Origin of the sequence: Streptomyces odontomachicola, from assembly GCF_039605595.1 — a bacterium.
GTDB lineage: Bacteria > Actinomycetota > Actinomycetes > Streptomycetales > Streptomycetaceae > Streptomyces.
In genome coordinates, this window is the sequence record NZ_JBCFOK010000012.1 from 169,544 (window position 1) to 227,214 (window position 57,671).

The window sequence follows — 57,671 nt, forward strand, 5'->3', positions numbered from 1 at the left end:
GGAGGGATTCCTCGCCGGCGGCGACATGTTCTTCCTGGAGGTCTGCTCCGGAGCCAGGGCCCTCGACCCGGAGACCCGCAGGGAACGGTTCGGCCACCTCCCCGTGCCTCCCGTCGACGATCCGCTGCGGGTGCGGGACCTGCTCCACGAGTTCGCCACCCGCAGCCGGATGCGGAGCATCGGCGTCAGCGGGAAGAACGGTCCCGCCGCGCAGGGCCGTGACATACAGGCCACCGCCGGGGGAGAGATACGCGAGGTGGTCGCGGCCCGTCCCGACCCGGCCCCGGCGGAGCTGGAGAGGCTGTCGGAACGGGCCGGAGCGCCCGTCGGCCCGGACCAGGAGCGGGCGCTGCGCCACGTCTTCGGTGAGGAGGTCGCCGACAGCGCCGGGTACGACGGACTGCTGGCCGGAATCGGCGCGCTGGAGAGGATGCGGGCCAACGATCCCGTGCTGCGGGAGTTCCCCTTCCGGATGGAGCTGTGGGACCGGTACGCACGCTGGTTCGCCGGCCCGGGCAGGACCGGTGACGCGTGGGGCAGGCCCGACCAGGACGCCTACCGTGCGGCCCTCGCCCACGCGCTGAGACGGCACACCGAGAACAGCGGGGCCGTGCTCCGCCCATGGGTGGCGGGGGACGACCTGAGCGCCGCGCTCGACCGGCTCGCGCGGGGCGGCGACGCCCTCGCCCGGTGGGTCCTTGACCTCTCCTCGCTGAGCCGTCCGCTGATGCCGCTCGAACGGGCCCGTGCGCTGTGGAGCCTGGTCGGCGCCGAGGGCGTCGTCCGCGCCGTCCCCGAGGCCGAACGGGAGACGACGGCACGCTGGCTGCTGCACACCTGGCAGCCGGGGGAAGCGCACGACAACCTGGTGGAACTGGCGGTGTCGGCGATCGTCCGCCGCCGGGGCACCAGCCTTCCTGAGCTCGCCGCCTTCAACCTGGAATACCGCGGCGCCCACCGGCAGACCTGGGGACGGCCCGACCGCGACGGCGCTCCCGTCCCGGCCGGATACAACCTGGGCAGGACCCGCACACCGGGCGGCCTCGACCTGCTCCACGAACTGCGCGTCTCCTACGGCACCGACGGCAGGGAGATCCTGACGCCGGGCATCGCGCCGTGGGCCGGGACGGACGAGCACGGTGCCGCCTCCACGCGGTGGAGGTCGTTCCTCGTCCTGCGTACCGAGCGGTCGGCCGACGGCACGCAGATCGCGTACCTGCCCGACGGCCCGCACCTGGTGACCGACGACGAGGTGTTCCATCTGGCGGCCGGCTCGCCGGACGAGGACGCGATGGCCCCCTCCGACGGTCCTGCGGTCTTCCTGGGGCCGAGGGGCGACGTGGCCCAGAGGTACGCGGACCACACGGGCCGGAGCGTCTGGTACTACACCGGTGACACCGAGCTCGTCCCGTACGGGAACGAGCCCGACTCCCCATGGGTCATCAAGCTGTTCCCCGACCCCGTCACAGGGGCGCCAGGCGAGTGGAAGAAGGCCACCTGGCGGCGGCCCGGCTCCCTCTCCCGCGAACTGCTCCCCCCGACCGGGCACCCGCCCGGGGACAGCCGGCAGGGGCCTGACCGCAAGCGCAAGAGGGGCAGCCCCGGCGCTTCCGGTTCCGGCAGCCGTCGGCATGCCGGGGGGCCGCGCGGCGGGGAGCGTCGCGGCGGCGGATGGTACGGCCGTGCGCGGGGCCTGGCCCCGCCCCTGCCGGCGCCCACGGTCTCCGCCGCCCAGCCGGTGTTCTCCACCGCGCAGGCGGAGTTCGCCACCGCGTGGCCGGTGGCCCCGGACGAGCAGGCGCCCGCCCCCGCGTCCTCCGTGGCCCGGCCCGAGCCCGCCGGCGGGACACCGGCCGCCTCGCCGTACGCGGGGCTGTACGGGTCTGCCTACCCCGAGACCGCACGGCGGTACGAGAGCGCCGTGCGGACCGTGCTGCTCGGCAGGCGAACCGCGGCCGCCACCGCGAAGGACCTGGTGGGGAAGGTCCGCAGGCATCTCGCCTGGTACCACGGCGGGGACGACGCGGCCCGGCTCTTCCTCACGGACGGCAGGAGGGCCGGCCTCGACCGGCTGCTCGGCGACGAGAAGAGCGCGGAAGCGCTCGTGGACTGGTTCGTGCGGGCGATGGGCTTCGCCGACGACCCGGAACCGTTCACCCTGAGCCGCCTGTGGCAGGACCAGCCGAAGCTCAACAGGCTGAGGATCCCCACGGGGACGCCGCGGCGCCGCGCGTACAGCGCGGCGGAGCGGGCGGAACTGACCGCGCGCGGACTGCGGATCAGCGAGGGCCCGGCCGTGGAGGCGGCCAGGCACTTCCGCGTCGCGCGGGCCCTCGGGATGTCCGGGGCCGAACTCATGCTGCTGCGGGAGCTGCTGGTGGCGCACAGCCTGGCGGGCCCCGGCGACGCGGGGACGCGGGGCGCGGCGGCTGACGGTCCCGTGCGGAGCGGCCCCACGGCCTGGGAGGTCGCGGTGGCGGCCCAGGAGGCCGGGGTGCGCGACGAGGCGGACCCCGACCTGTCCGCGGTCGACGGCGCCCGCTTCTACGCCTGGCTCGACGCCGTCGCGAACCCGCGCAGGAACACGAAGCCCCTGCCCGAGCTCGCGCTGCCGCACAGGTCGAGGTACGCCGGCGCCTACGACGGGAAGGTGATGCCGCACGCGACGCTGCGGGAGGTCACCGCCCTGTTCCGCGGGGGCTCCTCGCCCGGCCTCTGGCTGAGGGCCGGGGAGGCGCGCCGCGACGCCTACCGCCACTGGCTGCGGCACGGCGTCCCGACGATGCTGGGCCGCAACCTCGAGGACAGCCACGTACAGGCGCTGTACCTGCTGGACACGGACGCCCCGCTGCTGCACCCGTGGCTGGTCTCCCACGACGGCCCGCCGCCGCCCGAGGTGCTGGACGAGATCGCGCACGCGGTGTGGCGGACGTTCCACACCGGCCGGACCCTTCCGCGGCTCCTCGGCTCGGACGACGCCTTCCGGACGCCGGCCGGGGGCGGGGCCGCACCCGGCGAACTGCCGGCACGCGTGGCGGAGCTGTACTCCGACCCCGCGTGGCGCGCGCGCCTGCGACCGCACGCGGCGATGGCCCAGGAGGCCCTGCGCAGGCTGCCCCTGCTCCCGAAGGGGGAGCCCGTCTACCAGACGCTGCTGCTGAAGGAGGTTCCGGCGAAGGGCGAGCGGCTGACGCTGCCGCCGTCCCAGAGGGGCACGGTCTCCCGCGACGTCGCGGCGCGCGAGGCGGCGGCGCTCGCGGGTCCCGCGGCCGGGAAGGGCCTCAGGGCGGTCTCGGTGCGGGTGGTGAACCCCACCGGAAAGGAGACCGCGCTCTTCGCCGAGCACCCCGAGCCGGGGACGGTGCTGAACGGCCGGGCGACCGTGGTGGAGGTGGCCGACGACCCCGTCGCCGTCACGGACGCCTCCCGCGGCGTGACGTACTGGTCGGCCGCCGGCAAGGAGCTTCCGAGGCCGCTGCCGGAAAAGGTGTGGGAGCGCGACGTCATCACCCGCACGGTCACCGACGCGCAGGGCCGGATCACCGGGGCCGTCGGCTTCGACGCGCACGAGTGGTACGCGTACTTCCACCAGAACGAGTGGAAGACGCCGTCGCAGACGCACAGCCTCATGCTGAGCTCCCTCCAGGGCTGGAACGTGCCGATCGGCATCGCCGGCCACACCTGGGCCGGCAGGCCGTCGCGGAGCTGGGGCACCCACGGCTTCGGACCGGTCTGGGAGGTGACGGGCGTGGACGGCACCTACGTGTCGGACACCCCGCAGACGGGCCTGCTCCTCGACCGGCTGCTGGAGAGCTGGGGCGCGGACGAGCAGGTGGAGATCGTGGCGGACTCCTGCCACACCGCCTACGACGGCGACGGCCCGCCCCACTCCTCGGGCGTCGGTCGCCTCGCCGACTCCACGGGGCGCGTCGTGCACGGTCCCACGGTCGAGTCGGTCGCCGCCTTCATGAAGGGCCTTCGGCGGGAACCGGACGGGCCGGCCGCGCGGTGGGTGCGCATGGCGCCGCGCGGTGCGCAGGAGGTGGCGCGGCAGGCGCGCGCCGGGCGGCGGGCGGCGGCCGCGCGCACGCTGCTGCCGAAGAGCCTGTACGGGGACGGCTGGCCCGCCGTCGCCGGGGCGTTCGAAGGCGCGCTGGCCGGAGTGCTGGAACGTGACTCCGAGGTCCTGAAGGAGGCGAAGCACGCCCTCGGGGCCGTGTGGGCCGCCAGGTCGTCCGAGCCGGGGCTGAGCGAGGCGGTCGCGCGGGAGCTGTCGCTGCCGACGTCGTGGTACTCCCTGAACGTGCGGGTGGGCAGGGAGGTGCGGCGCCTGGCCGACCCCGCGTCCCCGGCCGGCCTGCGCCAGGTGATGGACCTGTACGCACTGATCGCCTCCTACTCCGACTCCGCACCCGCCAGGCCGTCGTCGGCGCAGGGCGAGGCGGAGACCGCCGGCAGGCTGCGGGACGAGCACGGGATCCCGATGGTCACGGGCGGCCGTTCACCGGCGACCCGGCTCCTGGGGACGTACCGGGACCTGGTGAGCGGGAAGGACGGACGCGTATGGCGCTTCCGCGAGGCGCTGGTGGCGTGGCTGGTGCCGCAGGGCCGGAACTCGCTGTACGAGGTCCTGCGCGCGACCTCGACCGGGGCGGGCCCCTGGCGCGGCGAGCGCGACACACGCGAGCTGGGCGGATACCACGGCGGCGGTGCCGAGCTGTACCGGGCCGCGCTGGAGCTGTTCGCCCCGCGGGAGCGGACCGGGGACCCGGAGCTGCTGGCCGGGCTCCGTCCGCCGCACGAGGTCGCGTACGAGCGGGCGGCCACCGAGTCCGAGCGCGGCCTGCCGGAGTTCGGCGGGCTGAGCCTGGCGCACCGGATCGCGCTGCGGCGGCTGGACGCGGCGGGCGGTCCTGAGCTCCTGGGGCCGCTGGACCTGGCGTTGGCGGCCGAGGCCGTCCAGGAATCGGCGGCCCACCGGACGCGGCGGCCGACGGTCTGGATGACCGGACGGCTCGGCACGGCGGACTGGCGGCGGACGGGCGCCGTACTGGTGCCGCCGTTCCAGCCGGCTGACACCCTGCGCGAGTCGGCGGACGCCACGCTGCACAGCGCCCCCGACCTGCCGCAGGACGGCTCCGTGCGGGTGCTGGACGAGATCGAGGAGACGTCGGCCGGGCCCGTGCCCGGGGACCGGGTGCGGTACGCCGAGTGGACCGAACTGCGGGTGGTCTCCGCCCGCTGGGTCGAGCCCCGGGAAGGCTCGCAGCAGCACCCGTACGTGCACAGGGTGCTGCGCGAGAGCGATCCGTATCTGCCGCCGGAGGAGGGCGGCACGACGCCGGACCAGGGGTCTGACCAGGGCCCGGACCAGGACCACGGTGGTGACGCCTCGTCGGCGGGCGGCGTGACGGACACCGGCGCCGACGCGGACAGCGTGGCCGGTACGGACGCCGTCGCCGAGCCGGACACGGCCGCGGCCGAGGACACGGCCGCCGCTCCGGAAGCGGCCGCCGAGCCGGACACGGATGCGGCCGAGGACACGGCCGCCGCTCCGGAAGCGGTCGCCGAGCCGGACACGGCCGCCGTTTCGGGAACAGCCGCCGGAGCAGCGGAGACCGTCGCCGTCCTGGAGGAGGCGCAGGAGGCGGAGGAGGCGCGGGCGGAGCCGGAGCGCGAGCCTGCGCCCCGGCCCGAGCGGGCGGACCTCCCCGCCTGGGAGGCCGGCGACCCGGACGCGCCGCAGTTCGCCGCCCTCTTCCGGAGCCCGGACTACCGGGCGTACAGCGCCCGGTACGAGGCGGCGGTCACCGACGTGCTGGCCGGGTCGGCGGTGGGCGCCGCGCGGCAGGCGGTGCGTACGGCCGCCGCCGTGGCGGACGGTTCCCCGGACGGCCCGCTGGACGGCTCCCTGGACGGCGTGCTCGGCCTGCCGGACGACGATCCGGAGACCCTGGACGCGCTCATGCGGGCCTACACCCGGCTGGTCGGCCGCGACGTCCTGCCGGAGGAGCTGCGCGGCGCGGTGGACGTGCCGACGCGGGAGTTCGTGCGGAGCCTGCCGCGGGACCGGCGCGACGGGTACGCGCAGCCCCTGGACTCGCGGGGCTTCCGGCAGGTCGGAGGCGTCGGCGGTCCGGCGCTGGGCCTGCTGACGGCGTACCGCGAGAGGGGCGCGTCGGACGAGGAGCTGGCCGGTCTGCGCGCGGCGGCCGCCGTGTGGCTGACACGGGTGCACGCCCAGTCGCCCGCCGAGGTGCTGCGCGATTCCCACCGGCTCGGCCTCGGCAGCGAGGAGGAGCGCGCCGCTCTGTCGCAGGACGCCCCCCGGTTCCACATGTGGCTCGACGGCCGGATCGCCCCGCTGCGCGGGACCGGGACGCTGGACGCGGACACGGAGGCATGGCTGACGCCTCCGCACCAGCGCTTGTACGACGCGTGGTTCGCCGGCCGCTACACGCCGTTCGACTCCTCGCCGGAGATGCGGTCGGTGCTCGCTGCCAGGGAGTGGGTGCTGGCGGCCCTGCGGGGGCAGCCGCAGCTCCCGCCGCAACCGCAGGTCCAGGAGCGGGTCGACTACTTCCTGGAGTGGCTGGAGACCTACCGGGCGGCGGGCTCGGAGGCGCTGCGCCGGATGAGCCCGGCACATCTGAAGGCGCTGTTCCTCTACACCGGGGACGACTACAAGGTCTTCAAGTGGTGGCTGGACGGCGGCCGGTCCGATGCCGGGGTGCTGCGGTCCCACGTGCTGTCGACGGCACGCGAGGCGGCCGAGGCGGGCGGCTCCGCCCCGCCGGTCCCGGTCTTCCTCGACGGGATACCCGACTTCCGGGTCCTGGTCGACGACCTCGTACGGGAGGGGCGTCCTGACGGGGCGCGCGAGCGTGCGCAGGCCGACCGGGTCGTGCGGCGGCTCCAGGCGGATCTGCCCCCGCACGTCGGCATGCTGAGGGAGGCGTGGGAGCTCCTTCCGCCGGCCGACGGCACCGTGTTCCGCGGCGACCGCGCGGTGCCGGGCAGGCTGGAGGCGCCCGCAGGTCACGGCCGGGACGGCACCGGTGCGGCCACCGCGTCCGCCAACTTCTCCTCCAGGACGCTCTCCTGGGACGAGGCGTTCACCTTCACCGTCAGGCGGGACCCGCTGGAGGGCAGGTTCCGTGAGCACATCAGGTACGTGCGCAGCGCCGCGCGGGAGGTCACGCCGTTCTCCAGGTTCCCGGCCGAGGAGGTGGTCCAGCTTCCCGGGATGGTCGCCGAGCCGGTCAGCAGCACGGTGCGCGCCTTCGTCACCAGCGGCCGCGGAACGATCGGATACCGGGAGACCGTGGCGCTGGAGAGGCCGGAGCGGGACGCCGCCGCGTCCTTCGGCGACGCCGGCTCCGCGTCGTACCCGGCGGACTCCGTCGGCGACTTCCCCGTCGGCGGCTTCCCTGTCGGGGAGGCGGCCGGCGGGCTCCCCGACGGCGAGCGGGAGCCGGCCGTGGCGGCCGCCCCCGTGCCGCCGGTCTCGGACGGCTGGGCCGTCCCGGCGGGCCTGACCGTCAAGCGGGTGTTCGCGGACGGCCGCCTGCTGGGCCTGGCCTCGTTCCCCGAGGGGGAGTGGGCCCGCTTCGCGTCGGTGTTCCCGCAGCTCGCGGGGCAGCACCACTACTACGCGTGGACCAGGGCCGGCGACCGTGCGTCCGCGACGCGGCACAGGCTCCCGGGCACCGGGCACGCCTTCTGGGCCTCGCACGGCGGCAGGGGAGGCTACCGGCTGGCGCTCGAAGGCGGTGGTACGTACGAGGACGACGGCCGGGTGGTCGACCTGCTCTTCCTCAAGGCGCTCAGGGAACTGCCGCCCGAGCAGCGGCCGAACACGATCACGGCGCTGCCCTGCGGTCCCGGCGCGGACGAGGAGGGGCTGACGCTGCTCCGCGTCCGTACGGGGCACATCAGCGGCGCGGCGCGGCGCCCCATCCTCGCGCCGTCGGGCTCCTCCGGCCTCGCCCCGAACACGAAGCCGCACATACCGGTATCCGAACTCAGCCTGCTGGAAGGGGAGAAGGGCGAGGCCACGCACTTCTACGAGCACGACGCCGGCACGTTCCGCCGGGTGCCGCACCGCAAGGGCGCCGCGGCCCTGCGCGCCGCCCACCCGGACTACCCGGACCGCGCGTACGTGCTGGGCGCGGGCGGCACGGGCGGGACGGGCGCCTCCTCCCCGCACGCGTCGCATCCGAGGGCGCGCGGCGGCTCCTCGGCCGTCCGGCGCCGGTGGGCGGCCGACGCGGAGCAGCGGGACATCCCGGGTGTCGGCGGCGGTGTGACCGGCACGGCGTACCTCCCCCGGAACACGAGCGCCCGGGGCACGCGGACCGGCCTCGGACACGAGACGCCGGAAACCGGTCCGCGCACCGCCCCGCTGGCCTGGAAGGCATCCCACGAGCTCGACATGGTGACCGACGAGCAGGGCGGGGCCACGCAGTGACTCCGCTTCGACCGCGGCTTCGACCGCGCGACGGACCGGCGCCGGGACGCCCCGGCTGCGGGTCCTCAAGACCGGGCGCATGCCCAACTGGCCTGGGCCGTACGGGTTTTGGCGCGCGTCAGGGTGCCACAGCCGCACGGTCCTCCGTACCCCCGAAGCCCTTCGCACATGGAACAGAGGAAAGCGCAGTGACCGAGACGACACAGACCGCTGACTCCCCCGGGCGGACAGCGGTGCTTCCCGAGGACGCCGAGGAGACGGCGGGCGCCACCGACGCCATGCCGCCGGTGCCGGACGAGATCCGCGAGGCGGGACGGCTCGCCCCCGACCACTGGCTGGGCATGGTCGACCCCACCTGGCAGGGCGAGGGCAGGCCGCCCGCGTGGGCGCTGGTCGGCCAGTGGCGCTCCAGCCCCGAGGGCGAGATCGTCGAGTGGCAGGACAACGAGGAGTACCGGCCCTCGCCGCGGGCCCTGGGCTGGCCGGAGCCGCTGGACGAGGTGGACGCCGCCGTGCAGCTCGCCGCGACGGGCTACGGCCCCGGCGAGGACGTGACCGGCGCCCTCGCGGCGACGGAGGAGGTCGCGGTGTTCGTCACGCCGGACGGCTCCCCGCTGGCCGCCACGGCACCGGACGAGGAGACCCCCGTCGTGCCGGTCTTCACGTCACCGGCCTATCTGCACACCTCGGGCCGTCTCGCCTTCGCCCTGCACCCCGTGCGCGCGCTCCTGGAGCGGCTCCCCGAGGGGCACCTGATCTATCTCAACCCTTCGGCGCCGGTGAGCATGACGGTGGACACGGACGAGCTGCGCGCACTCCTCGGCGCACGCGAGACGCCGGCGGACGGCGCGGAGGAGGACGGTTCCGGCACCGCCCCCGTCACCGTGGGCAACGGCATCCCGGTCATGGGCGCGGCGGGAGGGGCGAAGGCGGAGAAGCCCGCGCAGTCCGCCCCTTCGGCGGAGACAACGGGGACGGCACGGCCGGCGGAGTCGGACGAAGCGAAGGAGGGCGAGCAGGGGGCCGACGGTGAAACCGCCGGTCCCCGCGACGGCACCGGCTCCGGGTACGGCACCGCCGCGGGCTGAACAGGGCGGTCGCCCACGGCCAGGACGCCGGGGACGTGACGCCGGGCGCGGACGGCCGCACCCGGGAGGGCGCCGCCGGCGGTTTCCCCGGTGTGCCACCGCTGTGCACCGCCCCGCACGCCGTCCTCCTAGGCTGGTGACCACGGACACGCGCGTTCGGACCACGAACGACACGTACGAAGCCGGTACTTGGCGGTCTCCGCCGGCCGGCGGAGGCGGCGCCCCGTCGCCGCGTACACCCGGGACGGCCCCGTTCCGTACGGGCGTCACCGCGCCCCGGCCCCCGGAGGCGGACCCCGCCGGCCGGCCGCACACATCCACCACAGCGCGAACAGTGAAGAGAGCGACATGTCAACTCCCCCGGAGCGGAACGGCCCCGAGCAGGGGCCCGAGGGCCGCACCCCCGACCAGGACCCCACCCCTGAGTCGGCCGAGAACCGGAACGAGGACGGCACGGAGGAGCTGCCCCCCGCCGTCGTGTACCCGGGAGACCCCGGATTCCCGCCGCCGCCCGAGAGCATCGTCGAGGCGGCGAAGGTCGCGCCCGACCACTGGCTCGGCGTCGTCGACCAGAACTGGCAGGGCGAGGAGGGCGAGGAGCCGCCGTCCTGGGCCACGCTGGGCCGCTGGCGCACCGACGGGAACGGCGAGATCGTCGAGTGGGAGCGGAACGACGAGTACCGTCCGTCGCCCGAGCGGATGGGCTGGCCCGAGCCGGTCGGCCCGGCCGACAGGGCGGTGCAGCTCGCCGCGACCGGTTACGGACCCGAGGGCGAGGTCGCCCGCTCCCTCGCGGACGCCGAGATCGCCGTGTGCGTCGACGACGAGGGCAACCCCTCGGTGACCGAGACCCCCGAGGGCGTCCCGGCCGTCGCGGTGTTCTCCGCGGCACCCGGCATGGACATGGACGAGCTGCCCCCGCACCGGATGATGCCGATGCCGGCCCTGGTGGAGCGGCTGCGGGGGCAGGAGCAGGTGCTGTTCCTCAGCTCCTCGGCGCCGGTGGCGCTGCTCATCGACAAGGACGAGCTGCGCCCCGCCCCGGACGACGCCGCCCCGGACGACGCCGGAGCGGGCGAGGAGGCGCGCGGCGACGAGGTGCGCGGCGACGAGGACGAGCCGCGCACCGGGCGGGACTGACGCGCCGCCCGTGACGGGACGTGAACTGAACAGTCTTCTGGGGCGTCTGAGTTCGGGGCAGGGTCCGTGCGTACCGGTGTCCGCCGACGCCGGAGCGCTGATCGTGACTGACCGGAGATCTCGACGGGTTGGGAAGAGCAGTGAGTGAGTCACCGAACGAGGACGCCAAGCGGCGGGAGCGGGCGCGTCGGGTCGATGCGCTGACCGACGCCTCCCGGCAGCCGGGCGAGGGCCCGCGCCTTGGTACGCGAATAGCCGGGGCCGTGGCGGTGGTGGCGCTCGCCGCCGGTGCCACGCTGGGGATCGGCGCGTGGAACTCGTACCAGACGGAGCACAAGAAGGAGGCCGCGGAGAAGGCGTCCAAGGAGCGCGAACAGGCCGCCGCTGCACGGCGGATGAAGGAGTCGCCCTCGCCCAGCACCTCCGACGGGAAGCAGCGGAAGTCCACACAGGAGCCGACCTCCCGCCCGGCCGACGAGGTCGAGAAGCCGAGGAAGACGGTCAAGAAGCCCGAGCCGGACGTCAGGCTGAACGAGAAGACGAAGAAGGGCGGGGCCGGCTACTCCCGCATCGTGCTCGCCAACAAGGCCAGCAACATGTGCGCCGACCTGCCGGGCTTCGATGGGCACCCGGAGGGCGGCCCGATCGGCCAGAACCCCTGCAACGCCAGCGACCAGGACAACCAGCTCTGGAACGTCACCGTCTCGCACGCGGGGGCGGGCGCCGAGGGCGGCGACCTGGTGATGATGGCCAATCAGAAGGACAACCTCTGCTTCGACCTGCCCGACAAGGGCGGCAAGCCGGAGGGCACCGGTGTCCTCGAGTCCCCGTGCGACAACGGGATGGAAGACAACCAGCAGTGGCGGATCGAGAATCTGCCCGACGGCAGCAAGAAGATCCACAACTTCGCCAGCAACGGCAAGTGCCTCACGGTCGACGGCGACTCCAAGGGGCCGGGTGCCTCCTTGACCATCGGCTCGTGCGAGGCGCCCTCGGCGGACTGGTACCTGCGGCAGTGACACCGAGCGGGGGCCGCGGACCGTACGGCTGACCGCTGCGGCCCGCGGCCCCCGCGTCGTGGTCGGAACGAACGAAGGCCCCGACCTGTTCGGTCGGGGCCTTCGGCCTGCGGAGGATACGAGATTCGAACTCGTGAGGGGTTGCCCCCAACTCGCTTTCCAAGCGAGCGCCCTAGGCCGCTAGGCGAATCCTCCGAGAAGAACACTACAAGACGTTGAGGGGTGCTCGCGAACTCGCTTCCCGGGGTCGGATCCGGGCTGGGTTCGAGTTCGATCCGCACTCCTGTCATCGGGTACTGTGTGGGCCAGCCCCTCACGTGGCGCTATCTCTCTGAACTCCCCCAGGGCCGGAAGGCAGCAAGGGTAGGAGGGCTCTGGCGGGTGCGTGAGGGGCGCTTGCGTTTCATGGCGCGGTGCCCGTGGGTCCACCGGGGCCGCGGGTGCGGGAGCAGCGCTCCGTTGCGACTGTGACGTATGCCTCGTACGAGAAGGCGGGGACCGGGGTACGCGGCCTGACGTGGGGCGCGAATCGGTGTGAGCGAAACCACTTGTCGGTGGTCCCTTATATCGTCGGGGTTGTGTCGTCCCTCGCCCTGTACCGCCGCTATCGCCCCGAGACCTTCGCCGAGGTCATCGGGCAAGAGCACGTAACCGACCCGCTGCAGCAAGCGCTGCGCAACAACCGCGTCAACCACGCCTATCTCTTCAGCGGGCCGCGCGGCTGCGGCAAGACGACGAGCGCGCGCATCCTCGCCCGCTGTCTCAACTGCGAACAGGGGCCCACGCCGTCGCCGTGCGGCGAATGCCGCTCGTGTCTCGACCTCGCGCGCAACGGCCCCGGTTCGATCGACGTGATCGAGATCGACGCCGCCTCGCACGGCGGCGTGGACGACGCGCGCGAGCTGCGCGAGAAGGCGTTCTTCGGCCCCGCCTCCAGCCGGTACAAGATCTATATCGTCGACGAGGCCCACATGGTCACCTCGGCGGGCTTCAACGCCCTGCTGAAGGTGGTCGAAGAGCCGCCGGAGCACCTCAAGTTCATCTTCGCGACGACGGAGCCCGAGAAGGTCATCGGGACGATCCGTTCGCGGACCCACCACTATCCTTTCCGCCTCGTCCCGCCGGGCACGCTGCGCGACCACCTCGCCGATGTGTGTGAGCGCGAGTCGATTCCGGTCGACGACAAGGTGCTGCCGCTCGCCGTGCGCGCGGGAGCCGGTTCCGTACGCGACTCGATGTCCGTCATGGACCAGCTCCTGGCCGGCGCGGGCGACGAGGGTGTGACGTACGCCATGGCTACCGCGCTGCTGGGGTACACCGACAGCGCGCTGCTGGACGACGTGGTCGACGCGTTCGCGGCCGGCGACGGCGCGCGGGCCTTCGAGGTCGTGGACCGGGTGATCGAGGGCGGCCACGACCCGCGCCGCTTCGTCGCCGACCTGCTGGAGCGGCTGCGGGATCTGGTGATCCTCGCGGCGGTTCCCGAGGCGACCGAGAAGGGGCTCATCGACGCACCCGGCGACATCGTGGAGCGGATGCGCGCGCAGGCCGAGGTCTTCGGGCCCGCCGAGCTGAGCCGCGCCGCCGACCTGGTCAACACGGGTCTGACCGAGATGCGCGGCGCCACCTCGCCCCGCCTCCAGCTCGAATTGATCTGCGCGCGCGTGCTGTTGCCCGCCACGTACGGGGACGAGCGCTCCGTGCAGGCGCGGCTCGACCGCCTGGAGCGGGGGGCCGCGCTGGGCGCGATCGGCGGGGGCGCTGTCGGTGGTGCGGCGCCGCAGGCTCCGGCCCCGCAGACGCCCGTACCGCAGGCTCAGGCACCGGCTCCGGCGCCGGCCCCGCAGGCTCCCGCGCCTCCGCAGCAGGGCAACGCGCCTGCGCCGCCCGCGACTTCGGAGCCCGCGCCCGCCGCGGAGAGCGGCCAGCCCGCGGCGCCGGCTCCGGCTGCCGAGGGGCGGCGGCCGGGCGCCTGGCCTGGGAGTACGTCCGGGGGTACGCAGTCCGGCTCGGGCTCGGGTGGCGGTGCGCAGTCGGCGTCCCCGGCGCAGGCCGGTGGGCGCAAGCCGGGGGCGTGGCCCTCGGCGGGTGCGTCGTCCGGCTCCGCGCCCGGTGCCCCGTCCGGGGCGTCCGGTGCGGGGGAGGGCGCGGGTGCCCCGGCGCCCGAGCCGCCGCAGGCCGAGCAGCCGGCACCCGCACCTGCGGCCCCCGCGCCCGCCGCCGGTGGGCAGGACCCCTCGCAGGGCGCTGCCCAGGTCCGGCAGATGTGGCCGCAGATCCTGGACGCGGTGAAGAACCGCCGCCGCTTCACCTGGATCCTCCTCAGCCAGAACGCCTCGGTCGTCGGCTTCGACGGCACCACGCTCCAGCTCGGGTTCTCCAACCCGGGCGCCCGCGACAGCTTCGGCAACAGCGGGAGTGACGAGGTGCTGCGCCAGGCGCTCAGCGACGCGCTGGGCGTCCAGTGGAAGGTCGAGGCGATCGTCGATCCCTCGGGCGGTTCGGCGCCGGGCGCCGGGGGCGCGGCGGGCAGCGGCGGCGGGGGTTCGCCGCGTCCGCCCCAGCAGCCAGCGCCGGGGCCTCCGCAGGCGCCGGCCCCGGCTCCCGCGCCCTCGCCCCAGCCCGCGGCGCCGAGCCCCGCGCCCCCGCAGGGCGGCGCTCCGCAGCGGGGGAACGGCGGGCAGGGCGCGCCGCCCCCGCCGCCCGCCGACGACTACGAGCCCCCGACCGAGCCGCCGCCCGACCCGTACGCGGGCGTGGAGGACATGCCGGCAGCCGACGACCCGGACCTCGACGAGTCCGCCCTCTCCGGCCACGACCTGCTCGTACGGGAGTTGGGGGCGACGGTCATAGAGGAAATCCAGCACGACTAGCGCCCGGGGTGGTCCCGGGCGCAGAGCGGACCGGCGTCTGCGCGGTCCGCGCTCGTGACCGCCGGGGGCTGCCTCTGTGGTCGCCTCCCGCTGCGGCGGGATTCGGGTGGGTGGGCCGGTCCGCCTTCGGTCGCTGGGGCGAGGGCTGGGAAGCGTTCCTCGCTGGGGGTGTCGAGCACGTAGGCTCGGGCCACGCGCATGCGTACGCGTACGCGTCGCAGTTCAGAATCAGCAGACGTCGTCGAAGAGCCAGGAGCCCAGACGTGATTCCCGGTGGTGGCCAGCCCGACATGCAGCAGCTGCTGCAGCAGGCTCAGAAGATGCAGCAGGACCTCGCCACGGCACAGCAGGACCTCGCCGAGACGCCCGTCGAGGGCTCGGCGGGCGGCGGCCTGGTGAAGGCGACCGTGACCGGGGCCGGTGAGCTCCAGGGCCTGGTCATCGACCCGAAGGCGGTGGCCGTGGACGCGGCGTCCGGCAGTTCGCCGGAGGAGACCGCGGAGACCCTCTCCGACCTGGTGCTCGCCGCCGTACGCGATGCGAACGCCGCAGCCCAGCAGCTCCAGCAGGAGAAGCTGGGCCCGCTCGCCGAGGGCCTCGGCGGCGGTGGCGGCATGCCGGGCCTCCCCTTCTGAGACCCGGCTCCCGGGGCCGGCCTCGGGAGCCGTCTCCCGGGACCGGCCCCCGAGGCCCGGCCGTGAGCGGCTCGGCCGTGAGCGGTCCGGCGCCCCGCCGCGCGGCCCCTCGCGCGGCGGCGCAGGGAAGCTGGTGACGGGGCCGCGGGGCAACTACCGTTCGTAGAGCAGGCCCAGAGAGAGCCGAGAGAGAGCCGAGAGGCCGAGAGAAAGAGGCGGGCGCACCCGTGTACGAAGGCGTGGTTCAGGAACTGATCGACGAGCTGGGCAGACTGCCCGGCGTCGGTCCCAAGAGCGCGCAGCGGATCGCCTTCCACGTACTGCAGGCCGAGCCCGCCGACGTACGGCGCCTCGCGCACGCGCTCACGGAGGTCAAGGAGAAGGTCAGGTTCTGCGGCGTCTGCGGCAACGTGGCGCAGGAGGAGCAGTGCCGGGTCTGCCTCGACCCGCGCCGTGACGGCTCGGTGATCTGCGTCGTGGAGGAGCCCAAGGACGTCGTGGCCATCGAGCGCACCCGCGAGTTCCGCGGGAAGTACCACGTGCTGGGCGGCGCGATCAGCCCGATCGAGGGCGTCGGCCCCGACGACCTGCGGATAAGGGAGCTGATGGCCCGGCTCGCCGACGGCACCGTCACGGAGCTGATCCTCGCCACCGACCCGAATCTGGAGGGCGAAGCCACGGCCACGTACCTGGCGCGCATGGTCTCCGCCATGGGCCTCAAGGTGACGCGGCTGGCCAGCGGTCTTCCCGTGGGGGGAGACCTGGAGTACGCGGACGAGGTCACGCTGGGGCGTGCCTTCGAGGGGAGAAGGTTGCTCGATGTCTGACGCCACGCTGAACGCCATCACGGACGACCCCGACGACTTCGCGGTGCAGATCGCCGACCAGATCGAGAGCTTCCTGGTCTCGGTCGCCGAGGTCGCCAAGGGCGACGATCCGGACAGCGCGGTCCCGTATCTGCTGCTCGAGGTCTCCCAACTGATGCTGGCAGGCGGCCGGCTGGGCGCGCACGAGGACATCGTTCCCGACGAGCGGTACGAGCCGGACATCGGCCCCGAGGCGGACGTCGACGAGCTGCGCGAGCGGCTGGCGAGCCTGCTGGAGCCGGTCGACGTCTACTCCGAGCTCTTCGACCCGTACGTCACCCGGAACGGCCCCGTGGCCTGCCGCATCTCCGACGACATCACGGACGCGGTCACCGACCTTCGGCACGGTATGGCGCACTACCGCGCGGGGCGGGTCAGCGAGGCCCTGTGGTGGTGGCAGTTCTCCTACCTCTCCAACTGGGGCCCGACCGCCTCCGCCGCGCTGCGCGCGCTCCAGTCGCTGGTCGCGCACGTGCGGCTCGACACCCCGATCGACGAGCTGAACGGCCTGGACACCGACAGCGGCGCCGACGACGAGGGCGAGCTGGAGGCGGAGGCCGGCGCGGTGATGGCGGCGGAGATCGGCGTACCGCTGGGGATGAAGTCCGAGCAGTCGTAAGTCCCGGCGGTCTCAGGGGAGTTGGGGGTCGGCCCGTACGGGGTCCCGGTGCCGGCGCCTCCGGGCCGGGGTACTCAGGGGCGGTCCCGTACGGGTACTCATGTGCGGGCCGCGGCGGCCCGCCACCCTTCCCCCATGGCAACCGAATCCTCCACCGCATCCGTGCAGCGGCCGACCACCACGGCCTTCTTCGTGCAGTCCGCGATCGCCTTCGGACTGTCCCTCGGCGCGCTGCTCTTCGGCATCGTGAAGCTGCCCGTCGGGCCCTGGGAGCGCGGATTCCTGGCGCTGGGGCTGGTGTTCGTCGTCTCCTCCGCGTTCACGCTGGCCAAGTGCGTGCGTGACCGGCAGGAGGCGGAGGAGGTCACCAGCAAGGTCGACAGGGCACGCCTCGACAAGCTCCTCACCGAGGTCGACCCCTTCAAGACTCCGCAGCCCTGAGGCGCGCCGGTCCGGGCACGGTTAGGCTCCCGCGGACACACTGACGAACTCGGGGGAATCCGCGGGATGTTCCTGTTCACCGCCGTGCTGTGCGCGGCCGTCGCTCTCTTCTTCGTGGTGCTTGCGTGCCGTGACCAGCGGGAACTCTGGTGGCGGGTGGCCGCGCGGCGGTATCGGAATCCTGAGGCGGTCGAGCCCTCGGACGGGGCGCTCGCCGGGCAGCGGGTGAGCTTTCTCGTTCTCGCCGCCCTCTTCGGCTTCGGCGCCTTCCAACTGTGGGGCTCGGCCGACGAATTCGGGCTGAGCGACGGCGAGGTGCAGTCGATCGCGCGGGACGCGGCGCGGGAGCTGAGCCCCGATCCGCTGGACGGCGCCGAGAAGAAGATCCCCGACCAGGTCTCGGACGACGGTTTCGAGGAGTACGTGGCCGGGGCGGTCCGCAGCGCGGCGCGCGAGAGCGGCAACCGCGGCGATGTGAACGTCACCGCCTCCTCCTCCAACCCCGAGAAGGACCCCTACGGGTCCGAGAAGGAGAAGAAGGGCGAGAAGTCCGTCCTCCACTACGCCGTCTCCGGCGCGGGCCACTCCGCCTGCATCACCCTGACCACGGTGAACGCGGGCGAGTACGGAGCCACGGCCCCCGTACCGGGAGACGACGCCCCCTCGGACGCGGGCCCGACGACGTACGAGTACAAGCTCTCGGCACGGGCGTCGAAGGGGCAGTGTGAGGCGGCGTGAGACGTTCGCCCACTTCCGCACCGGGCAACTCGCCTTATGGCGTGCGGCGTTGACGTTTTGTGGTCGGGTGTACACACGGGGTCGCCCTCGCTAGCGTGAGCGCAGTTCGCCTGCGGAGCGGGCGGGAGGCAAGGGAGGAGCCGACGCCGTGACCTCCAGTACCGCTGGTCGCCCCCAGATGCTCATCGAGGATTTCGAGGAGCTCGCCCGTGCGGCGCCCGAAACCGTGTCGCTCGAGTTCACCAAAGGAAAGCTGGAGGTCAAGCCGGGGCGCGACGGGAGTCACGTGACCATCGTGATGTGGCTCCTGGAGCTGTGCCTGCGTCACCGGGCGGATCTTCGCCTGTACCCGGGGCAGGGCCTCAAGACCGAGCGCTGCCGGAACGGCCGTGCCCGGCCCGACGGCGCCCTCGCGCCGAAGGATCACTTCGTCGGCCAGGGTGCATGGGCGGACCCCGAAGGTGTGCTGATGACCTTCGAGGTCACCTCGCGTGATCCGGACACGGACCGTCGCGACCGCCGTGAGAAGCGGGACGGCTACGCGGCGGCCGGGATCCCGGTGTACCTCCTCGTCGACCGGGATGCCTGCACCTTGATCGTGTACAGCGACCCGGAGGGCGGCACGTACAGGAGCCGTGTGGTGCGCGGGTACGGCGAGACCGTCGAGTTGCCCGAGCCCGTCGGCGTCACGCTGGCGACCGAGAAGCTCAAGGACTACACGCACTGACCCGCCCCGCGGCGAATTGCGCGCTCCGCACCCACCCCCTCACTCCCCGTCGTGTGAGCTGTCTTACGATCCGGGACCCTCCCCGTGTCACCCGGTGCACAGCGGGCATGTGGCCCGCTGGGCGAGAGGGCAGGGGCTGCCTTCCGTTCACACGGCGAGAGGGCATCGACGGCCTCTCGTTACACTGAGCCGACCGCAGGATCCCGGCCAAAGGGTCCAGGAAAGACTGATTCGAGGAGCGAGCACACGTGGGCCTTGTCGTGCAGAAGTACGGCGGCTCCTCCGTTGCCGATGCCGAGGGCATCAAGCGCGTTGCCAAGCGGATCGTAGAGGCGAAGAAGAACGGCAACCAGGTTGTCGTGGTCGTCTCCGCGATGGGTGACACGACGGACGAGCTGATCGATCTCGCTGGAGAGGTGTCCCCGGTCGCGTCCGGGCGCGAGTTCGACATGCTGCTGACCGCCGGAGAGCGAATCTCCATGGCCCTGCTGGCGATGGCGATCAAATCCCTCGGACACGAGGCGCAGTCGTTCACCGGCAGCCAGGCCGGTCTGATCACGGACTCCGCGCACAACAAGGCGCGGATCATCGATGTCACGCCGGGCCGCCTCCAGACCTCGCTGGACGAGGGCAATGTGGCGATCGTCGCGGGCTTCCAGGGCGTGTCCCAGGACAGCAAGGACATCACCACGCTGGGCCGCGGCGGCAGTGACACCACCGCCGTCGCGCTGGCCGCGGCGCTGGACGCCGACGTCTGCGAGATCTACACCGACGTCGACGGCGTGTTCACCGCCGACCCGCGGGTGGTGAAGAAGGCCCGGAAGATCGACAAGATCTCGTTCGAGGACATGCTGGAGCTGGCCAGCTCCGGGTCCAAGGTGCTCCTGCACCGCTGTGTCGAGTACGCGCGCCGCTACAACATCCCGATCCACGTACGCTCGTCCTTCTCCGGGCTGAACGGCACCTGGGTCAGCAGCGCGGCGCACCAGAGCGAAGACGGGCAAGGGGAAGAGTCGATGGAGCAGGCGATCATCTCGGGCGTCGCGCACGACACGTCCGAGGCCAAGGTCACGGTCGTCGGCGTGCCGGACAAGCCGGGCGAGGCCGCCAAGATCTTCCGCACGATCGCGGACGCCGAGGTCAACATCGACATGGTGGTGCAGAACGTCTCCGCCGCGTCGACCGGCCTCACCGACATCTCCTTCACCCTGCCGAAGTCCGAGGGCCGCAAGGCCGCCAAGGCGCTGGAGAAGATCCAGCCGCAGGTCGGCTTCGACTCGCTGCGCTACGACGACCAGATCGCGAAGATCTCGCTGGTCGGCGCCGGGATGAAGACCAACCCGGGCGTCACCGCGACCTTCTTCGAGGCGCTGTCCAACGCGGGCGTGAACATCGAGCTGATCTCCACCTCGGAGATCCGCATCTCGGTCGTGACCCGCGAGGACGACGTGAACCCGGCGGTGCGCGCCGTGCACACCGCCTTCGGCCTGGACAGCGACAGCGACGAGGCCGTCGTCTACGGAGGCACCGGGCGCTGACCCGGGGACATCTGTGACCGAGCGGCGGAGCGGCCCCACCCTCGCGGTCGTCGGTGCGACCGGCGCCGTGGGGGAGGTGCTGCTCGGCCTGCTCAGCGAGCGCGCCGACGTCTGGGGCGAGATCCGCCTGATCGCCTCGCCCCGCTCGGCCGGCGGCCTGCTCTCCGTACGGGGTACGCAGACCGAGCTGCTGGCGCTGAGCGAGGACGTCTTCGACGGCGTCGACGTGGCGCTGTTCAACGTTCCCGACGAGGTCGCGGCGCAGTGGGTGCCGGTCGCGGTGTCCAAGGGCGCGGCGGCGGTGGACAGTTCGACGGTCTTCCGCGGCGAGCCCGATGTGCCGCTGGTGGTTCCCGAGGTCAACGCGCATGCCGCGCGGGTGCGCCCGCGCGGCATCGTCGCGAGCCCGCACAGCACGACCCTGGCGATGATCGTCGCCGTTGCCGCGCTGCACTCCGAGTGGGCCCTCGAGGAGCTGCTCCTCTCCTCGTACCAGGCGGTTTCCGGCTCGGGCCGGGCCGGTGTGGCCACGCTGCGCGGACAGCTCTCCGCCGTGTCCGGCATGGAACTGGGGCAGAAGCCGGGCGATCTGCGGCGCGCGGTGGGGGACGCGACCGGTCCCTATCCGGCGCCGATCGCGCTCAACGTCGTCCCGTTCGTGGGGGAGTTGGCCGCGGCGGGCGTCGGCGATGCCGGGGGTGGGACCGACGGCGCGGAAGGGCCCGATGGGGCCGACGGGGCGTACGGGGATGACGGGGCCGGTGCCGGGGCTGCCGGTTCCGGCACCGGTGACGGTGAGGATGACGCCGAGGCCGTCGAGGGCTGGACCACCGAGGAGCTGAGGCTGCGCGGCGAGACCCGCAAGATCCTCGGGCTGCCGCGGCTGGCGGTCGGCGCGACCTGCGTACGGGTACCGGTGATCACCGGGCACTCGGTCTCGGTACACGCCCGCTTCGAGCGCGAGGTGTCGGTCGCGGGGGCGCACGAGATCCTCGCCAACGCCCCTGGCGTGGTGCTGTGCGACGACCCGGAGCAGGGGGAGTTCCCGACGCCGGCCGATGTGGCGGGTACGGATCCCACCTGGGTGGGCCGGGTGCGCAGGGCGCTGGACGATCCGCGGGCGCTCGACCTGTTCGTCTGCGGCGACAATCTGCGCAAGGGCGCGGCGCTGAACTCCGTTCAGATCGCCGAACTGATCGCCGCAGAGCTCCGGTTGTGAAGAATTCGTAACCCCCGGGGCGTGGCTGGCCGCTGGCCAGTGAAGTGCCTTCTGGCCCACAATTTGGGGATGTGGCGCGCTGCAACCGGCCATCGCGCACGAGACGTCTCCCTCCCCATTCCGGGAAAGCGGAGACGCTGTGAAGGCCGCTCGCGGCGGGGCCGCCGGGGAAAAATGGGGCATTGGGAAGAGTTGGTACGCATGATGGCATTCACCGCATGGGGCAGCGCTGTGCCTTCCGCGTACAACCCTGACGGGGGGACGCGTGTCCAACAGGCGTGGCAGATGCACTCGGAGTCGGAATCGCAACGGCACCAGGGCGCACCGGCGTACGGGCGGTGCACCTGGGTGCCGGCGGTATGGACACCGGCGGCATACCTGTGATCGCGCCCTGGCCCGCGGCGCACCCCGCAGCGAGACCTCCGGCGGCCCAATGCGGGGATTCTGACGACGCGATGACAGCGGGCACCACAGTCGATCAGCTCACCGAGACGTACCGCGCCCACTACAAGTCGCTGCTCGGGCTCGCGGCGCTGCTCCTGGACGACCCCGCATCCTGCGAGGACGTCGTGCAGGAGGCGTTCATCCGCGTGCACTCGGCGCGCAAGCGCGTGCGGGATCCGGAGAAGACCCTCGCGTATCTGCGGCAGACGGTCGTCAACCTCTCCCGTTCCGCGCTGCGCCGCCGCATCCTCGGCCTGAAGCTGCTCTCCAAGCCGATGCCGGACATGGCGAGCGCCGAGGAGGGCGCGTACGCGCAGCTCGAGCGGGATGAACTCATCCAGGCCATGCGCGGCCTCCAGCGGCGCCAGCGCGAGGTGCTGGTGCTGCGCTATTTCGCGGACATGACCGAGGCGCAGGTCGCCGAGGTGCTGGGGCTCTCGCTCGGCTCGGTGAAGGCGTACGGGTCGCGGGGCATCGCCGCGCTGCGGGTCGCGATGGAGTCGGCGACATGACGGGGCGTCAGCCACCGAACGGCCGGCCACCGCACGGGCCAGGCTCCGGCTTCGGCCCCGGCTCCGGTCCCGAGGAACCCGAGCACGGCTACGGCTCCGGGAACGGCCACGCCCCGGACTCCGGGAACGGCCACCCCTCGGGCGCCTGGCCGGGTAATGATCAGGGAAACGGCCCAGGGAGTGGCCCGCGAAACGGTCCTGCTGACGGCTCGGCGGACGGCGGTGAGTACGACTCTGCGTACGACGCCGAGGGGCGCGGCTCCGCGTACGACTCCGCGTACGACGCCGAGGAGCGCGGCTCCGCGTATGACTCCGGCCCCGGCTCAGGTTCCGGCTCCGGCCCCGGTGACCAGGACCTCTCCGAGGAAGCGCTGCGGCAGCTCCTCCGGGACAGCGTCCGGGACATCGAGCCCTCGCCCGAGGCCCTCCCCCACCTCCGGCGCGCGGTCCCGGCCCGGCGCACCCACCGCAGGCAGGCGCTGATCGGCGCCGCGGCCGCCGTGGTGCTGGGCGGCGCGGGCGTACCCACGCTGGTGAGCGCCGGTTTCGTACCCGGCGTCGGCGACGACGAGAAGCCCGCCAGCGCGGAGAGCGCGTCGCCGCACGGCGCCGACGGCGACGGCGGGCACAGCCGCGGCAAGGGCGCGAGCTCGCACGACAGCGGCAAGGACACCGGCGACAAGGGCACGGGCGGACACGGAACGGGCGGTTCCGGCGGCTCGGGCCCGCCCTCGCCCTCGGCGGGCAGCAGCGCCGGCACCGGCGCCGACCCCTCCGACACCCTCGCGGTGAGCGCGCCCGCCTGCGAACGGGACCAACTCGGCGACGGTTCGGCCGAGTCCGCCGCCTCCGACGGCGGCCGCAAGGTGTACGGCAGCTTCCGCGTGGTGAACACCTCCCCCGACACCTGCACCGTCGAGGGCGAGGGCACCGTCCTGGCCAGCGGTACGGGGCGGGCGGAGAGCGCCAGGGTGCAGGTCGTGGACCACACCTCGGGCGATCCGGCGGCCGGCCTGCCCGACCCCGCGACCTCCCCGGAGGAACTGGTGCTCAAGCCGGGCCAGGCCTACCGCGTCGAATTCGCCTGGATCCCCGACGACTGCCCCGCCTCGGGCTCCGGGTCGGGCTCCCCGAGCCCGAAGAGCGCCGACGAGCCCGACGGTTCGGCCTCGCCGGGAACGGACGGCGGCGGTACGTCGTCCGGCGGCGACTCCGGTGGCGGCGGCACCCCCTCGACCGGCGGCTCGGAGACCGGCGGAACCGATTCGGGCGGCAGCGGCAGCGGCGGCGACCAGGGCGGAACCGGCGACTCCGGGGGCTCGGGCGACGGCGGCGCGGGCAGCGTGAAGCTCACCCACACCCCCGACGCGGGCGACCCTCAGGCGGCGGAGACCAGCCTGAACGGCTCCTGCACGGGCACCGTCTACCGCACCGGAGTCCTCCCCGACCAGTGACCCGCACCGGGCCGGGCCTCGCACCGGGCCAGGGCCCGGTCCCGCGCCGACGGCCGGTGCCCCTCCCGCACCGGCCCGGCGCCCCGCCCGCGACCCGCTCCCGGGCTTCCCGGGCCCGGAACTCCCGGTGCTTCCGGCCCCGCGATCCCGGCGACGACCTCGGAGGGGGAGGAGAGGACGGGGGCGGATCGGTGACGGCCGGTCCGCCCCCGTACCGTTGGGGGTGTGTACCGGTTTCTGCTGACCCCGCGGTGGTGGGGGATCAACCTCTTCGCCGTACTGGCGATCCCGGTCTGCCTTTTCATGGGCAGCTGGCAGCTCTCCCGCTTCGAGGACCGCGCGGACACCCACAAGAGGCAGGAGCAGGAGGCGAACGACGCGCGGACCGCCAAGGCCGCGCCGCTCCACGACCTGCTGCCCGTCTCCACCGAGTCCAGCGGCAGGGTGGCCCGCGCCACCGGTCACTACGACGCGAAGCACCAACTCCTCGTCCCCGACCGCGACCTGGACGACAAGAACGGCTTCTACGTCCTCGACCTGCTGCGCACCGACAAGCAGTCCGGCGGCAAGGCCCTGCCCGTGGTGCGCGGCTGGCTGCCGGGGAAGGTCGACCCCGGGAAGGTGCCCGCGCCCCCGAAGGGCGAGGTGACCGTGGAGGGCGCGCTCCAGGCGTCCGAGTCCCAGGGCAGCCCCGGAGTGAACGCCGGGACCCTCCCGGACGGTCAGCTCGGCATGATCAGCGCCGCCTCCCTGGTGAACGTGGTGCCCTACGACGTGTACGACGCCTGGATCAGCGTCCAGCGGGTGCCCTCCTCCGACAAGCCGCTGAAGCCGGTCCCGCCGACCGCCCCCGACAACTCCGGCCTCGACATGAAGGCGTTCCAGAACCTCGGCTACACCGGGGAGTGGTTCGTCTTCGCCGGCTTCGTGGTCTTCATGTGGTTCCGCCTCTTCCGCAGGGAGGCCGAGCTGGCCAAGGACCGCGCGCTCGGCCTCGTACCCGAACAGCCGGAGGGCGAGCAGCCGGAGGGCGAACGGGACGCGGCAGGGGAGCCGGAGCGGGGCCCCGAGGCAGAGCCGGAGGGCCCTGAGCCGGGCCCGGACCCGGCTCGGGAATCGGACCCGAGCCGGGACCAGACCTCAGAGGCGCGGTCTCAGACCCCCTGAATCACACTCCCTGACCCTCGGCGGCCGCTTCCGCGGCCTCGGTCGACGGCGCGGCCGGCGCGCCGCCCGGCAGATGCCGCAGCGCGAAGTCGATCTCCAGCCGCACCTGCTTGATGCGCTCCTCGACCACGAGGGAGCCGTGCCCCGCGTCGTACCGATACACCTCGTGGGGGTGGCCTCTCGTCTCCAGGCGCTCCACGTAGTTCTCCACCTGGCGGATGGGGCAGCGGGGGTCGTTGACCCCCGCCGAGATGTAGACCGGGGCCCGCACGGCGTCCACATACGTCAGGGGCGAGGACGCCTCGAAGCGCTCCGGCACCTCGTCGGGGGTGCCGCCCAGGAGGGTCCGGTCCATGGACTTGAGGGCCTCCATCTCGTCCCAATAGGCCGTGACGTAGTCCGCGACCGGGACCGCGGCGAGGCCGAGCGCCCACTTGTCCGGCTGGACGCCGAGGCCGAGCAGCGTGAGATAGCCGCCCCAGGAGCCGCCGGCCAGCACCAGGCGCTCCGGGTCGGCGAGCCCGGACTCCACCGCCCAGTCGCGGACCGCGCCGATGTCCTCCAGCTCGATGAGCCCGACGCGGTGCTTGAGCGCGTCGGTCCACTCGCGGCCATAGCCGGTGGAACCGCGGTAGTTGACCCGCACGACGGCGAAGCCGTGGTCGACCCAGGCCGCGGGCTGCCCCGCGAAGGAGTCGCTGTCGTGGTGCGTCGGGCCGCCGTGCACCTCGAACACGGTCGGGAACGGGCCCTCGCCCGCGGGCCTCTGCACCAGTGCGTGGATCTTCCCGCCGGGGCCCTCCACCCAGGCGTCCTCCACCGGCACCGAACCGGGGGCGCGCATCCCGGGCGGGTCCAGCACCACGGCGCCGCTGGTGGAGCGCACGGTGGGGGGCTGGGCCGCCGAGGACCAGAGATACTCGACCGTGCCGTCGGGCCGCGCCGTGGCGCCGGACACCGAGCCCGCCGGGGTCTCGATGCGGGTGAGCTCGCGGGTGCCCAGGTCGTACCGCCACAGGTCGCTGCGTGCTCTGTGGCTGTGCGCGACCAGCAGCCCGCTGCCGTCCGGATACCACTCGGCGGCCACGTCGCCCGGCAGGTCCAGCGCGAGGTCGGTGGTCGCGCCGCTCAGCGGGTCCCAGATGACCGGCTCCCAGCGGCCCGAGCGCTGATGGCCGATCAGCAGCCGCTGGTCGCCTTCGACGGGGGAGAACCCGAGGATCGTCAGGCCGAGCTCCCGCGTGCCGCCCTCGGTGTCGTCCAGCTCCGCGACGGCGGTGCCGTCCGGCCGCACGACCCGCAGGGCCGAGTGCATCGCGTCGCCGTGCTCGGTGTGCTCGACGGCGATGAGCGTGCCGTCCCGCGACATGTCGCCGACGCCGGCCGACTCCCGGTGCCGGTAGATCTCCTCGGGCTGGGCACCCGGGCGTACGACATGAATGGTCGAACCCTCGTCATCGGTCGAACGCCCCACCACGGCGCTCCCGTCCCGGGCGAGCGCCAGGCCCGCGGGATAGCCCGCCTCCAGGCCGGGCGCCGCCGGCTCGTCGGGTCCGCCGCCGAAGGGCTGGCGCATCCACACGCCGAACTCGTCCCCGTCGGTGTCCGAGAACCACCAGATCCACTCGCCGTCCGGCGTCAGCGTGCCGTCGGTCGTGCCGTTCGGCCGGTCGGTGACCTGCCGCTGCCCGCCGTCGGTGCGGTCCCAGGCATACAGCTCGTAGGTGCCCGTCGCGTTGGAGATGAACAGGGAGCGCGCCGGAGCGTCCTCCGCCCACTCCGGCAGCGAGACCCGTGGCGCCCGGAACCGCTTCTCCCAGTCCGGCATGGACCCCTCGGTCGTGGATCCCTCGGTCGTGTTCTCAGTCATGCCCCCATTCTGCGCGGCTGCGAGGACACCCGGGGCCGAGTCGCCCCTGAGATCCGTCCGGGTTCGCCCTGGGAAAACCCCGAGGGCGGCCGGGGACCGCCCGGCACTCGTACGGAAGCCCACGCGCAGCGGTACATAAATCGCCGTATAAGGTGCTAGTCGTTACGTTTTGACCCTATCCGTCCCAGGAGGTCCGGTGTGAAGCTGCCCGCGCCGCCACATGTCCGTCAGGAGCTCGTACGCCGGCTGAGGCGCCGCGGTCGCCCGCTGTCCATGCAGGACGTCACCGTCGTGGACCAGCCGATGCTCAAGCGCGCCGTGTCAGCGGCGGCCCTGGGCAACTGCATGGAGTGGTTCGACTTCGGGGTCTACAGCTACCTGGCCGCCACCATCGGCAAGGTCTTCTTCCCCGGCTCCTCGCCCGGTGTCCAGGTCATCTCGGCGTTCGCCACGTTCGCCGTCGCCTTCCTCGTACGGCCGCTCGGCGGGCTCTTCTTCGGCCCGCTCGGCGACAAGATCGGCCGTACGAAGGTACTCGCCGCCACCATGCTGCTGATGGCCGTCGGCACGTTCGCCATCGGCGTACTGCCCACGTACGCGCAGGTCGGACTGCTCGCGCCGATCCTGCTGCTGATCGCCCGCATGGTGCAGGGCTTCTCCACGGGCGGTGAGTACGGGGGCGCCACGACCTTCATCGCCGAGTACTCGCCCGACCGCAGCCGCGGATTCATGGGCAGCTGGCTCGACTTCGGCACCTTCGTCGGCTACGCGCTCGGCTCCGGCATGGTCACGCTGCTCAACATGTGGCTGAGCGAGTCGGACATGCTCAGCTGGGGCTGGCGCGTGCCCTTCCTGATCGCCGGGCCGCTCGGCCTCATCGGCCTCTACCTCCGGCTGAAGCTGGAGGACACCCCCGCCTTCCAGAAGCAGCTCGACGAGCACGACGCGGCGGTCAAGGAGCGCGAGACGGAGCGCCACGAGTTCCGCGCGATCTTCATCAAGCACCGGCACGCGCTGATGGTCTGCATCGGCCTGGTGCTGCTCTACAACGTCACCAACTACATGATCACGGCGTACCTGCCGACCCACCTCACCAAGACGCTCGGCCGAAGTACGGGGCTCTCCGACTCCCTCGTGCTCATCGCGATGGTGCTGGTGGTCGTGCTGATCACCTTCGTGGGGCGGCTCAGCGACCGGGTCGGGCGGCGGCCCGTCTTCCTCAGCGCCGCGATCGCCCAAGTGATCCTCGCCGTGCCCGCGTTCATGCTGATCAGGGCCCACGGCACGGTGCTGCCCGCGCTCGGCGTGCTGCTCCTCGCGGCCCTGCTCACGTGCTTCGCCGCGCCCTCCGCCGCGACGCTGCCGGCGCTCTTCCCGACCAGCATCAGGTACGGCGCGATGGGCATCGGCTTCAACCTCTCCGTCGCGGCCTTCGGCGGCACCACGCCGCTGTTCACGGAGGCGCTGACCGACCTCAGCCACGACAACCTGATGCCCGGTTACGTCCTGGTCGTCAGCGGCATCATCGGCTTCATCGCCGCACTGAAGCTCCGCGAGACCTCCCTCCTCCCCCTCAAGGGCTCCCAGCCCCAGGTCAGCACGGAGGAAGAGGCCGAGGACCTGGTCACCACAAGCGAAGAGACCCACCGCGAACTCCAACAGGAGGCCCAGTCGACGACGGGGTCGGGGAGTACGCGGGGGGTGCAGGGCTGAGGCGTCACGCCGTGCCCGGGGCGGGCCGGCCCCGCCCCGGGCTCCTCGTTCCGTACGTGAGCCTCCGCAGTGCCGTTTCCGCCGGGCCGCGGTGGCCGCGTGGGGCCAGTGTGGCGGCCAGGGCGACCGTGCTCAGCCAGACGGCCACGGCGATTCCGCTGGCCGCGGCCCCGCCGATGCGCGTGCCCAGGCCGCCCGCGTACGGGGCGAAGAGCGCGACGAAGGCAACGGACTGCAGCAGGTAGCAGGTCAGCGACCACTGGCCGCAGGCCGCGAGGGCCCGCACCGGCCGGCTGGGGGCACTGCCTCCGTGGGTCACCCGGCCCGCGACCAGGCCCACCAGCGCCGCGTAGCCGAGCCCTCCGAGGACCCCGGTCACGCTGTGCAGCACGTACGCGGAGACGGCGACGGCGTCCGAGGGCGCCCAGAGCCGGGCGCCGGTCAGCGCCAGGGGGAGCCCGCCGAGGAGCGCGGCGGCGAGGCCGGTCGCCGCGGTACGCCGGAGCAGCGCGCGGTGACGTACCGGCTCCTCCAGCACCCGGCGGCGCGCCGCCCAAATCCCCACCAGAAAGGGCGGGATGACGTGCACCAGGAGCACGGCGGTCGTCGAGACGATCCAGACGACCAGCCGCAGCGCGGCGGCCTGGACGGTCGCGGCCATGTCCAGCGCGTCGTCCGTCTCCGGCGCGACCGTGAGCCACCCGTACGCGGCGCTCATCACCACGTACCCGGCCAGAAAGCCGCCCGCGGCCCGCAGCACCGCGCGGTCGCTCCGCCGTACGAAGCCGGCGAGGAGCAGTCCGACCAGCCCGTACGCGCCCAAGATGTCGCCGGAGAACAGCAGCAGCGCATGGCAGGCGCCGAAGGCGATCATCCACCAGCCGCGGCGCCGGAGTATCCGCCGGATGTGCGGCCACTCCCGCCCCGACGCCTCCTGCCGCCGGACGATCTGCACCAGCCCGTACCCGAACAGCGCCGCGAACATGGGCAGCGCACGCCCGTCCACCAGCGCGATCTGGACCCCGGCGGCCACCCGGTCGAGGCCCCCGCCGCTCAACGCGTAGCCGTGCAGCCCCACTTGATGGCCCGACAGGTACGTGTGCCCGTGCGCCAACGCTATGAGCAGCAGCATCGCGCCCCGCGCGAGGTCGGGGGCGAGGGAGCGGCGGGCGAGCGGCACGGCGCCGGCGGGCACCGTTGGGGAAGTCGACATGGGCCTCCGTCGGCCGTCGCCCTCGCGAGCGCGGAATGGTTCGACCCAACGACCGGCACCGACGAAGCCCTGCCCGGGTCCCCTGCATGAGACCGATTCATTAGACCGACCCGAGATGATCTCGGCCAAGTCGGGCATGGGGGGTGTGGGGTAGTTCACGTACGGGGGATGACGCGACGTCAGGGGCCAGGCTCTCGCTCGCAGCTAGACGCCCGGCGTTCTTCCTTCACAGGGCAGCGCGAGCGCCCTTGATGTCGTCGACCCAGAACACGTCTTGGCGCCACTGGCCCGGCCATGCCGCGAGGATCATGTCCTTCTTCGTCGCTTCATCAAGGAGCCGACGCTTCTCGCTGTCGCTGGTGGCCTGGGTTACGACGCCGTGCGCGCTGATGCGTATGAGCGTGAGGGTCCGGCTGGACCAAGGAAAGTGATCTTGCGCGCTGGAGCGACGCAGTGACGAGGCGTCAAAGTCGGCAAATCTAGGCATACGAGCAAAGTACGCCCGTAAAGATCAGGAAGAAACGGTTCCGCTGTCACAGATGGAACGCGATGTGCTGGAGGCGTCTTTGGGGTTCCTGCCGCTGACGGTGGCGATCCCCAGCTTCTTACGCTGCGGCCCCACACCCTCGCGCTGCCGGGCTGCTGCATCGACGCGCTCAAGGTGCAGTGGGAGCGGCAGGGTTGGCAGCGAGTTGCCGCGGGGGAGCGCTGGAAGGGCGCCGGGATCGTGTTCCCCTCGGCTGCCGACACTGAGCTGGATTCAGCGGACGTCTGGCGTGCGTTCCGCAGGGCCACCCCAAGAGCGCATGGCATCAACTCGGCGCAGTGGACGTCGCGTGAGCTACGCCACAGCTTTGTGTCGCTGCCCTCCGACCGCGGCGTACCGCTCGAAGGGATCTCACGGCTGGTCGGGCACTCCAGCACGGCCGTCACCGAAGAGGTCTACCGGAAGCGGATCCGGCCGGTGATCCAGACCGGAGCGGTCGTCATGGACGGCATCTTCAAGGCCGAGCCGGACGCGTAGTCACTCAGATAGTCACGCACAACGCGAGAGGCCACCTACGAAATTTCGTAGGTGGCCTCTCACCTGCGTTTCCACAAGTCGGGGTGGCGGGATTTGAACCCACGACCTCTTCGTCCCGAATGAGGTACGGCTGAGGCCGGTCTCAGCTCTGCTGGATATATAGGCAGGTCACAGCGTTGGTGTGGGCTGGTAGCGCATGGTCAGCAAAGCGGACTGGGAGAAGATCATCTCCCAGGTTTCTCCCAGCCGCCAGGCATGTCTTCTGAGCCGTAGCTCAATCCGCACTGGTCAACGTCGGTCGTACCAGCCACCAAGAGGCCCCGCAGTGCCGGTAGTAGCGGGAGGCGGTTGCTCTGATTGCGGTACCCCGCCGCGGGGCTACAACGGGCTCGGGCATCCTTCCAGAACCTAGCGTTCGCACAGGTCACGGGTGCGTGGATGACCAGCGGAAAGCACTTCGTCCTCAGGCGGTACATGGGCGACCTGGGCAGAGTTCTGTCTCAATAAGCTAACTCATCACTAAGAAACCCTAGTTGTCCGTTAATCTAACCGCTGTTCAGCCACTGTCTCCCGTATCTGGGAGCTGACATGTGTCACCGTCGCCCCCAGTGGGGTGCTGACACACGAGGAGAAGCCCGTGTCCGGCAAGGACTACAGCTACGACATCCCAGACCACCCGATCGAGTACGTCGAGGTGGACCCGAGGGAGATCAAGTTCGATCCCCGCGCTCAGCGCAACCTCAACAAGTCGCGTGCGCAGGCGATCGCCGAGAAGCTGGTGCCCAGCGCGATCGGGGCACCGATCCTCTCGCAGCGTGAAGGTCACTTATACGCGGTGGACGGCATGCATCGCGTCTACGCCTGCCAGCTCATCCTGTCGGGGAAGGTCACGGCCTCGGAAGAGGTCGGTAAGGCCATCCAGCAGATCAAATGCGAGGTCCACTTCGGCCTGTCGATGGCCAACGAGGCGTCCCTGTTCATCATCAAGAACAAAGAGGCCTCGAAGGTCGGCGCCAACGACGAGTTCAGGATCGGCGTGGTGGCCGGGCACCCGCTCTTCGCGGACACCAATGCCGTCTTGGAGAAGCACCAGCTCAAGGTCGGCGGCCGCACCACTAACGGCGTGCGCGGCATCAAGGGCATCCTCAACATCGTCACGGAGTACGGCCCCGAGACCTTGGACCAGTCGCTCAGCATCGCTGAGGACGCGTGGGGCCGCACCCCCGACACCTGGCACTCCGTCACCATCGGCGGTATCGCCATCGTGATCTTCACGCACCCCGATCTGGTCAAGCCCAAGGAGTTGGCGCAGAAGCTCCGTCGCCAGGGGGACCCCCTCAACTTCAAGAACAAGATTCAGACCATCGCCACCAATAACAACACCCGCACCGACGGCACCAAGGGACGCCTCAAGGCCGCTCACCTGGCGGTTGCCTCCGCCTGGAACGCAAACCGCCGCATCAACCGCATCCCCGTACCGAACATCTTCGAGTAGTTCCCGTAGGGTGCCCCGATTGCGTGCGATGCGGGGCACCCTGCACACGACGGGTCACCGACATCACCGGTTACGGCGCCGCCCTACGCACTCCAAGTCGATAGCCTGCTTCAGGTGGGACCCGGCGAGGGAACCAGCCGTGCCGATGTCCGTGGGCAGTTGCAGCTTGCCGCTTCAACTCGGTCCCGCATGGGGCGAGGAAGGCCCAGCCTCACTGTCAGTGCCTCGATCTACGGTGTCGCTATGGCTCCATCTGAGATCACGCGCGCGGGGATCCTGCAAGCGATTGAAGAGCACGACCGGCTTGGGGCGGAGGAGTTCCGTGCCACCTACGGCTTCAAGGCAGCTGCAACCTATCTACTGGTTTACGAAGGGCGACAGTACGACTCAAAGGCCATAGCCGGTGTCGCCCACCGATATGACTTCGGCAAAGCGCTCAAGCCATCGGAGTTCAGCGGTGGCCTCAAGCACGCGGTGGCTTGGCTGAGGCGGGAAGGCTTCACTGTCGTGGAGCCACCCAAGACCTTCCACCGACGAGTGGGTGATGTGCGGCCAGCACGCCGTGAAGCCGGCACGGCTCTGCACCGACCCGTGCTCCTCCTGTGGGCAATCGGGCAGGCCGTAGCCCACGCGCCCCGCATGCGGTCATGGTCGGCTACACGCGATGCAGTGGCACCGCTGATGGCGAAGTATGCCCAGGTAGACGATGGCGTGGACGGCGCCCTATATCCGTTTTGGGTACTCGTACGCGATGGTTTGTGGACGTTGGACCGCGAGGAGGACCTCGCTCTCACCAGCCGTGGACGGCGTCCCACGCTGCAGTCCTTGAATCAGGTGGACCCTTCCGGCGGTCTCCGCGAGGACGACTACGCCCTGCTGCAATCACGCCCGGACGCTGCGGCTGCTGCCGCAGCCGGACTCATCTTGCGCTACTTCTATCCGCTGCCTTCCGACCTGCTCAGGGACTTCGGGCTTCACGACCTACTCGCCGGCCGGTGGGCTGACGCGCTACGCCCGCAACTCGGCGAAAGCTTCAAGGACCGGGACGCCATCTGGCGCGCCTACGGCGGCCAGAAGATGGCGGGGATCGGCTGCCTCGCTGATGGCATCCTGAGCGCCTTCTCAGACGAGAAGGGCCCCTACGACGACAGCCGCAACCCGGACACGAACTGGATCTCCTACGTCGGAGACGGACTCTCGGGCGACCAGAAGATCACTGACGGCAACGAACTGATGGCCGAGTACCAGTCCGCCGGCCGTCCTCTCCGCTATTGGCACAAGCCGTACCAGGGGCAGTTCAGCTTCGAGACGTGGGCCGTCATCGTCCAGCGCCGGTTGCGCTGGGGCATCGGAGACGACCGCCAGTGGCGCCGGGAGTTCCTCTGGATTCTGGCCCCCGTGCCCTCCCCGGAGCGCGAGACGTGGCCCACTGAGGTCCTGGAAGCACTGGACGCTGACACGGGCGCCCTGCAGGACGATACGGGTGCCTATCGCCCAAGCGACGTAGATCCCGACCTGCGGGATGCCACAGAGAGCGACCAGGACGCGTACCGGCGCCTGACGCAGAATGCAGAAGCCAATGCCAAGCGCCGCGGACAAGCGAAGAAGGCATCACTGACTGACCGCGCTGTCCGCGACCCCAGCGCGAGGGCGGCAGTCCTGCGCCGCTGCAAAGACAGCTGCGAGAACCCTGAGTGTGAGGGCCACCCCAAGGAACGCACAGCAGCGGGCAAGCCCATCTTGCAGGTCGACCACGTGCAAGACCTGGCGAAGGGGGGACCTGACGTCCCCTGGAACATGATCGCCCTTTGTCCAAACTGCCACGCCCTCAAGACCTACGGCGTCAACAAGGAGAAGCTCCGCCGGCGCCTGGCGAGCACCGCCCGCCAACTGCACGAGGAAGCACTCCGCTAGCTCTTCCCCCAGGGCTCCCCTCCCGTTTGTTCAGGGTGGGAGCTCCGGGGTTAGCGGTGAAGGAACGGTTTTCAAGAGCGTTGCGGTGGCGGGTGCTGCGGCGCCCTGAACTGCGCCGCAGCACCACGCTGGCACCGAAAGGCCATCCCTGGCCCACGCATGGCCCATGGATCACGACTTGCGCCTCGTAACGAGAGCACGCCTCGTGCAACGTGAGCGCCCAATCGTCAGCCTCGAAGCCAAGTAGTGAGCTAGGAACCCTCGGTGACGCGGCGTCGACGCTGCTTGGGCCGTTCAGCGGGCTTACCGAGAAGGCGATCAAGAACAGCCAGTGCGGCGGCCTGCCTATTCGGGTCCCTTGACCAAACCGCAGGGCAAATGATCAAGAAGAAGGTCATCAGCGCCAACCCCAAGGTGGGAGCTCCCGCGATGAGTCCAGCCGTGTAGTCCTGCCGGAGCGCGCTGACGACTGGAGTGACACTCACCCCGCTGCCGAGCATGACAGGCAGGACGAGGCGGCGGACCGGTTGACGGCTGAGGCCGTTATCACTTTCCCTCGGGAACGGATTCCCCGTACTCTCGGACATGAAGGTGCCCTCCTAGGTGGTTGGTGCCTTTCGCGCAGACGGCTTCCTGTTCCCGCAGGGAGCCGTCGCCATTTGTGCTGGCGACCGGCTCGTGCCGTCGTGAAAACTCTGGCACGCACCTTCAACTCGACTAGCGCGCAGAAAACTTCACGGGACTATCTTGTTGCCTAGTTTTCAACTGTTCCCGCAGGTGGGAGAGTTCAGGTAGGCAACGTGTGACGCATGGCACGTGTCTTATGTCACAGGCCGCAAGGTGCCAATAGTGACCTAAGACACGTTCCTGGGGGTAGGGGGAGAGATGCCGAGGCGTACGCAACCGCTTGTGGGCCAGGGGCCGTTGGTCACCTTCGCTCGCGATCTGCGCAATCTCCAGGCCCGCACGGGGGGTTCAGCACGTGAGGCTGAAGCCTTTGGTGCATCCCGTACGGCTGTCTATGACGCTCTCGCTGGCAAACGGCTCCCCAGTGTGGCGACGTTGGAGTGCATCGTCACAGCTTGGGGCGCCAAGGATGAGCTAGAACGATGGCGACTGATGCGTCTGAGCACGGAAGAGGCGCTAGCTGAGCTGGCCAGGCTCCGGGGGGAAGTCAAGGCGAAGCGGACAGAGCCCGAAGAGAGATTCAAGTCCGCCCTCAACAGTCTCTGGGTGGACGCAGGGATGCCGCCCCAGAATCAGTGGGGAACGGCCGCAGGTCTAAGTCCGCGCACCGTAGGTGCGTACTTGGAGGGGAAGACTCTGCCTATGCCGGGCAAGATGACGCTACTGATCAACGGTCTTGCGCGCTTATGCGAGAGCGGCTCAGAACTTGAAGGGTGGGTTTTGCAGCAAGGAGCGGTCCTCCGCGAGGAGCATCTGTACCAGGCGCGTCTTGCCCGAAGCGCGGCACGGACTGAAGCCCGCAAGCTGGCAAAGGCTCTGCCTGGCGGTCAGGCCAGCTCGCAAGGTCAAGAGAAGCGCACCCCATTGACCGGACGAGGAACTGAACTGCCCGCATGACGGCTCAACATGCGATGTGGATGGTCCGGTAGAGCTCCATCGCGGACCTACCCGCGTGTACGGGGAGCACCAAAGCGGTGGCGGGCGAGGGGCAACCTGCGTGTGCGGAGTACCGCTCAGCGTTTGGCGACGAAGCTGCCCATGCCCGGCTCGGTGTAGATCAGGCCCTCTTCGCGCAGTGCCCGGTGCACCTTCTGGCCGGTCGAGGTCGCGATGCCGAACTCGTTGAGCATGGCGACCACCGAGGGGACGCGGGTGCGCGGCGGGTAGGTGCCGTCCTCGATCCGCTGGCGGATCACGTCGGCCACCTGCTGCCAGCGCGGCCGGTCGGGCTCGAATTCGATCACACGGTCACGCTGTCACCGGCGCAGTATGTGTGCGATCCGTAGCATGCCTGGCATGGGGTAGCACGGTGCACTACGGTCGGCACGGAAAGACGCCCCGGCAGCCGTGGTGAACGGCTTCGGGGCACGGACACCAGCCGACGGAGCTGACGCCGTGAACGACCCAGGCCCGACCGGCCGAGCAGGTGAGGCACCCCGCCACCCAGGGCTCACCATCAAGATCTACACGGTGAATCCGCAGACGCTGGAGCGCGGCCCCGCCACGCTCTTCACCCTGCCGCCCGCGCGTTCCCCGATGTATTCAAGCGTGTATCCCGAGTGCAGGTGCCTGCGTTGCAGCCCGCGGCGGGAGGCATGACCAGCCGTTAAGCCGACACCAGCACGGTGCCGTCGACAGGGCCATCCCTGCGCGGGCGGGGGCGTGGCTGCCGCTCGGGTCAGCGACGGCGCATGAACGCGAGTTGGTCTCACACCGATTCGAGCAGCTGCCGCCCATCGTGAGTCCGCACATGGGGAGCCGAGGCGTCGAGGGCGTCCAGGACGCGGACCGCGTATACCTCGGACATTCGCTCGCTGACCTCGGCGGGGGTCAGCCACTCCACGGCCGTCGACTCGTCCGACGTGCGCTCCTCGCCGTCGACCGCGTGGCAGCGGAAGACGAGGGCGACGATGCCGCGGGTGACGTTCTTGTAGACGCCCGTGAGCTTGTCCACGGAGACCTTGATACCGGTCTCCTCCAGCACCTCGCGGGCAGCTCCGTCTTCCGGGCGTTCGTCCAGCTCCAGCACCCCGCCCGGGGCTTCCCAGGTGCCGTTGTCCGCGCGGCGGATGGCGAGGACACGGCCGTCATCGCGCACTACTACGCCCGCGACCGAGACCGAGTGCAGCGACACAGAGACCCCTTCCTGGGTACGGTTACTCATGTATAAGAGTTTAGGAGGAACTGAAGGACATGGTCAGTACGACCCCACGGGACTCCGGCAAGCCAAGGTACCTCCAGCTCGCTGACGACATGGCGCAGCAGATCAAGGCCAAGGTGCTCCCGCCCGGCGAGCAGGTGCCGAGCGAGTCTGTCCTCATGGACCGCTACCAGGTCTCGCAGGGGACGGTCCGCAAGGCGATGACCGAGCTGCGCATCGCCGGCCTCATCGAGACGCGGCACGGCAAGGGCTCGTACGTACGCAGCCGTCCCCCGGTGCGCCGCAAGTCCTCGGACCGCTTCCGGCGATCGCACCGCACAGCGGGGAAGACCGCTTACCTGGCAGAAGCCGAGCAGTCGGGCAGCAAGCCGAGCGTGCACGTCCTGTACGTCGGCGCCCTCGAAGCCCCGCCCGAGATCGCGGAACGGCTCTCGGTGGAGCCGGGTGCCAAGGTCCTCGCACGTCGCCGCCTCTACTTTAGCGACGGCACGCCCACCGAGGAGGCCACCTCGTACCTCCCCTGGGACGTGGCTCGGGATATCCCGGAGCTGTTCGAGGAGAACCCCGGCGGCGGGGGGATCTACGCACGCTTGGAGGAGAACGGGCACACGCTGCAGGAGTTCACCGAGACAGTCCGGGCCCGGCTTGCGACGAAGCAGGAGACGGTGGCGCTCAGCCTGAGCCCCGGCTCGCCGATCATCCATCTGACGCGCGACGCCCTGTCCGAGGCGGGGCGCGTGGTCGAGGTCTGCGACACGTTCATGGCTGCTGACCAGTTCGTTTTGGACTACCGCATCCCAGCAGGGGACTGACAGCCCAGCTCCCGTACACAACCCCGTCGCGGCACAAAGATCCGCGACGGGGTTGACTCATGTACAGGAGTTGGGCACTCTCTTACATGTCACTCCTGCACATGAGTGCACAAGTACATGTGCATGGCGAGACGTGGGCCCCTGCGGGGGTCATGAGGCCCGGGGCGACCCGGGGCGAGGGACCCGGGCCCTTGGCATCCCGGAGGGCGAGACCGAAAGGTCACGTGTCTCACGACGCCTGAAACGGGAGCTCGCTCCCGAAGGAGACACAGCACAACCCCACTGTTCCGCGGCGCTTCGGCGCCGCGGGCCGGTTGCCTCCTCCGCCCGTCTCGTACGGGCGGGGCTGAGGGGAGCCGGAGTCCTTGGCTCACAACGGCGCGGTCCCGGTGGTGCAACACCGGGACCGCTGTCGGGTCGCATCGATTCGAGAGGACACGACCCATGAAGTGCATCGGTGCCGCTCACGCGGCTGTTACCCCATACACCTCGGAGCTTGACCGCGAGCCGTCGGCTGCGGAACTGGACGCGATCGAGGCCGAGTTGCCCGTCATCACCGCGGAAGTCGAGCTGCTGGACGTGTATATCGCCACGCTCGACCGCGTCCTGTCGGAGCTGGACTGGCGGCGCCTGCGGCGAGTCCAGCGCAAGGTGCTGACCGCCCGGCGGGAGCTGGCCAACCAAGGTGCGGCTGCTGGGGAGGTGGCGTGATGGAGCGCCGTTCGCTGAGCAGGCCGCAGAAGCTGGTTCTCGCCGCGGCGTTCGTGCCGATGCTGGCCACCGGGGTGGCCGGTGGAGTCGGCACCTACAGCAACGTCAGCGGCGCCTACGGCAGGGGCACCGCGCTGGGTGCGGTGGCCGCCGGTGAGGGCGCCACCGCCGTGCTCGCCCTGGTCCTGCTCGGGCTGACCATGCTCGGGCAGTCCTCGCCGTGGCCCGTGCGGGCCGGGCTGTGGGCACTGCCGGCAGCGGCCTCGGTGATGGCGGCGATGGCCGCCGACGACCCGGGCCGCACCGTCATCTACGCCGTGACCCCGATGGGCATGTGCGTGGCAGCCGAGGGCATGGCCTTCCTCGCACGCCGGATCGTGGTCCACACCGACGGACGGGACGCGGAGGCAGAGGCCAAGTCCGCCACCGTGCTGCGCGCGCTGGCCTACCACCGCGCCCGCGCCGCCAACCACCCCGACGCGAAGGTGCAGCGGCGCTCGGTGCGTACCTCCTGGCGGCTGGCCCGGAAGGTCGGCACCGGCGACACGGCGCTGGGCGAGCAGCTCGTCACGGTCCAGCGCGAGCGCGTGACGACCGGCGCGGACGCCGCGCTGGCCGACATGTTCGCCGTGCCCGTCACGCCCGCCGTGACGGGCAGCGTCACACCCGCCCTCCCCGCCGCCTCCCCGGCCCCGGGCGAGGAGGGCGTCACGGAGAGCCGTGACGCCACAGACACGCAGGTCACGCCCAGTACGCCGGTCGGCGAGGAGTCGGGCGTCACGCCTGCGGAGCCGGAGCCCGTGGCGGTCCCGGATACCCGTGACGGCGAGGCGGGTGAGGGTGAGTCGGTGCCGGTGGAGCGGTCGGCCGTGACGCTGGCGGAGGTCGCCGCCGTCGCGGGCGTGACGGCCCCGGAGGCCGGAGTCCCGCTGAGCGATGCGCAGTTGGTCGTGGTGCTGCGCTACCTGCGGCACTCGATCGACCCGCCGATGTCCTACCGCCAGGCCGCCACCGCCTTCCGCGAGGGCGGCTTCGTCGGCGCAGAGGGCCGCGTCCGGGCCGCTTGGAGCGCACTGATCGAGCAGGAGGAGAACGCCCCGTGAGCCCCCGCCTGATCCGCACCGCGCCGCTCGCGATGGCGGCCCGAAAGGAGATCTGCATGTCCCGCACGACGCTCTCTTCTCGTTCGACGCTGGCCACGTGGCTCCCGGTGGTTGGGCCGGTGCCCGTCGCCGCGTGGTTCACCTGGCAGATGAGCACTTCCTACGGCCTCTCCGGCTCGGCGACGGTCGCAGTCGCGCTGCTGGCCTGGATCGCGTGGAGCCGGGCCGTGGAACTGCTCATCGACTCGTGGATCAGCACCACGCACCGGTGCCCGGCCAAGGGCTGCACCTTCAGCGTGCGCCTGATCGGCGCCGACGCCGCGGAGTCCCGCCGTTGGCAGGAGGTCGCCCACGACCACCCGCACCACCACGGCTGAGCACCACCGCACATCCCCAGTTCTCAACAGGCGGGCGGCCCACTCGGGTTGCCCGCCTGCGGCTTGACCTGCCTGTTTCCCGTTTTTGGAAGGAGAGCCACTCGTGGCTACCCCGCAGCGTTCCGTCCGCGCCGTTCCCAACCAGCCCGCCTCCCAGCCTCGCGGGCCGCACGTGGACAAGGCGATCAACAAGTCCCGGGCGTTCAGTCCGTCGGTCAACCCGACCGTGAACATCTCCGTCCTCAAGGGCGGCGCCGAGGCCGCGCCCGCGAAGGCCGGGCAGAAGGGCGCCCCGGGTGGCGACTTCCTGTCCAACGAGGACATCCGCGCCTTCTGCGAGGCCGGGCGCAAGGACTCCCGCCAGCGCGCGGTCGAGCGCTCGCTGGACGCGGAGATGCTGGAGGGCCGTCTGCGCAACATCCCCGACACCACCGGCGCCATGTCCGGCGCCCGCGCGAGGGCCCGCCGCGTCACACGGTGGCTCAAGCGGATCGCGCAGGCCGAGAAGATGATCGCCAAGTGGTACGCCGCCCTCTACTCCGCCTTTGAGCGGGAGTACGAGGCCGAGCTGATGCAGATCGGCAAGGGGCGCCACCAGCAGAAGCCGCACAGTCGCTTCGGGTGGCGGTGACGTGCTCGACGCCTACGTCGCGGCCGTGGCCGCGCTCCTCTTCGCCCTCTACCTGCGCATCCGCTGGTACGTCCTGCTCGGCGACGGCCTGGCGATCGCGGGCGGACTCTTCGTCCTCTACCTGATCATCGCCGCCCTCTAGCAGCGGCCCGGCCCGCCCCGAACGCGCTCGGGGCGGGCCCCTTTCTCTCCTCCCTGGCACCTGCTTGACCTGGAGTGACACCGTGTCCGACAGCCCGAAGAACGACGCCTGGAAGGCGCTGAAGTCCCCGCACGCCCGCCCCTGGCTGGCTATGGCCGGGGAAGTGCCGGCCACCTACGCCGCGCACGCCGCCTGGGGCGACCAGCCCCTGGTGGCCATCGGCATGACCCTCGCCTCCGGAGCCCTGACCGCCGCGACGTGGTGGGCGGGGAAGAACACCACCGAGGCCCGCCGGGCGCACGCCACCGCCACCACGGCCGCGGCGACCGGCTACCTGACCACCGCGGCCTTCACCGACCCGCTGGGCTCCACGCAGTTGGCGTGGCTGGCCATCGGCGGCTCGATGGTCGCCGCCTCCTGGAACGTCCGTAAGGCGCTGCGCGCCAACCCCGAGACCGCCACCGCAGACGGTGCGGCCGAGACCGGGGTGCTGACCAAGAGCCTGGGCAAGGCGAAGGCGAAGCTGCGCGGGGAGCCGAAGGTCGAGCCGAACAAGGTCACTGCCGGATACCAGCTCACCCCCGGCGAGCTGACCAACGCCGACCTGGGCAATCGGATCAACAACATCGCCTCCGAGCTGGGCATCTCGCCCAACTCGATCCGCATCAAGCCCGATCCGGAGAACGCCGCCCGCGGCGAGATGGTCCTCGTCCCGGAGGACATGCTCAAGAAGCCCACCCCGTGGCCCGGCCCGCGCAACCCCGGGGGCTCGATCACCGAGGCCATCGTGCCCGGGATCTACGAGGACGGCGCGGACGCCGAACTCTGGTTCCCCTGGGACGAGAAGAGTGGGCGCAACGCCACCCACTACCTGACGGCCGGGATGAACGGGTCGGGGAAGTCGGCCGGTCAGTCCGTGGTCATCACCGAGGCACTGACCCGCCGCGACGTGATCGTGTGGGCGGTCGATCCGTCGAAGGGGCAGCAGACCTTCGCCCCGTTCCTGCCGTACCTGGACTGGGTGGAGATGAGTGCCGCCGGGGGTGAGGCGATGATCGACGCCCTCTCGGAGGTCATCACCGCCCGGGCTGACGCGCTGGGCCGGGCGGGGTTCAAGAACTGGACCCCGGACGCGCATGCCGAGCTGGGCATGCCGTACATGGTGGTGTGGATCGAGGAGGCCGCGAAGTTCTTCCGCGACGGCACCGAGATGGAAGGGCTCGTGATGGAGGCCCGCTCGGCCGGAATCTCCGTCATCATCAGCCTCCAGCGCCCGAGCTCTACGTCCATGCCCACGGACGTGCGCGAGCAGCTCGGCGGGGTGCTGTGCTTCGGCGTGAAGGGCGGCACCACCGCCGACATGGCCTTGCCCGACGACGTACGCGATGCCGGCGCCCGGCCCGAGGCGTGGGAGAACCGCAAGCCCGGCTACGCCTACCTCGTCGCCCCCGGCGTCGAGGAGGAACGTTATGCCACCCCGCTGCGGACCTACCTCATCGACGACGACCAGATTGAGGCCGCGCTCGCCAACGCGCCCCGCACGCCTGCCGATCCGGTCACCGCCCGCGCGGCGGGTGAGGCGTACGCCAACCGCACCGTCTACGGCGCTGACACCCCGCTGACCAGCACTGACACTCCGGAGGCCGTGGTCATGAGCAAGGACGTCAAGCAGCGTCAGGAAGAGGCTCTGCTGGAGCGCCAGATCAACCGCGACATCACCGCCCGCCTCACCGATCGCGACGAGGACGAGAGCGACGAGAGCGGGCTGAACACCGACCCCGACGCCGAGATCCCTCCCGTGGCGCAGGGGCAGGTGTGGACGTTCGCGCAGCCCGACCCCGGCGAGGATGAGGACAAGTCGCTGGAGGAGGCGGAAGCGGAACTGCTGCGGGTGCTGGACGAGTGCCGCGAACAGGGGCTGGAGGAGATCGGGCCTCGGCACTTCCAGCCGCACGGCCGCACCGGCCGCTACGGCCGCTCCCGGGCCTGGCTCTCCGGGCGCCTCAACGAGCTGGCCGACGAGGGCGTGCACATCGAGGAGACCGAGACAGCCGGTACCTACCGGCTGCTCTACCCCACCCTCACCGCCGCCTGACACCCCGTTGACCTGCACTGACACCCCGCTGACACCCACAACGCGCTTCTTCAGGGTGTCAGCGGGGGTGTCAGGCCGGTGTCAGCTCGCGCGCGCACGCGCATAGACCTAGGGAAACGCGGCCTCAGCCGCCGCGCTGACACCTGCGGCTGACACCTCATCCGCCATCACCTCCAGGCGGTCCTCATCGAGGGCCGTCCGGCGCTGATTTGGAGGCGCCTTGTGGACCCTGTGCCGCAGCAGATCACCACCCTCGCCCGCGCCGACCAGCCCGCACGGCCGCCCGCCGTGCGCTATCCGCCGATGGCGCCGGAAGAGCTCCCGCCCGGAGTCGAGCTGGTCACCCTGCCCGACGGGCACCGCACTCTCGCCTACACCCAGGCTCCGGCCCCCACGCAGCAGTCGGCGCCCGCGGCTCAGCCGATCCCGGCCTGGGCCAAGACCACCGCGCTGCTCGCCCCGACTGTCGGCATCGGTATCGGCGCGGCCGGGGTCGGCCTCTCCTACGCTGCACCGGGACTGATCGCCATGAGCCACGCCCTGTGGGCGGCCGTCGCCCTCATCGCCACCAGCGGCCTCGCCGCCGTGGCCCTTCTGCGCGCCCGGGGCCGCGCCACTCACATCACCCAGCACGTCACCGCCACCGGCCTCTTCGGCCGCGCCAAGGGCACCATCCACCACCACTGACGTCGAAGGCGGCCCCGTCTCACGCCAATGATCCGGGGCCGCCCTCGTGTGCCAGTACTTCTCACAGAGCTGGAGACACCAGCATGTCCGAACCCACTACCGGCCCCGACGCCACGAGTTGGGGCAACGGACCGATGCTCGCGCTGGATGTGGAGACCACCGGCACGGACCCCGAGACGGCCCGGATCGTGTCCGCCGCCGTCGCCGCCGTGGGCACCAGCAGTCAGCCGCACACCACCACCTGGCTGCTGAACCCGGGCATCGAGATCCCCGCCGACGCCACCACGATCCACGGCATCACCACCGAGCAAGCCCGCGCCGATGGCCGGTCACCGGCCGAAGCCCTCCCGGAGATCATCACTGAGCTGACCGAGGCACTGGCGGCGGGGTGGCCGGTGGTCGTCTTCCGCGCCCCGTACGCGCTCACCGTCCTCGCCCGCGAAGCTGCCCGCCACGGCGCCGCCTTCTCCAACGAGGTGGCCCCGGTCATCGACCCCGCTGTCCTCGACAAGCAGGTCGAGCGCTACCGGCGCGGACGCCGCACCCTGCCCGCACTGTGCGAGCACTACCGCGTCCGCCACGACGGCCCCAACACCGCCGTCGAAGACGCACTCGCCGCCGCACGACTGGCCTGGCGCCTGCCCCGCGCCTACCCGCAGCTCGCCGCCCTCTCCCTCCCCGAACTCCACCAGCGCCAGCAGGAATGGGCGATGGAGCAGGCCGCTGGACTGCAACGACACCTGCGGCGCACCGACCCCACCGCCGTGGTCAACCCCGCCTGGCCCCTGCTCCCCGCTCCCGACACCACCGGAGGAGATGCCTCGTGACCTTCGAGATCCGCGTCATCTGCGACCAGGCCGACACCGACCGCGTACGCGAAGCCCTAGCCGACGCCTTCACCACCGGCCCTGCCCGCCAGATGCCCACCCGCGACGGCATGAGGGTCCGCCTCTACCTCACCGCCGACCACCGGACCGACCCGGACGACAACGGCACGGCCGACTCCCCATCCCCTGCCTAACCCCAGCACACACGAAGGCGGCCCCTCTCTCTCCAAAGAACCGGGGCCGCCCTCGTCCACCCAGCACTCCCAAAGAGCACCGGAGGTCTCCAGCATGACCCAACCCACCAACATCCGGCGAGCGACCGTACGAGCCTCGCCCCAAGAGGAGCACCTGGGCACCGCCCTCCGGCTCGCGGCCGAGTGCCTGCCCGTGCTGCCGCTGCGCAGGGGCAAGGTGCCGTACGGGAACTGCCCGGCGTGCGCGCAGAATGCCTGTGGCGGCCGGCCGAACATGAAGGTCCCCGGCTTCTGCGCCTGCCCGGCGCCGTGCCACGGCTGGGCCGCCGCCACCACCGACCTCGGCGTCATCAACTCCCGTGCGTGGGCGCGGGCCTGGTGTGAGGCTGCGGCGGTGGCCTACCACCCCGGTGGCGCCGGTCTCACCGTTCTCGACCTGGACCACGCCGACGCTGTCGAGTGGGCGCGCGCCTCGCTCCCGGCCACCCGGACGGTGCCCTCCACCCGGGGTGAGCACTGGATCTACCGGGGCACGATGCCGTCCGTGAACGCGGTCCGCGACGGCGTGGACATCAAATCCCGCATGTCCTACGCCCGCTGGCTCGGCACCGGCACCGGCACCACGGCCGCGCTGCCCGAGGCCGTGCGCGCCCTGGCCGCGAAGGAACCGGCCACGCCCCGGCCGGTGCCGCAGACCGCCACCGCGCCCGCAGGGGCCGAGGGTGGAGAGTGCCGGCACCGCACGCCCGCCTATCTGGAGCGCGGGGTCGCGATGGCCGAGCAGCGCATCACCGAGGCCCGCGAGCGGGTGCACGCGACCGTCTACCGCACGTTCCTCGCCGTGCTGTCCGCGCACGGGCGGTGCGGCTGCCTCACCGACGCCCACGTCGCGCGGCTGTTCACCGCCGCCCAGGCCAAGGGCGAGACAGCCCGGCACTGCACGGACGCGTGGAGCAACGCCCGTACCAAGTTGGGGCTCTGAGCATGTCCGAGGACGAGAAGACCCCGGCCCGCGAGGTCATCACGGACTACGCGCAGGCCCACTTCCGCTACTTCCGCACCGCCGACGGCACCGTGTACGCGCAGCGCAACGGCCAGCCCGTGGCCCGTCCGATCCGCTCGCAGGGCACGGCGGGCAGCCACCGCCAGGAGCTCATGGTCGGCCTGTACGCGGACGGCTTCGGCGCGTTCAGCGGCACCGCTCTCAAGGAGGCACTGGACTTGATCGAGGCACTCGCGATGACCGAAGAGGTGCAGCCCGTGCACATCCGCGTCGCTCCCGGCAGCGATGGCGCGACGTGGCTGGACCTGGGCCGCGCTGATGGGCAGTCGGTGCGCATCCACCCCACGGGTTGGGACATCCTCACTCCCGATCCGCAGGAGGTGTGCTGGCGGCGCACCCAGCTCACCGGCGAACTCCCCCTCCCCGCCAAGGACACGAACGGCAAGGGCATCGATCTCCTGCTGCGGCTGTGCAACTTCGCGAACGCGGAGACCGAATGCCTGGCGATCGCCTGGCTCATCGGCTGCCTCGGCCCGTCCGTGCCCGTCCCGGCCCCGTTCCGTTCCTCACCGGCCCGCAGGGCGCGGGGAAGTCGACCGGCGGGCGGATGCTGGTGCGGATCATCGAGGGCATGAGCGGAGACCTGCGCCGCGCGCCGAAGGACGAGGAGAACCTGATCGCGGCCGTCGCAGCAGGCTGGGTCACTGCCCTGGACAATCTCTCCCACCTGGGCCCGGACCTCTCCGATGCCATGTGCTGCATCGTCACCGGAGCCGAGACCGTCAAACGGGCCCTGTACACCGACGGGGACGTGGCCCTCGCCCGCTACCGCCGACCGCTGCTCATGACCGGCATCGACGTCGGCGTCATCCGCCCCGACCTGGCCGAGCGGCTCCTGCCGCTGCGGCTGGAGCGCCCGCGGGTGCGGCGGACCGAGGCCGAGCTGTGGACCGAGTTCGAGGAAGCCCTGCCGGCCATCCTCGGCTCCCTCCTCGACCTGACGGTCAAGGTCCGCGCGACCCAGGCCGAAACGCCCACCGACCTGCGCATGGCCGACTTCGCCCACCTGTGCGCCCAGCTCGACGAGGCCACCGGCTTCGGCTCACTGGCCGCCTACCGGGCCAGCCTGGACGACCTCAACGACGACGTCATCGAGGGCGACCTCCTCGCACAGACGGTCCTGAAGTACGCCGCCGGCCTCGCGCCGGGGTCGGAAGAGCGGATGACCTCCTCCGAGTGGCTGCACTGCCTCACCCGGCTCTACACCGGCGAGGACTGCCGACAGCTCCCCAAGGGGTGGCCGACCACCGGCAAGGTCCTCTCCGACCGCCTCAAGCGCCTCCAGCCCACCCTCGCCGCCCGCGGCGTCCAGGTCGACTGGGGGCGCACCCGCAGGGCCCGGTACATCGCGATGTCCCGGCCGCCGGAGCCGTCCCCGGGCGAGCAGCAGGTGCTCTGATGCCCGGGCCAACAACCGCCGGGTGCAAGGAAGAAGAGCACCACGGCACGGGTGCTCCTCTTGCTCTTCGGCGCTTGCGCCGCTTGAAGGGCGCGTCGCGAAGCGGCTCCTTCTTCGCTCTTGAACGAGCGCCCCAACAGGAAGACTCTCCTCTCTTTTTCCGAAGAAGAGAGATCCTGCGTCACCCCCGTCACTCACGGGCGGAAAACCGCCTCTGACCTGCCACTACGGCAGTGACGCAGGACGGCCCCGGCTGCGTCACCCCGCGTCACTCGCGTCACCGGTGACGACGGCCTGCGTCACAGATGACGCGCTTCAACGCCCATGCGTCACCCCGAAAGACCTGGTCAGCCTCGCGCATGACGGAAGTGACTTGGTGACGCAGAAATCCGCCCCTCGGACACACGCGACCTTCAGACGAAGGAGACCAGTTGATGGCACGCCATCAGAACGACCTCCCCCGCCTGTACGAAGCCGCCGAAGTTGCCGATGCCCTCGGCTGCTCGGAGTGGTGGGTGAAGGACCAGGCCCGGCGCCGACGCATCCCCTTCATCAAGAGCGGGGGCGGCTACCGCTTCACCAAGGAGCACTTCTACGAGGCCCTGGCGCTTCTGGAGGAACGGCCGGCACAAGGGCCGGTCGGCGGGCCTGAGGCGATGTCCGCACGGCGCCCGTCCTCCACCTCTTCAGCACCGGTGACGCGGTTGCGGGCACGACGCCCCCGCCGCGCTCGCAACGCCGCTGCCTGACCACAAGCACTTTCAGGGGCGGAGCCACGAACTGCGGCTCCGCCCCTGCGTACCCATGGAGAAAGGAAGAGCGTGGGGTTCGCTGAGAACCGTGGCAAGTACTGGCGTGGCCGCTACAAGATTTCGGAGGGCCGGTACGGCACGGTCTCGAACGAGGCCGGAGTCACCATCCGCTTCCGTACGAAGCGGGAAGCCAAGAAGGCCGCGGATGCCGAAGAAGCGAAGGTCGAAGAGGGCACCTGGAAGGACCCCGCGGCCGGGCAGATCACCTTCGGCGCTTACGCCTCTCGCTGGTACGCGGAACAGGATCTCGCCGCATCGACGATGCAGAACTACCGCCGACACCTCGAAGAGCACCTGCTGCCGGAGTTCGAGGAGCGCCCACTCGCCACCATCACCCGCGCCGACGTGACCACTTGGGAGAAGCGCGAGAAAGAGCTGTACGCGGCGTCCAGCGTGCAGACCTGGCGCGGGACTCTGCACCTGGTCTTCGAGGACGCCGTGGAGGAGGGGTTGATCAGCTCCAACCCCGCCACGAAGCGCCGCGGGCGGGGCAAGCGAGCAGGGCGCTCGCGCGACCGTACTCCCGAGAAGGTGGTGACGGACCCGCTCGGCATCCTCCTCACCGCCGAGCGCGCATCGCTCCTCTCCGGCCGGGACGACGAGTTCATCGCCACCGTCACCAAGGGCTACACCGGCGCCCGCTGGGGTGAAATCGTCGGCCTGGAGACGGAGTTCGTCCGCCAGGACCACATTCGCGTCGAGTGGCAGCTCTACGAGCTCGACTCCGGGGAGTTCGTACGCTGCCCGCCCAAGGACGACAGCTATCGCAACATCGACACCCCTGGCTGGCACCACGCTCTGCTGGCCCGGCAGATCGCGCGCACGAACCCGCAGCCCTGCCACTGCCACGGCAAGACCTACGTCTTCCGCGGGCAGGCGATGTCCCGTACCGGGGAGACCGGGCCGAAGCTGGTGGACGTGGCACGGCGCGCTCAGGTCTCCACCGGCACCGTGTCCAACGTCCTCAACCGCCCCGACCGAGTGGCGGAGTCCACGAAGGCGCGCGTTCACGAGGCCATCGCCGACCTCGGCTTCACGCGCGGGGGAGGCGCGGTCGACCAGGCCGCGCACTGGCGGCGGAACGGCTTCGCCACATGGCTGTTCACGCCGGCGGTCTCCGGCTGGTACCCGAAGAAGGCGCCGCAGGAGGCCCGGCCTGTGCCGATCCTCGCGGACCCCTTCCCCGGCGTGCCGGTACGGGGGAGGGGAGCGGCGGACCGGGCCGACGCGTGCTGGGGACCGGTGGCCGAGGGGCTGACCCCGCACGGGCTGCGGCACACCCACAAGACCCGCATGCGGGAGCTCGGCACACCGCCGAAGCTCATGGACGAGCGCATGGGGCACCTGGACGGGTCGGTGCAGGCGCGCTACGACCACATCACCCCGCAGATGCGGCAGAACCTGCTGGCCGGTCTGACCGGGGAGTGGGAAGCGGCGCTCGATGCCCGGCTGGCGATGTGCTCCACGTCACCCGTGGCGGTGTTGAACGACCTTCTCCGGGCGCGCATGACGGCCCGTCAGTAAGGCAGCTCCGGGAGCGGGATTCCAAGATCTTCTCCCAGATTTCTCCCAAGAGGCCCCCGGAAACGAGTCAGGGCCCTGATCCGCTGTGCGGATCAGGGCCCTGACCTGGTGTTCCACCTGTCGGGGTGGCGGGATTTGAACCCACGACCTCTTCGTCCCGAACGAAGCGCGCTGCCAAGCTGCGCTACACCCCGTGGCAACGACGACTACTTTAGCCCAGGTGAGCGCTCACGCGAAATCCGGTTCTCGGAGGGGGTCCGGGAGGGGTCAGGCGGGGCGCGGGACGAGGGTCAGGAGCGTGGCCTCGGGGGCGCACGCGAACCGCATCGGCGTGTAGCGGTTGGCCCCGCAGCCCGCGGAGACGTGCAGGTGGGAGCTGTGTCCCGCGGCGCGGTGCTGGGAGAGGCCGCGGGCCCGCCCCGTATCGATGTCGCAGTTGGTGACCAGCGCGCCGTAGAAGGGGACGCGGAGCTGGCCGCCGTGCGTGTGCCCGGCGAGGATCAGCGGATAGCGGTCGGCGGTGAAGGCGTCCAGCACCCGGAGGTACGGGGCGTGCACCACGGCGAGGTCGAGATCGGCGTCGCCCTCGGGGCCGCCCGCGACCTGCGCGTACCGGTCGCGCTTGATGTGCGGGTCGTCCAGGCCCGTCAGCGCGATCTCGCGGCCGCCCTCCAGCTTGATCCGCGCGCGGCGGTTGGTGAGGTCGGCCCAGCCCGCCGCGTCGAAGGCGTCCCGCATGCCCTCCCACGGGTTGTGGACGGCGCCGACGACCGGCGGATTGCCGTTCAGGCCGTGCCGCCCCGCGGCCTTCTCGGCCAGATAGCGGGCGGGGTTGCGGAAGCGGGGGCCGTAGTAGTCGTTCGAGCCGAAGACGTACGCGCCCGGGAACTCCATCAGCGGGCCCAGCGCGTCCAGGACCTCGGGGACGCCCTCGGTGTCGGAGAGGTTGTCGCCGGTGTTGATCACGAAGTCGGGGCGCAGGCCGGCCAGCGACTGGAGCCAGCGGCGCTTCCGGTTCTGGCCGCTGACCATGTGGATGTCGGAGACCTGGAGCACCCGGAGCGGATGCTGTCCCGGCCGCAGCACCGGCACCTCCACTCTCCGCAGGCGGAAGGCGCGGGGCTCGATGACCGCCGCATATCCGGCGCAGGCCGCGCCGAGTGCCGTGATGCCGAGGGGGACTCCGTATCGCGCACGCATGGAGCCATGGTCGCAGATCAGGAGCCCGCCGCGGCCCCGCGCCGAGCCACGGCCGTACGCAGGGAAGGCGCCTGAACGTCGGCTTCCGGAGCGGCCGTTGTCCCGGCCCGGCGGGGTTACGGGGCGCCCTCCTGCGCCCGCGCCGGCCCCGTGCCTGCCCCGTACCTGCTCCGCCCCCGTACGCCGCGTGGCGCAGGCATACTGATGTGGCTGCCGATGCACCAACTGCCTTCGGGGAAAAGGGAGTTAAGGGAGTCAGTCGTGGTCATGTTCTACGTCATCGCCGCGTTCACCGCGCTGGTCGCCGGCTCGGTGACGTACGCGCTCGTCCGCCGCGACCTCGGCCCGAGGGCGGCGCCGGTGGCCTCCGGATGCATCGCAGCGGCCGCCTGCGCCGGCTGGATACTGACGCTCTTCCACGTGATCGTCGGCTGCGCGGCGGGGCTGGCGGTCTACCTGGTCGCGCGCCGCCGGCTGCCGGGCGTCCGGGCGGTGGTGGCCGGCGGCCTCGGTTACGTCGCCGGGACGCTGCTGTCGGTGGGCGGCCTGATGATCGCTCTCAGCGGCATGTAGGACGGGAGCGTACGGGCTCGCCGGGCCCGCCCCGGGGAAAACGCGTCGGCCGGGACGCCGGGGTGCTGGCAGAATTGTGGGCATGACCACGCTCAAGTCCCGGCTGCAGGACGACCTCACCGCAGCGATCAAGGAGCGCGACACGCTGCGTTCCTCCACCCTCCGGATGACCCTCACCGCGATCTCGAACGAGGAGGTCTCCGGGAAGTCGGCGCGCGAGCTCTCCGACGACGAGGTGCAGAAGGTCATCGCGCGCGAGGCGAAGAAGCGGCGCGAGTCGGCCGAGGCCTTCGCCGGCGGCGGGCGCGCCGAGCAGGCCGAGCAGGAGCGTGCCGAGGGCGCGGTGCTGGAGGAGTACCTGCCGCAGCAGCTCTCCGACGAGGAGCTGGACGCGCTGGTCGCCGAGGCCGTCGAGGAGGCGCGGGCGAACGGCGCCGAGGGCCCGAAGGCCATGGGCGCCGTGATGAAGCTGGTGAACCCGAAGATCGCGGGCCGCGCCGAGGGCGGCCGCGTCGCCGCCGCGGTCAAGAAGCGCCTGGCGGGCTGAGCCTCAGCGGAGGCCGCGGAAGAAGACGAGAAGAAGGGGCGCCCCCTCGCGAGGGGGCGCCCCTTCGTACGCGCTCGTACGCGAATGCCGCTCGACCGTCAGTGGCCGCGGCCCCCGCCGTTGCCTCCTCCGTTGCCCCCGCCGCCGAAGAGGCCGGGCGGAAGCTCTATGTCCGGCCACGGGCTGTCGCCCCCGCCGTGCTTCGGCGGCTTGTTGTCGTTGCTCCCGCCGCGGCCGCCGCCGCTCTTTCCGGACTTCTTCTTCTTGCTCGGGTCGTCCTTGATCGGCACGGTGTGGAACCGCGCCGCCGGCTTGTCCGCGAGCGCCCCGGTCATCGCGTCCCGCCAGATCGGCCCGGGCACCTCGCCGCCGAAGACCTTGTCGTACGGGACGCCGCCGATGGTGACGTTGGACATCTTGGTGCGGTGCGCCGGGTCGCCGACCCAGACGGCGCCGGACATGTTCGGGGTGTAGCCCACGAACCAGGCCGCGTACCGCTCGTCCGTCGTACCGGTCTTGCCCGCGCTGTCCCGGCCGCTCAGCCCGGCCTTCTTGCCCGTGCCGTCCTCGACCACGCCGCGGAGCAGGGAGTTGACCGTGTCAGCCGTCTTCTCCTTCATCGCGCGCTGGCACTTCGACCGGGGCACCGGCAGCCGCTTGCCCTGCGCGTCGGTGATCGAGTCGATGGCGACGGGGGTGCAGTGCACACCGCGGTTGGCCAGGGTGGCGTACCCCTCGGCCATGGTCAGCGGGGAGACCTCCTGGGTGCCGAGGCTGATGGAGGGCACCTGGCTCATGGGGTTGCCGTCGGCGCGCACGATGCCCATCTTCTTGGCCATCGTGGTGACCGGGCAGACGCCGGTGTCGCCGATCAGCGAGACGAAGTAGGTGTTGACGGACTTCGCCGTCGCCTCCTTCATCCGGTACGGACCCTTCTCCGAGCGGTTCTCGTTCTCGACCGGAGCGCTGCCGCTCCACGGGCCCTTGCAGGTCTGCACCGGCGACGGGTACTGCATCTTGTACGGCGACGGATACTGCTGGTACGGGCTCATGCCCTGGTCCAGAGCGGCCGCCGCGATCACCGGCTTGAAGGTGGAGCCCGGCTGATAACCGGCGCCGCCGCCCATGTTCCCGTCCACCGACAGGTTGAGCTGGGTCTCGTTCTTGCCGAATCCGTACGGCCTGGACTGGCCCATGCCGCGGATCCTGCCGGTGCCGGGCTCCACGATGGAGACGGCCGAGGCCACGTTGTCCGAGGCGTAGACGTGCTGCTTGAGGGAGTTCTGCACCGAGTCCTGGGCCTTCGGGTCCAGCGTGGTGCGGATGGTGAGCCCGCCGCGGTCCCAGCGCCGCGAGCGCTCCTGCCGGGTCTTGCCGAACGCGCGGTCGTTCAGCACCGTTTGGCGTACGTAGTCGCAGAAGAAGCCGGCGCCGCGCTCGGCGGTGATGCAGCCGTTCTCCGGCTTGCTGAGGTTGAGCTTGATGGGCTGCCGCTTGGCCTCGGCCGCCTCCTGCGGGGACACCTGCTTGAGCTCGGCCATGCGGCTGAGCACGGTGTTCCGCCGCTTCTTGGCCTCCTGCTCGTCATTGACCGGGTCATACCTGCTCGGGGACTGCACGATGCCCGCGAGCATCGCCGACTCGTCGAGCGTGAGGTCCTTGGCGGGCTTGGAGAAATACCGCTGGGCCGCGGCCTCCACGCCGTACGCCTGCTGGCCGAAGAACGTGATGTTGAGGTAGTTCTCCAGGATCTGGCGCTTGCTCAGCTTCTTCTCGACCTGTATCGCGTACTTCAGCTCTTTGATCTTGCGGCCGATGGTCTGCTGGGTGGCCTGCGCGACCTTGTTCGGGTCGTCGCCCGCCTCCTCCACGAAGACGTTCTTCACGTACTGCTGGGTGAGCGTGGAGGCGCCCTCGGAGACGCCGCCGGCCTGGGCGTTGCGGTTGAGCGCGCGGAGCACGCCCTTCATGTCGACGGCGCCGTGCTTGTAGAACCGCGCGTCCTCGATGGCCACGACGGCCTTGCTGAGATACGGCGACATGTCCTCGAGGCCGACCACCGTGCGGTCGCGCGAATAGACCTTGGCGATCTCGCCGCCGTCCGCGTCCAGGATGGTGGTCCGCTGGCTGAGCGGCGGGTGCTTGAGGTCGGTGGGGATCTCGTCGAAGCCCTCGACCGTGCCCTTCGCCGCGAGGCCGACCCCGCCGACGGCGGGCAGCGCGACCCCGGCCATCACCACCCCGGCCAGCACGCTGACGCCGATGAACCTGGCGGCCTGCTGCGGGCGTGAGAGCCCTCCGCCCGAGCGCTTCTTACCCATGGGGTGAAGCCTACGTTCTGATTCCCCGGACAGGAGACCATCTGTTCGCCTAGGCTGTCGGCCATTCACCACCCCCCGTCCGTCATGACCGCCCGCGGCCTCCCACGCCCTCCGCGTCACTCAAGTGAGTGTCGAGAACTGTCCGTCTTGCGTTGAAGTAGCGGAAGAAATCGGGCAGTTGCCCCTCATGGTGCCGGTTGATCTGCCCTGTTGGTCCACATACGTCCTGCATGCCGGGCGCTCACTCCGTTGGGTGATCTGCCGCGTACGCATAGTCCGTTCGGGCCATTCAAGATTGGGCCCGAGGGGGGTGTTGCGGCCTGCGTGCCTTCCGTAACGTCCTCAACTGGCAACGGTGAATATGCCGTTCGCCGCCGTGGGGGAGCCTCGATTCGGGAGAGGACGGCACCGGCTATGAGCTGGGTTACCGACTGGAGTGCGCACGCGGCGTGCCGCACTACGGATCCGGACGAACTGTTCGTGCAAGGGGCGGCGCAGAATCGCGCCAAGGCAGTGTGCACCGGCTGTCCGGTGCGCACCGAGTGCCTGGCGGACGCCCTCGACAACCGCGTGGAATTCGGCGTGTGGGGCGGAATGACGGAGCGCGAGCGCAGGGCACTGCTGCGCCGCAGGCCGACCGTCACCTCCTGGCGCCACCTGCTGGAGACGGCGCGCTCGGAGTATGAGCGCGACACGGGCGGAGTGCTGCCCGTGGAGCTCGAGGAGAGCGCCGACGAGAAGGACTACGCCAGGGCCGGCTAGCGCCCCGTGTCCGGCGCCCTGCGGGGCGCCCACGGGAGCGCGTGCGCCGGACGGGCGCGCCCGGAGCGCGGCGCGTGCCCCGTACGGCAAGCCGGGTGCCGGGCGGTGACCGGTCTCGGACCGGTGCCGGAGCGGCGAGGGGCGTCAGCCCGCCTGCGGGCGGGCCGCCCCGCCCTCCGCCCGTTCCCGCGCCGACCGTTCCGGCGCCGAGGGCCCGTGCGCCAGCCGCTCGCCGATGGCGCGCAGACCTTCGAGGTCGTGTACGTCACCGGCCAGGGCCGTCACCTCGACCAGCGGCACCTCCGGGTGCAGCGAGGTGAAGCGGTCCAGGGTGCGGCGCTCGCGGGTCACCAGCCGCATGCGCTCGGCGTGCAGGCGCAGCAGACCCGCGGCGAGCAGCCGTGCCTCACCGTCGGGCGGCGCCTGTGTGTCCGCGGGCGTGCCTGTCGATGTGCCTGTTGTGGATGCGCTGTTCTCGGTGGCCGCGCCGTTCTTCTCGCTGCCGTGCTCGGTGCCGTTCTCGCTCCGGGTGCCGGCCGGGCGGGGGGATGCGCCCTCGGGAGAGGCCGGCGGGTCGTCGTACCCGTCGCGGTCCTCACTCTTCCCGTCCCCGAGATCGACAATGCCGGTGCCGGAGTTCTCTTCGAGATTTTCCGCGGCGGACAGGGCGCGCTCGGCGCTGACCCTGTCGGCTTCCGAGGCGTGTACGCGGTTGAGCACCAGGCCCGCGAGCGGCATGTGCTCGGCCGCCAGCCGCTCGACGAAGTAGGCGGCCTCGCGCAGCGCGTCCCGTTCAGGCGCCGCGACCACCAGGAACGCGGTGCCGGGCGCCTGGAGCAGCCGGTAGGTGGCGTCGGCCCGCGTGCGGAAGCCGCCGAACATGGTGTCCATGGCGGCCACGAAGGTCTGCACGTCCTTCAACAGGCCCGCGCCGAGCAGCTTGTTGAGCGCGCCGGTGAAGAGCGAGAGCCCGGACATGCCGAGGTTCACGAACTTCATGCCGGCCCTGCCGCCGACCTTGGCCGGGGCCATCAGCAGCCGGATGAACTTGCCGTCCAGGAAGGACCCCAGGCGCTTGGGCGCGTCCAGGAAGTCCAGCGCCGAGCGGGACGGCGGGGTGTCCACGATGATCAGGTCCCACTCGTCGCGGGACCGGAGCTGGCCCAGCTTCTCCATCGCCATGTACTCCTGCGTGCCGGCGAAGCCCGCGGAGAGCGACTGGTAGAAGGGGTTGTCCAGGATGGCCCGGGCGCGCTCCGGGTCGGCGTGCGCCTCGACGATCTCGTCGAAGGTGCGCTTCATGTCCAGCATCATGGCGTGCAGTTCGCCGCCGGACGAGGTGTCGGCGCCCGGCACCTTGCGCGGGGTGTTGTCCAGCTCGGTGAGGCCCATGGACTGGGCGAGCCGCCTGGCCGGGTCGATGGTGAGCACCACCGCGCGGCGCCCGCGCTCGGCGGCGCGCAGCCCCAGCGCGGCGGCCGTCGTCGTCTTGCCCACGCCGCCGGAGCCGCAGCACACCACGATCCGGGTCTGCACGTCGTCGAGGAGCGGGTCCACGGCGAGACGGGTGTCCGGGCCGAGCGTCATGACGCCTCCTTCTGCGGATCGCGGTCGCCCGCGCCGTCCCACTGCTCCCGGAGCACCGCGGACAGCTCGTACAGCCCCGCGAGTTCGACTCCCTCGCCGAGCAGCGGCAGCTCGCGTACGGGGATGCCGAGGCCGGCGAGTTCGGCGCGCTGCTCGCGCTCCAGGCCGACCCTCTCGGCGTGCTCCCGCGCCTGCTCCAGGAGCGGGGGTATGAGGCGTCCGTCGCGGCCCAGGCCGGCCTCGGCCAGCGCGGCCGACAGCTCGTGCGGGCGCTGCTCGGCGGCCTTGAGCTGCTCCTCGTCGAGTACGTGCGGGCGCACCATGTTGACCAGCGCCGAGCCCACGGGGAGCCCGGCGGCGCGGAGTTCGGCCACCCCGTCCAGGGTCTCCTGCACCGGCATCTCCTCCAGGAGCGTGACCAGGTGCACGGCGGTCTCGGGCGACTTGAGCACCCGCATGACGGCCTGCGCCTGGTTGTGCACGGGGCCGACCTTGGCCAGCCCGGCGACCTCCTCGTTCACGCCGAGGAACTTGGTGATGCGGCCCGTGGGCGGCGCGTCCATGACCACGGCGTCGTACACCGGGCGGTCGCGGCCGTCGCGGCGGCGCACCGCCTCGCACGCCTTGCCGGTCAGCAGGACGTCGCGGAGGCCCGGCGCGATGGTGGTGGCGAAGTCGATGGCGCCGAGCTTCTTCAACGCGCGCCCGGCGCCGCCCAGTTTGTAGAACATCTGGAGGTAGTCGAGCAGCGCGCGCTCGGGGTCGATGGCGAGCGCGTACACCTCCCCTCCGCCGTGCGAGACCGCGATCTTGCGCTCCTCGTACGGCAGCGCCTCGGTCTCGAAGAGCTGGGCGATCCCCTGCCTGCCCTCGACCTCGACGAGCAGCGTGCGCATCCCCTCCCCGGCGAGCGCGAGTGCGAGTGCGGCGGCGACCGTCGTCTTCCCGGTGCCGCCCTTGCCCGTGACAACATGCAGCCTGCTCACGCCCCGGAGCCTAACCACCGCGGCGACGGGCTACGCTCGGCACCATGACGAAGTGGGAATACGCGACCGTGCCGCTCCTGGTACACGCGACCAAGCAGATCCTGGACACCTGGGGCGAGGACGGCTGGGAGCTCGTCCAGGTCGTCCCGGGGCCGAACAACTCCGAGCAGCTCGTGGCCTACCTCAAGCGGGAGAAGCAGTGACCGGCACCGGCGGCCGGGTCGCTGCGAAGCTCGCCGAGCTCGGTCTGGAGCTCCCCGAGGTGGCCACCCCCGCCGGTGCGTACGTACC

Annotated in this window: 47 protein-coding genes, 2 tRNA genes, 1 other RNA gene and 1 pseudogene (2 of these 51 running past the window's edge); 40 read left to right on the forward strand and 11 right to left on the reverse strand. The window is 71.4% G+C overall.

The genetic code is table 11. The features are described 5' to 3' along the window. The 4 genes from ABEE00_RS22400 to ABEE00_RS22415 form a co-directional block, all read left to right on the forward strand. Nucleotides 1-8,470: the 3' end of a lonely Cys domain-containing protein gene (locus ABEE00_RS22400; RefSeq protein WP_345747404.1), read on the forward strand. 49,391 nt of this gene lie to the left of the window's left edge; the window shows 8,470 of its 57,861 coding nt (coding positions 49,392-57,861); the start codon falls outside the window, past its left edge; its stop codon occupies nt 8,468-8,470. A gap of 188 nt (nt 8,471-8,658) precedes the next feature. Beyond that, nucleotides 8,659-9,558 carry a type VII secretion system-associated protein gene (locus ABEE00_RS22405; RefSeq protein ID WP_451918641.1) on the forward strand — a complete coding sequence of 300 codons (900 nt, stop codon included), beginning with the start codon at nt 8,659-8,661 and terminating at the stop codon, nt 9,556-9,558. Nucleotides 9,559-9,906: 348 nt separating this feature from the next. Next, on the forward strand, nt 9,907-10,698 hold the full coding sequence (locus ABEE00_RS22410) for a type VII secretion system-associated protein (RefSeq protein WP_345747405.1): 792 nt from the start codon (nt 9,907-9,909) through the stop codon (nt 10,696-10,698). A gap of 140 nt (nt 10,699-10,838) precedes the next feature. Next, nucleotides 10,839-11,717 carry an RICIN domain-containing protein gene (locus ABEE00_RS22415; protein ID WP_345747406.1) on the forward strand — a complete coding sequence of 293 codons (879 nt, stop codon included), beginning with the start codon at nt 10,839-10,841 and terminating at the stop codon, nt 11,715-11,717. Between the two features lie 110 nt (nt 11,718-11,827). Here ABEE00_RS22415 and ABEE00_RS22420 read toward each other — a convergent pair. Continuing rightward, nucleotides 11,828-11,912 (reverse strand) — tRNA-Ser (locus tag ABEE00_RS22420). A gap of 109 nt (nt 11,913-12,021) precedes the next feature. Between ABEE00_RS22420 and ffs the strand changes: the two genes are divergently transcribed. From ffs to ABEE00_RS22485, 13 genes are all read left to right on the forward strand, one after another. After that, nucleotides 12,022-12,120, forward strand: an RNA gene (gene ffs / locus ABEE00_RS22425) — signal recognition particle sRNA small type. A gap of 175 nt (nt 12,121-12,295) precedes the next feature. After that, nucleotides 12,296-14,590, forward strand: a complete 2,295-nt coding sequence (locus tag ABEE00_RS22430; protein ID WP_345747407.1) for a DNA polymerase III subunit gamma and tau — start codon at nt 12,296-12,298, stop codon at nt 14,588-14,590. 263 nt (nt 14,591-14,853) lie between these two features. Further along, nucleotides 14,854-15,225 (forward strand): YbaB/EbfC family nucleoid-associated protein, encoded by a 372-nt coding sequence (locus ABEE00_RS22435; protein WP_345747408.1) that lies wholly within the window; start codon nt 14,854-14,856, stop codon nt 15,223-15,225. 227 nt (nt 15,226-15,452) lie between these two features. After that, nucleotides 15,453-16,052 carry a recombination mediator RecR gene (gene recR, locus ABEE00_RS22440; RefSeq protein WP_345747409.1) on the forward strand — a complete coding sequence of 200 codons (600 nt, stop codon included), beginning with the start codon at nt 15,453-15,455 and terminating at the stop codon, nt 16,050-16,052. Continuing rightward, nucleotides 16,045-16,710: a DUF5063 domain-containing protein gene (locus ABEE00_RS22445; RefSeq protein ID WP_345747410.1), complete on the forward strand. Its 666-nt coding sequence runs from the start codon at nt 16,045-16,047 to the stop codon at nt 16,708-16,710. The genes recR and ABEE00_RS22445 overlap by 8 nt, the downstream gene beginning before the upstream one ends. 135 nt (nt 16,711-16,845) lie before the next feature. Beyond that, nucleotides 16,846-17,151 carry a YiaA/YiaB family inner membrane protein gene (locus tag ABEE00_RS22450; protein ID WP_345747411.1) on the forward strand — a complete coding sequence of 102 codons (306 nt, stop codon included), beginning with the start codon at nt 16,846-16,848 and terminating at the stop codon, nt 17,149-17,151. A gap of 66 nt (nt 17,152-17,217) precedes the next feature. Next, entirely contained in the window at nt 17,218-17,889 is a 672-nt protein-coding gene (locus ABEE00_RS22455; RefSeq protein WP_345747412.1) for a hypothetical protein, read from the forward strand. A gap of 148 nt (nt 17,890-18,037) precedes the next feature. After that, nucleotides 18,038-18,616: a Uma2 family endonuclease gene (locus ABEE00_RS22460; protein ID WP_345747413.1), complete on the forward strand. Its 579-nt coding sequence runs from the start codon at nt 18,038-18,040 to the stop codon at nt 18,614-18,616. Nucleotides 18,617-18,864: 248 nt separating this feature from the next. Beyond that, entirely contained in the window at nt 18,865-20,154 is a 1,290-nt protein-coding gene (locus tag ABEE00_RS22465) for an aspartate kinase (protein WP_345747414.1), read from the forward strand. Nucleotides 20,155-20,167: 13 nt separating this feature from the next. Then, nucleotides 20,168-21,373, forward strand: coding sequence for an aspartate-semialdehyde dehydrogenase (locus tag ABEE00_RS22470; protein WP_345747415.1), 1,206 nt, complete (start codon nt 20,168-20,170; stop codon nt 21,371-21,373). A 359-nt stretch (nt 21,374-21,732) separates the two neighbouring features. Then, nucleotides 21,733-22,329, forward strand: a complete 597-nt coding sequence (locus ABEE00_RS22475) for a SigE family RNA polymerase sigma factor (RefSeq protein ID WP_345747416.1) — start codon at nt 21,733-21,735, stop codon at nt 22,327-22,329. Beyond that, nucleotides 22,326-23,783 carry a hypothetical protein gene (locus ABEE00_RS22480; protein ID WP_345747417.1) on the forward strand — a complete coding sequence of 486 codons (1,458 nt, stop codon included), beginning with the start codon at nt 22,326-22,328 and terminating at the stop codon, nt 23,781-23,783. Before ABEE00_RS22475 ends, ABEE00_RS22480 begins: the two co-directional genes overlap by 4 nt. A gap of 225 nt (nt 23,784-24,008) precedes the next feature. Next, nucleotides 24,009-24,950: an SURF1 family protein gene (locus tag ABEE00_RS22485; RefSeq protein ID WP_345747418.1), complete on the forward strand. Its 942-nt coding sequence runs from the start codon at nt 24,009-24,011 to the stop codon at nt 24,948-24,950. Nucleotide 24,951: 1 nt separating this feature from the next. Here the strand turns inward: ABEE00_RS22485 and ABEE00_RS22490 are convergent, their stop codons facing one another. Then, nucleotides 24,952-26,820, reverse strand: coding sequence for a S9 family peptidase (locus ABEE00_RS22490; protein WP_345747419.1), 1,869 nt, complete (start codon nt 26,818-26,820; stop codon nt 24,952-24,954). A gap of 198 nt (nt 26,821-27,018) precedes the next feature. Between ABEE00_RS22490 and proP the strand changes: the two genes are divergently transcribed. Beyond that, nucleotides 27,019-28,533: a glycine betaine/L-proline transporter ProP gene (gene proP / locus ABEE00_RS22495; RefSeq protein ID WP_345747420.1), complete on the forward strand. Its 1,515-nt coding sequence runs from the start codon at nt 27,019-27,021 to the stop codon at nt 28,531-28,533. Nucleotides 28,534-28,537: 4 nt separating this feature from the next. Here proP and ABEE00_RS22500 read toward each other — a convergent pair whose 3' ends face one another. Further along, nucleotides 28,538-29,746: a DUF418 domain-containing protein gene (locus ABEE00_RS22500; protein ID WP_345747421.1), complete on the reverse strand. Its 1,209-nt coding sequence runs from the start codon at nt 29,744-29,746 to the stop codon at nt 28,538-28,540. 226 nt (nt 29,747-29,972) lie between these two features. Further along, nucleotides 29,973-30,233 (reverse strand): hypothetical protein, encoded by a 261-nt coding sequence (locus ABEE00_RS22505; protein WP_345747422.1) that lies wholly within the window; start codon nt 30,231-30,233, stop codon nt 29,973-29,975. Between the two features lie 174 nt (nt 30,234-30,407). On the opposite strand from ABEE00_RS22505, the gene ABEE00_RS22510 reads away from it, so the two are divergent. The 3 genes from ABEE00_RS22510 to ABEE00_RS22520 all read left to right on the forward strand — a co-directional run bounded on the left by ABEE00_RS22510 (nt 30,408) and on the right by ABEE00_RS22520 (nt 34,179). Then, nucleotides 30,408-30,770, forward strand: a complete 363-nt coding sequence (locus ABEE00_RS22510; RefSeq protein ID WP_345747423.1) for a tyrosine-type recombinase/integrase — start codon at nt 30,408-30,410, stop codon at nt 30,768-30,770. A 637-nt stretch (nt 30,771-31,407) separates the two neighbouring features. Then, nucleotides 31,408-32,265 (forward strand): DUF6551 family protein, encoded by an 858-nt coding sequence (locus tag ABEE00_RS22515; RefSeq protein WP_345747424.1) that lies wholly within the window; start codon nt 31,408-31,410, stop codon nt 32,263-32,265. A gap of 243 nt (nt 32,266-32,508) precedes the next feature. Next, nucleotides 32,509-34,179, forward strand: coding sequence for an HNH endonuclease signature motif containing protein (locus tag ABEE00_RS22520; RefSeq protein ID WP_345747425.1), 1,671 nt, complete (start codon nt 32,509-32,511; stop codon nt 34,177-34,179). Nucleotides 34,180-35,879: 1,700 nt separating this feature from the next. Here ABEE00_RS22520 and ABEE00_RS22525 read toward each other — a convergent pair. Together ABEE00_RS22525 and ABEE00_RS22530 are read right to left on the reverse strand one after the other, a co-directional pair. Continuing rightward, complete coding sequence (locus tag ABEE00_RS22525; protein WP_345747426.1) at nt 35,880-36,110, reverse strand: GntR family transcriptional regulator; 231 nt, start codon at nt 36,108-36,110, stop codon at nt 35,880-35,882. Nucleotides 36,111-36,574: 464 nt separating this feature from the next. Then, complete coding sequence (locus ABEE00_RS22530) at nt 36,575-37,030, reverse strand: NUDIX hydrolase (protein ID WP_345747427.1); 456 nt, start codon at nt 37,028-37,030, stop codon at nt 36,575-36,577. A gap of 29 nt (nt 37,031-37,059) precedes the next feature. Here ABEE00_RS22530 and ABEE00_RS22535 point away from each other — a divergent pair, with 29 nt between their 5' ends. The 14 genes and pseudogenes from ABEE00_RS22535 (at nt 37,060) to ABEE00_RS22600 (ending at nt 49,404) form a co-directional block, all read left to right on the forward strand. Then, nucleotides 37,060-37,839 (forward strand): GntR family transcriptional regulator, encoded by a 780-nt coding sequence (locus ABEE00_RS22535; RefSeq protein WP_345747428.1) that lies wholly within the window; start codon nt 37,060-37,062, stop codon nt 37,837-37,839. Between the two features lie 444 nt (nt 37,840-38,283). Beyond that, on the forward strand, nt 38,284-38,550 hold the full coding sequence (locus ABEE00_RS22540) for a DUF6284 family protein (RefSeq protein ID WP_345747429.1): 267 nt from the start codon (nt 38,284-38,286) through the stop codon (nt 38,548-38,550). Then, nucleotides 38,550-39,653 (forward strand): hypothetical protein, encoded by a 1,104-nt coding sequence (locus ABEE00_RS22545; RefSeq protein WP_345747507.1) that lies wholly within the window; start codon nt 38,550-38,552, stop codon nt 39,651-39,653. Before ABEE00_RS22540 ends, ABEE00_RS22545 begins: the two co-directional genes overlap by 1 nt. Next, a complete protein-coding gene (locus tag ABEE00_RS22550; RefSeq protein WP_345747430.1) occupies nt 39,650-40,030 on the forward strand; it encodes a hypothetical protein in 381 nt (126 codons plus the stop codon). The genes ABEE00_RS22545 and ABEE00_RS22550 overlap by 4 nt, the downstream gene beginning before the upstream one ends. A 103-nt stretch (nt 40,031-40,133) precedes the next feature. Next, nucleotides 40,134-40,661 carry a plasmid transfer protein TraA gene (gene traA, locus ABEE00_RS22555; RefSeq protein ID WP_345747431.1) on the forward strand — a complete coding sequence of 176 codons (528 nt, stop codon included), beginning with the start codon at nt 40,134-40,136 and terminating at the stop codon, nt 40,659-40,661. Nucleotide 40,662: 1 nt separating this feature from the next. Then, nucleotides 40,663-40,803 (forward strand): hypothetical protein, encoded by a 141-nt coding sequence (locus tag ABEE00_RS22560; protein ID WP_345747302.1) that lies wholly within the window; start codon nt 40,663-40,665, stop codon nt 40,801-40,803. 82 nt (nt 40,804-40,885) lie between these two features. Next, complete coding sequence (gene traB / locus ABEE00_RS22565; RefSeq protein WP_345747432.1) at nt 40,886-42,898, forward strand: plasmid transfer protein TraB; 2,013 nt, start codon at nt 40,886-40,888, stop codon at nt 42,896-42,898. A 222-nt stretch (nt 42,899-43,120) separates the two neighbouring features. Then, the gene (locus ABEE00_RS22570; protein ID WP_451918642.1) at nt 43,121-43,585 is read left to right on the forward strand and encodes a hypothetical protein; all 465 of its coding nucleotides are present in this window, start codon (nt 43,121-43,123) and stop codon (nt 43,583-43,585) included. A gap of 83 nt (nt 43,586-43,668) precedes the next feature. Next, nucleotides 43,669-44,412 carry an exonuclease domain-containing protein gene (locus ABEE00_RS22575; RefSeq protein ID WP_345747433.1) on the forward strand — a complete coding sequence of 248 codons (744 nt, stop codon included), beginning with the start codon at nt 43,669-43,671 and terminating at the stop codon, nt 44,410-44,412. Continuing rightward, nucleotides 44,409-44,606, forward strand: a complete 198-nt coding sequence (locus ABEE00_RS22580) for a hypothetical protein (RefSeq protein WP_345747434.1) — start codon at nt 44,409-44,411, stop codon at nt 44,604-44,606. Before ABEE00_RS22575 ends, ABEE00_RS22580 begins: the two co-directional genes overlap by 4 nt. 94 nt (nt 44,607-44,700) lie before the next feature. Next, on the forward strand, nt 44,701-45,588 hold the full coding sequence (locus tag ABEE00_RS22585; protein WP_345747435.1) for a bifunctional DNA primase/polymerase: 888 nt from the start codon (nt 44,701-44,703) through the stop codon (nt 45,586-45,588). 2 nt (nt 45,589-45,590) lie between these two features. Continuing rightward, a pseudogene (locus ABEE00_RS22590) lies at nt 45,591-47,068 on the forward strand (ATP-binding protein). A 434-nt stretch (nt 47,069-47,502) separates the two neighbouring features. Beyond that, on the forward strand, nt 47,503-47,817 hold the full coding sequence (locus tag ABEE00_RS22595) for a helix-turn-helix domain-containing protein (protein ID WP_345747436.1): 315 nt from the start codon (nt 47,503-47,505) through the stop codon (nt 47,815-47,817). Between the two features lie 72 nt (nt 47,818-47,889). Beyond that, nucleotides 47,890-49,404 carry a LacI family DNA-binding transcriptional regulator gene (locus tag ABEE00_RS22600; protein ID WP_345747437.1) on the forward strand — a complete coding sequence of 505 codons (1,515 nt, stop codon included), beginning with the start codon at nt 47,890-47,892 and terminating at the stop codon, nt 49,402-49,404. A gap of 120 nt (nt 49,405-49,524) precedes the next feature. Here ABEE00_RS22600 and ABEE00_RS22605 read toward each other — a convergent pair. Together ABEE00_RS22605 and ABEE00_RS22610 are read right to left on the reverse strand one after the other, a co-directional pair. After that, nucleotides 49,525-49,598, reverse strand: a tRNA-Pro gene (locus ABEE00_RS22605). A gap of 73 nt (nt 49,599-49,671) precedes the next feature. Then, nucleotides 49,672-50,604, reverse strand: coding sequence for a metallophosphoesterase (locus tag ABEE00_RS22610; RefSeq protein ID WP_345747438.1), 933 nt, complete (start codon nt 50,602-50,604; stop codon nt 49,672-49,674). Nucleotides 50,605-50,865: 261 nt separating this feature from the next. Here ABEE00_RS22610 and ABEE00_RS22615 point away from each other — a divergent pair, with 261 nt between their 5' ends. Together ABEE00_RS22615 and ABEE00_RS22620 are read left to right on the forward strand one after the other, a co-directional pair. Beyond that, nucleotides 50,866-51,177, forward strand: a complete 312-nt coding sequence (locus ABEE00_RS22615; RefSeq protein ID WP_345747439.1) for a hypothetical protein — start codon at nt 50,866-50,868, stop codon at nt 51,175-51,177. Nucleotides 51,178-51,259: 82 nt separating this feature from the next. Then, nucleotides 51,260-51,724 (forward strand): GatB/YqeY domain-containing protein, encoded by a 465-nt coding sequence (locus tag ABEE00_RS22620; protein WP_345747440.1) that lies wholly within the window; start codon nt 51,260-51,262, stop codon nt 51,722-51,724. 98 nt (nt 51,725-51,822) lie between these two features. On the opposite strand, the gene ABEE00_RS22625 is transcribed toward ABEE00_RS22620, so the two are convergent. Then, complete coding sequence (locus ABEE00_RS22625; RefSeq protein WP_345747441.1) at nt 51,823-54,045, reverse strand: transglycosylase domain-containing protein; 2,223 nt, start codon at nt 54,043-54,045, stop codon at nt 51,823-51,825. Nucleotides 54,046-54,459: 414 nt separating this feature from the next. On the opposite strand from ABEE00_RS22625, the gene ABEE00_RS22630 reads away from it, so the two are divergent. After that, nucleotides 54,460-54,807, forward strand: coding sequence for a WhiB family transcriptional regulator (locus ABEE00_RS22630; protein WP_345747442.1), 348 nt, complete (start codon nt 54,460-54,462; stop codon nt 54,805-54,807). 144 nt (nt 54,808-54,951) lie between these two features. Here the strand turns inward: ABEE00_RS22630 and bagB are convergent, their stop codons facing one another. After that, nucleotides 54,952-56,394 (reverse strand): ATPase BagB, encoded by a 1,443-nt coding sequence (gene bagB, locus ABEE00_RS22635; protein WP_345747443.1) that lies wholly within the window; start codon nt 56,392-56,394, stop codon nt 54,952-54,954. Then, on the reverse strand, nt 56,391-57,380 hold the full coding sequence (gene bagA, locus ABEE00_RS22640) for an ATPase BagA (protein ID WP_345747444.1): 990 nt from the start codon (nt 57,378-57,380) through the stop codon (nt 56,391-56,393). The genes bagB and bagA overlap by 4 nt, the downstream gene beginning before the upstream one ends. A 44-nt stretch (nt 57,381-57,424) precedes the next feature. On the opposite strand from bagA, the gene ABEE00_RS22645 reads away from it, so the two are divergent. Together ABEE00_RS22645 and ABEE00_RS22650 are read left to right on the forward strand one after the other, a co-directional pair. Further along, nucleotides 57,425-57,583 carry a Sp36 family protein gene (locus ABEE00_RS22645; RefSeq protein ID WP_181768530.1) on the forward strand — a complete coding sequence of 53 codons (159 nt, stop codon included), beginning with the start codon at nt 57,425-57,427 and terminating at the stop codon, nt 57,581-57,583. After that, nucleotides 57,580-57,671, forward strand: the beginning of a protein-coding gene (locus tag ABEE00_RS22650) for a RidA family protein (protein ID WP_345747445.1). 385 nt of this gene lie beyond the right edge of the window; 92 of the gene's 477 nt are visible here — the first part of the coding sequence; it begins with the start codon at nt 57,580-57,582; the stop codon falls past the right edge of the window. The genes ABEE00_RS22645 and ABEE00_RS22650 overlap by 4 nt, the downstream gene beginning before the upstream one ends.

Excerpts from the sequence above, each read along its gene's own strand:
- ABEE00_RS22500 (WP_345747421.1), bottom strand. The coding sequence starts at position 29,746 with ATGTCGACTTCCCCAACGGTGCCCGCCGGCGCCGTGCCGCTCGCCCGC.
- ABEE00_RS22645 (WP_181768530.1), top strand. The coding sequence starts at position 57,425 with ATGACGAAGTGGGAATACGCGACCGTGCCGCTCCTGGTACACGCGACC.
- ABEE00_RS22490 (WP_345747419.1), bottom strand. The coding sequence starts at position 26,820 with ATGACTGAGAACACGACCGAGGGATCCACGACCGAGGGGTCCATGCCG.
- ABEE00_RS22455 (WP_345747412.1), top strand. The coding sequence starts at position 17,218 with ATGTTCCTGTTCACCGCCGTGCTGTGCGCGGCCGTCGCTCTCTTCTTC.
- ABEE00_RS22530 (WP_345747427.1), bottom strand. The coding sequence starts at position 37,030 with ATGAGTAACCGTACCCAGGAAGGGGTCTCTGTGTCGCTGCACTCGGTC.
- ABEE00_RS22540 (WP_345747429.1), top strand. The coding sequence starts at position 38,284 with ATGAAGTGCATCGGTGCCGCTCACGCGGCTGTTACCCCATACACCTCG.
- ABEE00_RS22410 (WP_345747405.1), top strand. The coding sequence starts at position 9,907 with ATGTCAACTCCCCCGGAGCGGAACGGCCCCGAGCAGGGGCCCGAGGGC.
- ABEE00_RS22610 (WP_345747438.1), bottom strand. The coding sequence starts at position 50,604 with ATGCGTGCGCGATACGGAGTCCCCCTCGGCATCACGGCACTCGGCGCG.
- ABEE00_RS22535 (WP_345747428.1), top strand. The coding sequence starts at position 37,060 with ATGGTCAGTACGACCCCACGGGACTCCGGCAAGCCAAGGTACCTCCAG.
- ABEE00_RS22595 (WP_345747436.1), top strand. The coding sequence starts at position 47,503 with ATGGCACGCCATCAGAACGACCTCCCCCGCCTGTACGAAGCCGCCGAA.
- ABEE00_RS22520 (WP_345747425.1), top strand. The coding sequence starts at position 32,509 with ATGGCTCCATCTGAGATCACGCGCGCGGGGATCCTGCAAGCGATTGAA.
- ABEE00_RS22630 (WP_345747442.1), top strand. The coding sequence starts at position 54,460 with ATGAGCTGGGTTACCGACTGGAGTGCGCACGCGGCGTGCCGCACTACG.
- bagB (WP_345747443.1), bottom strand. The coding sequence starts at position 56,394 with ATGACGCTCGGCCCGGACACCCGTCTCGCCGTGGACCCGCTCCTCGAC.
- ABEE00_RS22585 (WP_345747435.1), top strand. The coding sequence starts at position 44,701 with ATGACCCAACCCACCAACATCCGGCGAGCGACCGTACGAGCCTCGCCC.
- ABEE00_RS22505 (WP_345747422.1), bottom strand. The coding sequence starts at position 30,233 with ATGCCTAGATTTGCCGACTTTGACGCCTCGTCACTGCGTCGCTCCAGC.
- ABEE00_RS22620 (WP_345747440.1), top strand. The coding sequence starts at position 51,260 with ATGACCACGCTCAAGTCCCGGCTGCAGGACGACCTCACCGCAGCGATC.
- ABEE00_RS22480 (WP_345747417.1), top strand. The coding sequence starts at position 22,326 with ATGACGGGGCGTCAGCCACCGAACGGCCGGCCACCGCACGGGCCAGGC.
- ABEE00_RS22575 (WP_345747433.1), top strand. The coding sequence starts at position 43,669 with ATGTCCGAACCCACTACCGGCCCCGACGCCACGAGTTGGGGCAACGGA.
- ABEE00_RS22625 (WP_345747441.1), bottom strand. The coding sequence starts at position 54,045 with ATGGGTAAGAAGCGCTCGGGCGGAGGGCTCTCACGCCCGCAGCAGGCC.
- ABEE00_RS22450 (WP_345747411.1), top strand. The coding sequence starts at position 16,846 with ATGGCAACCGAATCCTCCACCGCATCCGTGCAGCGGCCGACCACCACG.
- ABEE00_RS22445 (WP_345747410.1), top strand. The coding sequence starts at position 16,045 with ATGTCTGACGCCACGCTGAACGCCATCACGGACGACCCCGACGACTTC.
- ABEE00_RS22545 (WP_345747507.1), top strand. The coding sequence starts at position 38,550 with ATGGAGCGCCGTTCGCTGAGCAGGCCGCAGAAGCTGGTTCTCGCCGCG.
- ABEE00_RS22475 (WP_345747416.1), top strand. The coding sequence starts at position 21,733 with ATGGACACCGGCGGCATACCTGTGATCGCGCCCTGGCCCGCGGCGCAC.